Source organism: Oceanococcus sp. HetDA_MAG_MS8 (genome assembly GCA_019192445.1).
Classification (GTDB): Bacteria; Pseudomonadota; Gammaproteobacteria; order Nevskiales; family Oceanococcaceae; genus MS8.
The window spans coordinates 1-57,671 of sequence record JAHCMK010000004.1 but is presented as its reverse complement, the minus strand read 5'-3'; the positions used below and the strand labels follow the sequence as shown (position 1 = coordinate 57,671).

Below are 57,671 nucleotides of genomic sequence, written 5' to 3'. Positions count from 1 at the left end.
CCGATAGTGAGCATACGTAGAAGTCCGGGTCGCTGGCTTCCAGTGCTTTTTCGGCTTGACGACGCGCAAGGAATAGCTTGCGTTCAAAGTCAAACAGGCTGTCGCCTTGCGCGGCGTTAACAAAGAGCTGCTCGACCTGTGGCAGTAATGCCAAGGCCTGCTCACCGCAAACGCTGGTGTCTATGGGCATGACACGCCAGCCAGCTAGCTCCAGGCCATGGTCGCGCAAGGCTTGGTTGACGACGTTGCGCGATTCCTCAGCGATGGTGTCATCCGGGCTGAGAAAAACGTTACCGACGGCGTAATGCTCGCCTAGGGTCCAACCGGCCTGCTCAGCAGCCTGACGTAAAAACCCATCGGGCTTTTTCATCAAAATGCCGCACCCATCACCCGATTTGCCATCGGCTGCGACCGCACCTCGGTGCGTGAGGCGAGCGAGCGCCTCAATCGAAGTCTTCACCAACCAGTGGCTAGGTTTATTGTGAATGTGGGCAATTAATCCAAAGCCGCAGCTGTCGCGTTCAAACTCAGGGCGATACAAGCTGTTCATGTCCATATGGCACCTTCCTGCGTCGCGTATCTGGCCCTGCCTGCGGCGAATGCCTGAAGGCCATCTACGAGGAGTGGAGGGGGCAGGGGGTGTGATTTGCGTTCGCTCAGTGAGGGCCTTTGTGGCTCTGAGCTATTCGCAAAATCCCCGTCTGCCGATCGACCGCAGTATAGCAGTCCACACTCTTTACGCGGATGAGCCTAGCCTCGGACGCGCTCTATGCCGCAAGCTTGGGTTTGTGGCATCCGTCCACCCGTAGAAACACCCGGGCCTGATGTTTGTTTCCTGGCTTGGCATGGGCCGGGCACGCTTAGAGGCGGCGCGGATTGGTGAGGCGCTCATATTCATCCATGGCGTAGCGGTCCGTCATCCCCGCCAAATAATCCGCTACCGCGCGATGGAGGCCGTACTGATCTGCGGCCTTCCTCAGTTCGGGACTCAGCAATTCTGGGTGGCCGACGTAAATGTCGAATATGCCTTTGAGCAGACTTTGCGCCTTGCGTGTGGACCGCAGTACCCGATGATGGTTGTAGAGTTCAGCGTGCAAGAAGCGTTTCAGCTCTTGCGACTCGGCCATTGCATGGTCTGAATATGCCACCACGGACGCGCCAGCCTGGCGAACATCATCCACATGTTGATACCCCCCCTCGCGGAGGCGTCGGTCGGACTCGGTGGTTAAGTCGACGACCAAGTAATTGATCATCCTGCGGATGACTTCATGGCGCATTTGCTTAGGCGAGGCGGAGCCACATTGTTGCTCCGCCTGTTTGGCAAAGCGGCCAAACAATGGAATCTCGCAAAGCGCCGACCAATCCAGCAGGCCGGCGCGCAAGCCATCATCTACATCGTGATTGTTGTAGGCAATTTCGTCCGCCAGATTGGCAAGTTGGGCCTCAGCGCTGGGAAAGCTTCTGTCGAGAAAGCGCTGACCCAACTCTCCCAAATGGCGTGCATGGCGTTTGGAGCAGTGTTTGAGAATTCCCTCGCGTGCCTCGAAGCTCAGGTTTAACCCAGGAAACGCGGCGTATTTTTGTTCTAGCAAGTCCACAATCCGCAAGCTTTGCAGGTTGTGTTCAAAGCCCTCGTGGTCACGCATGCATTCATTCAATGTGCTTTGCCCGGCATGGCCGAAGGGGGTGTGGCCCAGGTCATGGGCCAGGGCAATGGTTTCCACCAGTTCCTCATGCAGGCCAAGGTTGCGGGCGATTGTGCGCGCAATTTGAGCGACCTCTAAAGAGTGCGTCAGCCGTGTGCGGAAGAGGTCACCTTCGTGGTTGACGAATACCTGCGTTTTGTACACCAGCCGACGGAAGGCCGAGGAGTGCACGATACGATCGCGGTCGCGCTGATATTCCGAACGCATCTGGGGGGGGCTTTCACCATAGCGTCGGCCGCGTGATGATTCTGGACGAGCAGCGTAAGCAGCAAGCATGACGTGCATCTTGTTAGAGCCGATCTTGAGTGTGCTGGTCAACTCGCGAACAATCCAGCCCCGTCAATGCTGCAAAGCAGCATTAGTCCTTGCTATGGCTTTTGGCTATTTCCATAGTCAAAAAAATTTATGGGAATGCGAAAACTCCTATCCCAAGCCCTGAAACTTCAGGTACATTCAGGTCAGCCGTTTTGGGACGGCGATTCTTAATCCGAGGCGTTGTCAATGATCGACTCGCTTCACAGGGAGAAAATTTATGACCGAGAGAAGGCAGGGTCAGCTGCGAAAGCTGACGATTCCTATTGCGGTTGGCATGGCGCTAGGTTTATCCAGCGCTGTTTATGCTGACACCGGTACCACCAAGATTCGCATTAATCTTCGCGAAGCCCCCGACCTGAATACGGCCGTTGTGAAAACGCTGCCGCAAGGGTCTGAGCTTCAAATCTTAGGTTACGAAGGCGAATTTGCCATGCTGCAAACTGCAGATGGCGATGTGGGATATCTCAAAACCAAATATTTAGAGGTCGTAGAAGCCACGCCGGAGCCAGTGGCACCGGTTGCACCGGAGCCAGAAGAAGTGGCACAGCCGGCGGCTCCGGCTGCTCCAGTAGAAGCCGCGCCTGTCGCCGCTGCTCCTGCAGCACCGGCCGAAGAAGAATCAACAGACCAGTTGACGTCGTTATCACGCATTTCAGTCACCGGCTCTCGCTTGCGGAGAACGGATATTGAGGGCGCTTCTCCGGTGATTGAGGTCAGCCGTGCTGATATCGACCGGATCGGCTTGGCGGATCTCGGTGACGTGATCCGTCAGCTTCCTGTGGTGACAGGTTCGCCGCTTTCCAGTCGTACGAACAACGGCGGTGATGGCTCAACCTCTGTCGACTTACGTGGTGTTGGGCGTCAGCGCACGCTGGTGTTGATCAACGGTCGTCGCGATATTTCAGGTAACGATTTCTCGACCATTCCCCTGGCAATTGTTGAGAAAATTGAAATTCTCCCGCAGGGGGCGTCTGCTATTTATGGTGCTGACGCGGTAGCTGGGGTGGTGAACATCATCACCCGACGTGATCACCAAGGCGTAGAAATTAACGCCTTTGCGAGTACGTATCCAGGCCTTGAAACCAACCCTGCGGCGGCTGAAGTTGGTGACCCCAACCTCGAGGGCACCGATGGTGAAAACTATCGCGCCTCCATCGTGATTGGCGGGGCCAGTGCAAAGGGCCGATTCACGGCTGGTTTTGAGTACAACCGCCAGAATGAGTTTTACCAAGGCAACGTAAGCGAGGGATATCTGCGAGATGCATTGTCATTCACAGACTTAGATGACGTTGCTGCTGCAGGTTTTGGCGCCTTCAACCGTGATATTGATGGCGATGGCGACGTTGGCATCGTGGTGGGCGGCAGCTCGGCTCAGTTGAATGGTTTCTTTAACGTGCCTGAAGGTGGCCCCTTCGAAGCCGGTATTTATACTATTGGCGAAGATGGCCAGCCGCGGACTCGCGTGCCCGAGGATGCTTTCAACTTCGGCCCTGTTAACTTCCTGCAGACACCCTTCATCCGGAATAACGCCTTTTTCTCGGGCGATTATCTCCTGGAGAATGGGGTTGAGGTCTACGCCGAAGCTCGCTATGCACGTCGTACCTCGGATCAGGCTTTGGCACCACTGCCATATTTCTCCCTGTTTGATCCTCCCGGTACGATTCCCGCATCCAACTTTTACAATCCGTTTGGGGTAGACCTTGGCGACATTCGTCGTCGGATTGCTGAGGTCGGAGGCCGTTCCTTCACCCAGGAGCGTTCACTGAATCAGATTACGGTTGGTGCGCGAGGAGAGCTCGGGTTCGTAGATATGTGGGACTGGGAGGCCTTTTACCAATATGGCCGCTTCCAGCAAACCGATGTTGACGGTGGTCAATTCGTTGGATCCCGTTTGCAAAATGCTTTAGGCCCATCCTTCCAAGCAGCCGACGGCACCATTACCTGCGGCACACCAGATGCTCCTATCGCGAATTGCGTACCTCTGAACCTGTTCGGCAATGTGGGCACGATTACGCCCGAAATGCTGAACTACGTTCAGGCGGATTTGGTGGACTTCTTCCAGGGCACGCGTAACTTTGGTCACCTGTCCTTTGCAGGCCCCATCATGCCTCTTCCTGGTGGCGAGCTCACCGCCGCTATTGCATTGGAAACTCGGGAGGAGTTCTTTAGCTACACCCCAGATTCCGGTAAAGCAACAGAAGCGGTCACCGGTAATGCCGGTGAAGGCTTGGCCGGTGGTTACGATGTAGATTCGATTTCCATCGAAATTTCGGCTCCGCTGCTTAGCGGCGCTCCTTTTGCCCAGGCATTGGAGCTTGGCTTTGGTTTCCGCCAAGACGACTACTCCACCGTTGGCAGCAATAACGTGTTCCAGGTGAATGCGCTATGGCAGCCCATCGAGTCTGTGGTTGTTCGGGCCAGCTTCGCTGAGGTGTTCCGCGAACCGTCGATTCTAGAGTTGTTCTCTCCGCAGTCTGATAACTTCCCGTTGTACGTTGATCCCTGCTCAACTGGGAATATTGATGCTCCAGACAACGACGTGTACAACACTCTGACGCCAGAGCAGCAAGCTCAATGTACGCAAACCGGCGTTCCCGAGGGTGGGTACTTCCAGTCCAACGCGCAGCCGCGTGGTCGGATTGGTGGTAATCCTGATCTTGCACCGGAGCAGGGTGATACCTTCAACATCGGCGTGGTGTGGGATCCGGACTTTATCCCCGGAGGCTCATTCACTCTGGATTACTTCTCCATTGAGCTGGAGGACGCTATTGCTGCGATCTCCGAGCGCTCAATTGTGGAGCGCTGTGTTCTAGAGCTGAACGACGCGGCTTGCTCCAACATCACGCGATTTGCGGATGGACAGATCAACGCGGTTGTTGCCTTGCAGCAGAACATTGGTAAAGAAACCGCCAAGGGTATCGACTTTGCCTTTAATCACGTCCTGAATACTCGCGTGGGTAGCTTTAACTCCCGGGTGATGGTGACGCGGTTAGAGGAACGTGAATCCACGGTGACTACGCCATTCGATGCCGTAGGGCAGTTCGTAAATGATGTGGAAGCCCTGACTCGCGGTATCTATCCGGAGTATCGCGCCAACGCCATTGTGGATTGGGGCTTCGAGAAGTACGGGGCATCGCTGAACGTCGATTACATCGGTGGAGTGACCGAAGAGCTGACGGCTGATCTCTCCCGTGATGTTTCGGCGACCTACTATGTAGACACGGCATTCCGTTACTTCTTCAACAGCACGGCGATGGTGTCTTTCGGTATCAATAACCTGTTTGATGAGCAGCCTGAGTTCATTGTTGGTGAGTTCAACGCTCAAACAGATACGGATACCTATCGCATAGGCGGCCGTCAGCTGTACCTGAGCACGCGCTTAGACTTCAACTGATCGTACTTAGTACTGGCTGAAAAAGTGGCTGTGAACAGGCCGCGCTAAGCAGCAGTCAGCAGCTTAAGTCCTGAGAAAGCCCTGCCGGAAACGGTGGGGCTTTTTTATTGAGAGCCGGAGGCTTTGCTGTTACTCGGAGCAAACGTAGGCGCACTCTAGACTCCATTTATGTCTCGCGACAGTCCGTGCCCTAGCGCGCTTTAGGCGCAAAGTGCTAAGCGGAGTCCGGACCCCCAAACCGCGCGTCCCGAGCATCATAGTTCGATCGCGACACGCCATCTGAGGCCTTCGCTAAGCGTGGATGTATGCCGCGACCTCGCTGTTTCTTAAGCTTTGTCCCAGAGGAATGCCAAGGGGGTGAGGCCCGTGTTTTCGCAGTATGTGCTTAGCGCGTAGCACAAAGCTGACTCGCCCTAAATGATGGGTCGCAGGCGGTGAGAAGTAAAACTAAACGCCTTGTCCGTTGTTAACAGGACGGTGAGGTTCCGGCCGCCGGCCTCAGCGTTAGCGTGTCAATGCTAGGTAATTTTCCAAAGCGCCTGTTGGCCTGTGTGAATTGCGGGTTACAGCGCTTGCAGTCTTCCAAAAGGCTAGTCGCGCACGCACAGCCTGGAAAAAGTGAATCACGATCTTCGATGGGAAAACACATCTAGGTCATGCGGCTGATTCGCATTTGTCCATGGGCGTGGCAAGTCGATACGTCGTTGGCTTTGCCCGTGCTAGCGCGTTCGTGTTGCTGTTTTTACAGAGGCGTTTCGAACTAAACGCACATGTTTCTAGGTTTGGCCGGCAGTCTTAACGCCGGAGAGCAAAAGGGCTCTGTGCTTTGAAGCGCATAAAAAAAGCCCCGCGGTTGGCGGGGCTTTGAAATCATGCCGTCATGGCAGCTCAGGCTGCCAGTGATTGTGATTAGTCTTTTGCGCCTTCGGGGAAGACGTTCAGCAGCAAATTCGGTGTTCCGACGTTGGCTGGGCTCAGGGCAATCTTGCCTGGAGTCGCATTCGATAGCAGCGTGGAGTAGACGTCGGCTACGGACAGGCTGGGCGTTTCGCCCAGAATCAAGGCCGCGGCGCCGGCGACATGCGGAGCTGCCATGGAGGTGCCGCTCAAGGTTGCAGAGCCGGTGTTGCTGGTGTGGCTGGCTGCGACAATGCTGGAACCAGGAGCGATGATGTCGGTGCAGGTGCCGTGGTTAGAGAAACTAGACTCACGGTCCTGACTATCCGAGGAAACGACGTTGAACGCCAGTGGCTCACGACCTGGGGAGCTGTTGCAGGCGTCTGCGTTGTCGTTACCAGCGGCAACAACTGGAACCACGCCAGCATTGTAAAGGGCGCGTACAGCAGCGTCAGAAGCTGCAGAAGACCCGCCACCTAAGCTCATGTTGGCCACGGCGGGTTTCTCCGCATTTTCTGCGACCCATTCCATGCCGGCGATGACGCCCGAAGTAGAGCCAGAGCCAGAGCAGCCCAACACACGAACCGCATGCAGTGTTGCTTGTTTGGCTACACCCCATTGGGTACCACCAGCGGTGCTGGCAACGTGGGTGCCGTGGCCATTGCAATCATCCCAAGCTTCGGGATCAACGCCGCCACCGAGCAGGCCAAAGATATCGAGCGGAAGAGGTACCGGCAGCGGTAGCAGCCGGGCGAGGCCTCCAGGTCCGTCGCTGACGAAGTTTTGACCTTGGCCAATGCGACCCGTGAACTCGACGTGATCCGCGTTGATGCCTGTGTCCACGATGTAAACGTGAACGCCAGCGCCAGCACTGGCTGGGTATTGGTACACACCATCGGTAGGGCGGTTGTACTCATCAATGCGATCCAGGCCGTAGATCGGGTTATTTTGCGTGCCCGTAGCCTGAACGATGGAATCTTTTTCAATAGCGCTGACTAAAGGCAGACGCTTCAACAAGCGGACTTGGCGCTCGGTCAGGGGAGCCGCGAAACCGGTCAGCACGGTGTCGTACTCGAAAACGGCGCCTTCAGCGCCAACCAGGCCTAGCACGGCGGCCGTTGCCTCGGAAATGGTTTGGCCGACGAGTGCGCTGGGCTCGAGCTGCACGATGTACATCTCGGGTTCACTTTGGCTAAACAGGCCCGCTTGGGCCAGAGTGCTTGCGCCCAACAGGGTGGCGCCAGCCGTTAAGCGGAGAAGTCCTTTCATTACACGGTCCTCGTGTGTATCCAGATTTGTATGGCGCTCCCGGTCCTCTGGGAGCCCCTCAAGAGTATGCAAAGCTATCGCCAGCGTCTGTGCGCCGTGCCAAGGCTGCTTGTAGTGATTACACTACAAGCCGGTCAGACGACCAACGCCATGCCTTGTTAAACCCTGACGGAGTCTTGGGTGATCAGATTGTTGAGTGTGGACGATCATCGGATGATCCACCGCGCCATCGCACACATCGCTTCCCGCGTGCAGGACATGCAGCTGGTCGGCGAAGCTTCCAGCGGAGAAGAAGCCTTAGAGTTTCTCGACGCCCTGCAGCCGCATATTGTTCTGATGGATCTGAATATGCCCGGTATGGGGGGGACCTTAGCCACCGAGAAAATTCGCAAGAGCTTCCCGGCGGTGAAGGTGATCATCCTGTCGGGTCAAACGGAGGAGCCGTATCCATCGCGCGCGCTGGCTGCCGGTGCTTCGGGTTTTTTGAGTAAAGATTGTGATGAAGCCGAGGTCGAGCGTGCGATTCGCCGCGTTCTGCAGGGGCAGACTTACATTTCGGCCGAAGTTGCGGGAAGCATGGCCGCGCGCCTGCTCGGGCACGGCGCCAACACCCCATTCGATTCGTTATCAGAGCGTGAAATGGTGGTCGCACTCAAAATCGTGGCCGGTCACAGTACCAATCAAATCGCGGAGCTACTGGAGATCCACACCAATACAGTGAGCAGCTTCCGGCGGCGCATCTTCGATAAGCTCAAGGTCAGCAATGACGTGGAACTCACCCTGGCGGCTTTTCGATACGGCGTCATCACGGAGGACTCAGAGCGCTGAGCATAGTTCTCAGGCCGCTGAGCGTCGGTCGTATCTAACCAGGCTTTCAGTTCATAGAAGTGCGGGTGCAAGGCCGAGGTGGAGGGCCAGAGCTAAGCGCGCCGACCGTCGAGCACGCAAAACAGATCGATCATCGTCTGAGGCCGCTAAGATAAGCCCCACATCAGAATGAGGAGAAGACGTGCGGGCAATTGTCTGTGAGGAACTGGGGCCAGCCCAAAATCTAGTGATGCGCGACCTTCCTGAGGAAGAGCTCGGGCCCCAGGCGGTTCGCGTCAACATCGCTGCCTGCGGCGTGAATTTTCCCGATACGCTCATCATCGAGGGCAAATACCAAGTCAGACCGACGCCGCCTTTTGTGCCTGGCGCAGAAATGGCCGGTGTGGTCACACAAGTGGGCGCTGAGGTTGAGGCTTGGAAGCCTGGTGATCGCGTCATGGGCGTGTTTAGCCACGGCTGCTACGCCGAGCAAATGATTGCTCCTGCTCAGAGTCTGATTCCGATCCCTGACGGGATGACCTTTGAGCAAGCCGCAGTGTTTCCCATGGCCTATGGCACCTCCTATCACGCCCTCAAACAGCGTGCGTCCCTTCAGGCTGGGGAGACAGTGTTGGTACTGGGGGCTGCTGGCGGAGTAGGGCTCGCTGCGGTGGAGCTCTCCAGAGCAATGGGAGCGGGTCGGATCATTGCTGCCGTGGGCTCTGCGAGTAAGGAAGAGCGTGTTCGTGAGGCGGGTGCCGACGAGGTCATCATCTACACCCAAAGCTCGCTCAAGGCCGAAGTGAAACGGCTTACCGGTGGGCAAGGAGTCGATGTCATTTACGACCCGGTGGGCGGTGATGTGTTTGCCGAGGCTGTGAGCTGCCTGGCTTGGGGTGGGCGTTTACTTATTGTTGGTTTTGCGGCCGGCAGCATCCCGCAGTTGGCGATGAACAAACTATTGCTCAAGGGGGCGGCCGCCGTGGGGGTTTTTTGGGGGGCGTTTGCCATGCGAGAGCCTGCGGCAAATGCGCAAAACTTCGCTGAGTTGGCACAGCTATGGGCGGATGGGCATTTGCGGCCTCACATATACCAGCGATATTCCCTGGCCAATGTGCCTCAAGCCCTACAGGCGCTGGGTGAACGCCAGGTTCAGGGCAAGCTACTGATTGAGGTTGCCGATGTTTAATTCGGTGTTAATGGTTTGTACCGGCAACATCTGCCGCAGTCCTATGGCGGAGTACTTGCTCAAAGATCGGTGGCAGCACTCTGGGGCTGTGGTGGCTTCGGCTGGCACCGCCGCCCTGGTAAACCATCCTGCAGATGATGAGGCCCTGGCGGTGATGCAAGACCATGGCATCGACATGCAAGCGCACCGGGCAAGGCAACTTCAGGCGCAGCTGGTCGCCGACCACGAGCTCATACTCACTATGGAGCCACATCACGCGCGCTGGTTGATGTCTCGCTTTCCTACGGCGCGCGGTCGCGTTTACGCTCTCACGCATTGGGTGGGGGAGCATGACCACGTCCCCGATCCTTACTGCCAAGGACGCAGGGCCTTTGAGCGAACCTGGGACATCCTCGTGCCCGCGATTGATAGCTGGGTGGAGCGCTTAGCTGGCTCTTAATGGTCCAGCGGGCGACGAGGCCGAAGCAATAATCCGCTTGGGGCGGTGACCGCAGACATGAAGCCGGTTAAAATGTAAGGTTCGTTTCGCCTTTTTGCGCGCCTGTCGCGTTTTCCATGAATCAGGTTTACATCAAAACCTTCGGCTGTCAGATGAATGACTATGACTCCGGCAAAATGGCCGAAGTCCTGGAAGAGTCATTCGGCACCCAGCGCACGGATGATCCAGCGTCGGCCTCGGTGCTGCTCCTCAACACCTGCTCTATCCGTGAGAAAGCGCAAGAGAAGGTGTTTTCTGAGTTGGGCCGGCTGCGTGCACTCAAAGCCAAGAACCCTGAGGTGCTTATTGGCGTCGGCGGTTGTGTGGCTAGCCAGGAAGGTGATGACATCTTGGCGCGAGCACCTTATGTCGACCTGATTTTCGGTCCTCAAACCTTGCATCGCCTGCCAGAGTTGGTGCGCGAGCGGCAAAAAACGGGTAGCGCGGCGGTGGACGTGAGCTTCCCAGAGATCGAAAAGTTCGACCGTTTGCCTCAGCCCCGTGCTGAGGGGGTATGCGCCTTTGTCTCGGTGATGGAGGGGTGTAGTAAGTACTGCACTTTTTGTGTGGTGCCGTACACCCGCGGCGAAGAAATTAGCCGCCCACTCAGTGATGTGCTGGCAGAGATCCATGCGTTGGCCGACCAGGGGGTGCGCGAAGTTACCTTGCTTGGGCAAAACGTGAATGCCTATGCCGGTGACATGGAGGATGGTGGCGTCGCTGATTTGGCTTTGCTGGTGCGCTGCGTCGCGCAGATCCCTGGAATTGGGCGCATTCGCTACACCACCTCCCACCCCGCCGAATTTTCCGACAGTTTGATCGCCGCGCACGCTGATGTGGACAAATTGGCCGCCTATTTGCATTTGCCGGTGCAGTCTGGCTCTAACCGCATCCTGCAAATGATGAAGCGTGGGCATACAGTGGAGGAGTACCTCGCTAAAATCCAGCGCTTGCGCGCCGCTAAGCCCGAAATCAGCCTGTCCACTGACATTATTGTGGGGTTTCCGTCTGAGTCGGCGGAGGATTTCGAGGCAACTTTGGAGTTGGCACACTTTGCCGACTTTGATCATGCCTACAGCTTTATTTACTCACCACGCCCTGGCACGCCAGCTGAAAAGCTCATCGATAACGTGTCTCAGGACGAAAAGAAACAGCGCTTAGCGTTGCTGCAGCAGCGTATTCGCCAGCGTGGAGAGTCCTTTACCCAGGCCATGGTTGGGACCCGCCAGCGGGTATTGGTAGAGCGCCTATCACGGCGCGACGCTCACGAAGTCGCTGGGCGTACAGATAACAATCGCTGGGTCAATTTCGCGGCGCCCTTAGAGCTTATCGGTCAGTTTGTGACCGTGGAAATTACCGAGGCTCTACCGAATAGCTTGCGCGGCCGGCTTATAGAGGCAGTGGCAGCCTGAGCATTCCCAGCATGAATGTGATTGAACACCTGACATTGGAGCCCGAGTCTGCGGAGAGACTGGCGCGTCTGTGTGGTCCTCTGGACGCGCACCTGCGGCAAATCGAAAAAGACTTCACCGTAGAAATCCGGAATCGCGGCCATCGCTTCTTTGTGGAAGGGCCGGCGGCCGATGCTGCGATGGCAGCGCAGACTTTGCGCAAGCTCTATGCGCGCACTGATGAAGCGGGGGGTATTCAACCCGAGGATGTGCATATCACCGCTCGTGACAGCCTACCGCCAGCACAAGATGCCTTGAGCATTAGAACGCGTCGCGGCCTGGTACGGCCGCGCAACGCCCACCAGCGAGCCTATCTGCAAGGCATTGAAGATGCCGATTTGTCTTTTGGCATCGGCCCGGCTGGCACCGGTAAGACATACCTTGCTGTTGCGGCTGCCGTGCGTGCTTTGGAGAAAGAGGCGGTACGTCGGTTGATTTTGGTTCGCCCGGCGGTGGAGGCTGGAGAGCGCTTAGGCTTTTTGCCAGGCGACTTGAGCCAAAAAGTCGACCCCTATCTCCGCCCGCTGTACGACGCGCTGTATGAAATGCTGGGCTTTGAGCGCGTTGGGCGGTTGCTGGAGAAGCAGATTATCGAGATCGCGCCGCTGGCTTATATGCGCGGACGTACGCTGAATGAATCTTTCGTGATTCTAGATGAAGCGCAAAATGCCACCGTGGAGCAAATGAAAATGTTTCTCACCCGATTGGGCTTTGGCTCTACGGCGGTCGTCACCGGGGATACTACCCAGATCGACCTGCCCAAGTCTGAGCGCTCCGGCTTGGCGCACGCAGCGACCATTTTGGATGCGGTAGATGGGGTGCACATCACGCGTTTTTCGGCGGAGGACGTGGTTCGCCATCCTTTGGTTGCAAGAATTGTGCGCGCTTATGAAGCGGATGGCCGGGCATGAGCCAGCCTGAAATACAGGTGCTGATCGATCGCGGTCCAGCCCAGCGAGACGATATTCCCGCCCGCGCGCAGCTGGTTCAGTTTGCGCGTTTGGCCCTGGGTGACTTGTCTTGCGAGTTGAACATCCGCGTCGTGAGCGCCGTGGAGTCGCAAAGGTTGAATGCCCAGTTTCGGGCTAAGCAAAGGCCGACCAATGTGCTGTCTTTCCCGGCGGAGTTACCGCCGGACTGGCCCATCAATATCCTGGGCGACCTGGCTCTTTGCGCCGACGTGATCGCGCGAGAGGCGCAGGAGCAGGCTAAATCACCTCAAGCCCATTGGGCGCATATGGTCATCCATGGGTGCTTGCACCTGCTGGGATTCGATCATCAAAACGATGCCGACGCCGCCACGATGGAAGCACGCGAAATTGCCTTATTGGCCGAGCTGGGCTTTGCCAATCCTTACCAAATCATTGACGATTCATCACAGGCCAACTGGTCCAACAACACACGAACATGAACGACGAACGACCTCCCAGTCCGGAGGGGAGCTCTGATTCCTGGGTGCGCCGCTTTGGGCGGTCACTTGCCGGGGCTCCCCGTAGCCGAGAAGAAATTACCCAGCTCTTGGCGGAGGCGTCGCAGCTGGACGTCATCGATCAAGACGCGCTGGCCATGATGGAGGGGGTTCTGGATACCGCCGACACCCCGGTCGAGGACATCATGATTCCTCGCTCGCAGATGGTGGTTGTGGAGCTGGACGCCAAGCCCCAGGACATCCTTCAGGTGGTTGTTGACTCAGGGCACTCACGCTTCCCTGTGATTGGTGAAAACCGGGATCAAATCGTCGGCATTTTGCTCGCCAAGGATTTGCTCAAGCTGCAAGGCTTGCAGTTAATGGACGCGAACGGGGAGGCGTTTGATATTCAGTCGCACCTGCGCGAGCCCGTCTTTGTGCCGGAGACCAAGCGCCTGAACATGTTGCTCAAACAGTTCCGTGCTGGGCGACACCACATGGCGATTGTCGTTGATGAGTATGGCGGTGTCGCTGGCTTGGTCACCATTGAAGATGTGCTGGAGACCATCGTCGGGGATATCGACGATGAACACGACGAGAGCGAAGCATCGCCCATCGTGCGCCAGGATAGCGCGCGTTATCTCGTCACAGCCCTTGCCACGATTGACGACTTCAACGAGTTTTTCGGTGCAGAGTTCAGTGATGAGGATGCTGATACGGTGGGCGGCTTTGTCACCCAAGCCCTGGCTCGGGTCCCCCGTCGTGGCGAAGAGCTGCAAATCGGTGAGTTTCGTTTCAAGGTATTGCGGGCAGACTCTCGCCGCGTCCATCTGCTGCAGGTGACTGTGGCGGAAGCTGAAGCCGCTCCCGACGGCGTCAGTACCACCTAACACGACTTTGTTCGGCATGTTTGCCTCGCTGTTAGCCGGCGCCACTTTGGTCCTGGGCTTTGCCCCATTGGGTTGGTCCGGGCTCATGGTTCCGGTGCTGGCTCTGTGGTTAAACGCCGCGCTGGGCATGTCCCCTCGGGTCGCTGCGCGCCATGCATGGGCCTTGGGCTTTGGACTGTACTTAGCGGGTGTGTCCTGGGTCTTCGTCAGCGTGCATCACTTTGGGGGGGCACCACTTTGGTTGGCTGTGGTGCTGGTATTGGCCCTGGCGGCGTACTTAGCCGTGTACTTGGGAGCCGCCGTGGGCTTGGCATGGTGGCTGAGCCACAATGCGGTGCTGCGCTTGATGCTGGCATTACCGGCAACGTGGTGGCTGTTCGAGCAGGCACGTGCTTGGGTGTTGGGCGGGTTCCCCTGGCTGAATCTGGGCTACGGGCTGAGCAATTGGCCGGGGGCAGACGGTGTGCTGGCGCTGGCCGGCGTTGACATGCTGGGCTTACTGCTGTGGTGGATGGCAGGCGCGGCGGTGCTGTTAATACGCGGCCAGAAACAATGGGCTGTGACGGCTGGGCTTGCCGCTGCAGCCTTTTGGGCGCTTTGTCCGCCGAGCCTGAATTGGACGCAGCCCCATGCCGACCCCATGCAGGTGGCCTTGGTTCAGGGGAATATGCCTCAGGACCAGAAATGGCGGCCGCAGAATTTGTTGCCCACTCTGGAGATGTATACCCAGCTGTCTTTGGAGCACCCTGAGGCGGAGCTGATCATCTGGCCAGAAGTGGCGGTGCCCGCGAGTCGTTACCGCGTCGAAAGCTGGTTTGAAGACTGGGATGATCAGGCGCGCAACCTGGAACAGGTATGGCTCGTTGGTGTGATCACTCGCCGCAACGGCCACCCCTACAACACCATGTATGCACTCGGCGGCGATGGTGGGCATTACGTGAAGCAAAAGCTCGTGCCCTTTGGTGAGTATTTCCCCGTGCCACAATGGGTGCGCCCGGTCTTCGATTGGCTCAATCTCCCGTTTACGGATATCCGCACTGATATGGAGTCCGATCGGTTTCTCTACGCGCATGGCGTCGCCCTGGCAATATCCATCTGCTTTGAAAGCGTCTTTGCGCAAAGCCTCGTGCGGCGCAGTGACGACGCAGGGCTGCAGGTCACGGTCACCAATGACGCTTGGTTTGCGGGCACTTTGGCGCCGGCACAGCATTTACAAATTGCGCAGGCACGCGCCGCCGAAACCGGGCGCCCGCTGCTGCGTGTGGCCAACACAGGCATAACGGCTGTGATTAGCCCTCAGGGCGAGTTACTGCAGCAACTGGGCTGGGGGCAGCGCGGAGTGTTAACTGCGCAGGTCCAACCCCGGCTCGGGATCACTCCCTACATGCGCTGGGGAGCTTGGCCGTTGATCCTATGGCAAGGCACGGTGCTGGGTGCCTTATTCCTGAGGCGTATCCTGTCTTCTTCCCGTCGGCGCTTTTCGGCGCTTCCACAGAACTAATTCCATTGAGCTATGCAAGAGTCCTATCAACCCGCCACCATTGAAGCGCAGGCCCGCACACTTTGGGAGGACGCTGGCGTTGATCGTGCGGATGACTCCTCGTCGAAGCCGCCCTTTTACTGCTTGGCAATGTTCCCGTATCCCAGCGGCAAGCTGCACATGGGGCATGTGCGGAACTACACCATCGCCGACGTCATTGCGCGCTACATGCGCATGCAGGGTCATGAGGTCCTCCAGCCCATGGGCTGGGACGCTTTCGGCTTGCCGGCTGAAAACGCAGCCATTGCACGCGGCGTGGCCCCGGCCGCGTGGACGCGCGACAACATCGCGCATATGCGAGAGCAACTCAAGAGCCTGGGCCTGTCCTACGACTGGAGCCGGGAGTTTGCGACCTGCGATCCCGAGTACTACCAGTGGGAGCAATGGCTGTTCACCCGGCTGGTCAAAAAAGGCTTGGCCTATCGCAAGAACGCCACGGTCAATTGGGACCCTATCGACAACACTGTATTGGCGAATGAGCAGGTGATTGATGGGCGCGGCTGGCGCTCAGGAGCCTTGGTGGAACAGCGCGAGATATCTCAGTGGTTTTTGCGCATTAGTGACTACGCTGAAGAGTTGCTCGAGGGTCTGGACAATTTAGATGGCTGGCCAGAAGCTGTGCGCAGCATGCAGCGCAACTGGATCGGGCGCTCGCGCGGGCTGAGTGTGCGCTTTCCCGTGGAGAACTCGCCAGAGTTTCCCGAGCTGGAAGTGTTCACCACGCGGCCCGACACCTTATACGGTGTGACTTATCTGGCCGTCGCTGCAGGGCACCCTCTGGCACAGGCAGTGGCCAAGCGTCGCAGTGATGTGGCGGAGTTCTGCGCGGAATGTGCCCGCGGCTCTACAGCGGCCGCAGATATTGAAACCCAAGAGAAAAAAGGCTTGCCTTTAGGGCTGCTGGCGCGCCATCCACTCACGGGTGACATTCTTCCCATCTGGGTGGCGAACTTCGTATTGATGGGCTACGGCACCGGCGCGGTCATGAGTGTTCCAGCACATGATCAGCGCGACTGGGAGTTTGCCCAGAAGCATGATCTGCCCATCCGTGCCGTTATCGCCAACGAACAGGGTGAGGCTCCAGATCTCAAGTCCGGGGCCTATATCGAGAAAGGGCCTTTGATCCGCTCGGACGAATACGACGGTCTCCATTTCGAAGCGGCGTTCAACGCTATTCGTGATGCTTTAGAGGCGGAGGGCCTGGGTGAGGAGCGGGTGCAGTACCGCCTGCGAGATTGGGGGGTTTCGCGGCAGCGTTACTGGGGCTGTCCCATCCCGATTATTCGCTGCCCCGATTGCGGGGATGTGCCCGTGCCTGAAGACCAGTTGCCCGTGCGTCTGCCGGAGGATGTGGTGGTCACAGGAGGGGCATCGCCACTGACTAAGCTGGAGGACTGGAAAAAGGTTGACTGCCCTCAATGCGGCCAGGCTGCGGAGCGGGAAACCGACACTTTTGACACCTTTTTTGAGTCCAGTTGGTACTACGCTCGCTTTGCGTGCCCTGATGCGCAGCAAATGTTGGATGAACGGGCTCGCCACTGGACGCCGGTGAGCCAATATGTGGGCGGCGTCGAGCATGCGATCTTGCACTTGCTGTATGCCCGCTTTTTCCATCGCCTGATGCGTGATGAGGGTTTGTTAAACAGCGATGAGCCCTTCCAGAGATTGCTCACCCAGGGGATGGTGTTGGCTGAGTCCTGGTCTAAACAAGAGGGGCAGCGCAAGCTCTGGGTGGCCCCGTCTGAGGTGGAGGTGAACCGTGACGACAAGGGCCGGACAGTATCAGGCCTAGACCGTGCCACGGGCCAGGAACTGTGCTTTGAAGGCATGGTGAAGATGTCCAAGTCCAAGAACAACGGTGTCGATCCTGAGGCGATGATTGAACGCTACGGGGCCGATACGGTGCGGCTATTCATGATGTTTGCGGCCCCACCCGATGCCAGCCTGGAATGGAGCGAGTCTGGCGTCGAGGGTGCTGCGCGCTTCTTGAAGCGCTTTTGGCGTGCCGTGTATGAGGCGAGTACGGCCGACCACAACCGGTCTGTAGACGACAAGGTTCGTGCCGACCTGCGCCGAAAGGCGCATGAAACGCTCGCCAAGGCGACGGACGATATTGGCCGCAGGCAAACCTTCAATACCGCCATTGCTGCGGTGATGGAGCTGCTCAACGCCAATCAATCGCTGCGCGATCATGCTGGCGCTGAAGCCGAGCACGAAGCCCTGCGCATTGCAGTGCAAATTATGGCGCCCATTACTCCGCATATTGCACAGGCGCTGTGGCAGGCTCTGGGTCAGTCGGGGTTGGTGGCCGTAGCGCCTTGGCCCAGCGTGGATGCGGATGCGCTGACGGTGAGCGAGGTCGAGTTGGTGGTACAGGTCAATGGCAAGTTGCGGGCGAAAATTCAGGTAGCCGCCGACGCTAGCCGAGAGGCTATCTTGGACCATGCTAAGAAGGATGAGAACGTCATTCGGTTCTTGGAAGGGAAGGCGGTTCGCAAAGAAATATTGGTGCCTGGCCGTTTGGTTAACTTGGTTGTGGGCTGATGCGCACAGTGCTGGCTGTCAGCCTGCTCGCCATGGCGTTGGCAGGCTGTGGTTTTCGTCTGGCGGGCGTCAGTACTTGGCCTGTTGATATCTGGCCGGGGTATAGGCTGCAAAGCCAGCTGGCGGGTATCGACGGAGAGGACTTCAGCGCCGCTGTGCGTGCCCAACTGGAGCTATCTGGCGTCAGTCGTTTGGCGCAGCCGCGCGCCACCTTGGTGCTGCAGAGCCTAGAGCAGCGCAAAATTGTCAGCGCTCTAGATGCTCGCGGGCAGGCAGCAGAGTTCGAATTACAAGGCCGCCTGCGGTTTCGAGTGGATGCCGGCGGTCGTAGTTCACCATTGCTGCAGGTGGTTGCACAGCGACGGTTGAGCTTCGACCCGAGCGTGGCCCTGGCTAAGCAGCAGGAAGAGGCGCAAATCGAGGCGGCGTTACGCCGAGAATTAATCGAATTATTGTTACTGCGTGTAGAAGCGGAGCTGCGAGGAATTAGTCCCGAGTCCTAAGCACCTGCTCCAGCGGTGCACGCTTGCTCAGCGGTGTGTTGAGGCTGGGGTAGCCAAACCATATTAAGCCGACGAACTCTTCCCGCTCTGGGTTCATGCCCACCAGATCAGCAAAGCCGTCGGCGCGGGTCACCGCGCCACTGGTCCATTTACTGCCCAGCCCTTGAGCCTGCAGGGCGAGGCAAAAGCTGTGTATGGCGCAGCAGCAGGCCGCGTAATTCTCGCGGTTGCGCACCGGGTCCGCATCGCGCTCGCAACTGACCAACAACCAGCCTGGAATTGCTTCCCACCGCTGGCGCTTCTTGGCGGCGGCCTCAAGACCTCTCTTTTGGGCAACCAAGTCTGCGTTCAGGTTGGCGATGGCTGCGATACTGCGCTTGCCCAACAGCTGAAAGCGCCAGGGGTTCGTGAGGTGGTGATTCGGCGCTCGGATGGCGCATTCCAGAGCTTCGCGGGTGATGGCTTCAGGTACTGGCGTGGTGGCGAAGTCCTGCGTGGTTTGACGGCTGCGCAGCAATGCGAGTTGGGCCTGCGTCTGGGACGTTGTGTTCATGAGGAAGGAGTCTGCAAGGCGTCTTCCAGAATTTCCAGTGGATGGCGGACCTCAATGTCATGCCTGAGGTTCATGTGTAGGCGCAGGTGCACCCGACAACCAATGTTTGTGGACACGAGGAATCCGGGGCCGGCATTGCACTCGTTCACGATTGCCTGGGCAAATTGCGCAGCATGTTCTGGATCATCTAATAAGTGTGTACCACCCGCACCACAGCATCCATGCCCACGGACCGGAATCAGGGTAATTCCCTGAATGCGGCTGAGCAGGTCGTGGATGGCCCGTGTGTTGCCGGCACTGTAATGCGTACATGGTGTGTGAAGGTATACGCGTGTGCTCTCCAGTTTTGGCTGCCAGTGGTCCGGCCATTCCTGCAGGACCAGTTGGCAGGCCTCAAAGACGTTATCTGCCGCGTCGCCTAAGGCCGCCAAGCAGCCACTATCCAGAGTCACCAACGGGGCTGTATGCCGGCCAATCTCCTCGGCATGTTTTTTGGCCAGTGTGGTGTGACCGGCGTGTTTGGCCATAGCGCCGCAGCAGGCACGCGGGCTGAGCGCCACCTTGTGGCCGGGAAGGCTGCAAAGCACGCGCCATACGGCTTGTTGGGCTCGTGAATCTAACTCGGGGGCAACACAGCCCTGGAACAGATGCAATGTTGCTGAGGACTGCGCAGTCTGCGCGGGCTCTTTGGCCCGTTGGGCGCGCGCCGCCGGATGTTTGGCAATGTTAGTAGCGAGGCTGAGCCAATGCTTACTCCGGCTGAGCCTGGCCGGTGCCCAGCGCAGGAGCGCCAAGCCGAGCCGGCGCCAGATGAGCCCTTTGGGGTCAGCCAAGAGCCACAAGCGTAAACGCTGATACCAGCGCAGATTCTCGGCCCGAAAAGCGTCTCGGATGGCGAGATAAGGTACTCCTGCTGGACAGACCGTCTCACAGCGACCACAGCCCAGACAATGATCGAGTTGCTCTTGCGCTCCAGGGGAGTACTCCAAGCGACTGGCTGCAATGGCTTCCATTAACACGATACGACCGCGTGGACCTTCCCCCTCACGGCGTTGGGTCTGATATGTCGGGCAGTGGGGCAAGCACAAACCGCAACGTACGCACTGATCGCTCAGCGCAAATGGGAATTGCGAGCTCATAGCCTCAGTTTACCCCGCCTATGATCCCGAATCTGCAGGACTATGGCGGCGTGTGCACAATGCGCAAGCTCAATACAAGTGTTCGCCAGAAATATGGATCTGTTGAAAAATATCGTCGCAGGCTGTGGCGCAGTCAGCGTGTTGGTTTTTACAGCGCTGGGCGCGCAAGCAGCCGAGGCTGAGTCGCAGCCTAACCCGTGGTTTGGAAAGGTCGCCGCTGGCTTGGTTGCCACCAGTGGCAATGCTGAATCGCGCTCGCAAAATGCTGAGTATGAGCTGCGTTACGGCCGGGAAGACGCATTGTGGGAACTCAGTAGCCGTGGCGCTCTGCTCCAGGTGCGCAGTGAGGTGCAAAACACCGATGCCGATGGCGAGGTGCGAAGCGACCAGCAAACCACAGCAGAAAACTATCGCCTGGATGTACGTGCAGAGCGCCGTGTGAACGAACAGAACTATGTGTTTGCCGAGGCGGAATATTTTAAGGATCTGTTTGCCAGCATTCGAACCAGCACTACGCAAACATTGGGCTATGGTCGGCGCCTACTCAATACCGACACGACGAGCTTCGACCTAGAGCTCGGCGCGGGTGCTCGGCAACAGGAGTTGCAGGCCACGCGGGACAGCGAAGATGAGTTCGTCGGTCAGCTGACAGCTCGCCTCAGTTGGGACCCACATGAGCGAACCAGCCTCACCCAGCGGGTGACGGTTCAGAGCGGTTCAGAAAACACGGTGAGTGAATCTCAAACGCGCATTAAGTTTTCTGTGATTGGAGCCTTGTGGACACAGCTGGGGCTGGATGTACGGCATAACTCCCAGGTTTCCGAAGGTTTGGAGTCCACGGATACGCGCAGCAGCGTGTCTGTACTCTATGAGTTTGGTGCGGCAGGTGGGTCCTGACGGTCAGCGGCCATCGGCATTTCGGCGCAAGCGGTCGACTGAGATGGCACTACTGGGAAGCTCATTGCGGCTTGGGCACGTCGCGACCAAAGTAAAGATGCCGGGTGTCACTTGTTTTTCGTGGCATGACGTTCTAAAATTCGCGATTCGCTAAACCTTTCTTATGCATGACGAGGCATTTCCTCGTTGGAGCAAGGGATCTCTGATGACCACCACTGTTTCTGCCAAGGCCGACGAAGTTCGCCGTGACTGGCTGCTCGTTGATGCTACCGACCTGGTCTTGGGCCGGATGGCGGCACACATCGCGCATCGTCTGCGCGGCAAGCACAAGCCGATTTACACGCCTCACGTTGATACCGGCGATTACGTCGTCGTCATCAATGCGGACAAACTCAAAGTGACCGGCAACAAGGCCGTTCAAAAAAACTACTACCGTCACTCGGGTCGTCCGGGCAATCTGCACGTGACACGTCTGGACAAGCAGCTGAGCGAGCGCCCTGAGCGCGTCTTGGAAGCCGCTGTTAAAGGCATGTTGCCGAAGAACAAGCTCGGTCGGGCAATGTTCAAGAAATTGAAAATCTACAGCGGCTCTGAGCACCCACATGAAGCTCAACAACCGCAAGCACTGACTCTGAACTGATATGGCAACTACGCAAAACTACGGGACGGGTCGGCGGAAAACCGCAGCGGCTCGCGTATTTATTAAGCCCGGAAATGGCGAAATCACGGTAAACGGCAAGCCGTTGGATGACTTTTTTGGTCGTCCTACGTCGCGCATGATTGTGCGCCAGCCGCTGGTGGAACTGGACGCCGAAAATCGTTTCGACATTAAAGTCACCTGCCGTGGTGGTGGTGCCAGTGGCCAAGCGGGTGCTATTCGTCATGGTTTAGCACGGGCGCTGGTGGATTTTGACGAGAGCTTCAAGCCAGTGATGCGCGCTGCAGGCTTTCTCACTCGCGATGCCCGTAAGGTGGAGCGTAAGAAAGTCGGTCTGCATAAAGCACGCCGGGCAACTCAATACAGCAAACGGTAATCGTCCGTTTGTTCAAAGCCGTCCTCTGGGGCGGCTTTTTTTTGCCTGCAATTTTCATCGTGCTCGCTGGTGTTGGAGTGCAGGCATCGCTGCTTGCGATGCAGGAGGCGAACGGCGATTCATCCGGGCCTTGCTAGAGTCCGGCGCAGGCGCAGGGCGTCTATGTGGGGAAGGTGCTCATAAGGCACGATGGCAGGCCGCTGAATCAGCTGTGCGCATACACAAAATGTCGCTACAGACGCTGCTCAGAAGAGCCGCGTTTGCTGAGGCGCATAAGCCAATAGGTTTCCCATGACCAGTCAGCTTTTTGTGCTCAGAGGCCTGCGCGTCACGCGTTTACGAGGCTAATGCTCTACTTGATCGACCGCCGGGGAGTAGGGTTAAGCCCAGTCCAAGGCCCAGTCCCCAGGCGCCATTAAGCAGTAAGGCGCCGACCCAGATTTTGATGTCACCACCTGCGGCAAAGGCCTGGCCTTTCAAGGGAAACACCAGCAGTAACGCGACTAAGCTTGGTCCCAGGGCGCCGATGACAATACAGCGTATCCAGAACGATGCTCCGCGGGCGGCGCCGACAAGGGGCCATAGTATGAGGCCCCATACACCCCCCCAAAAAGCCAAGGAAAACACGGCAGGTATGCCAAGTGGGGCTGTAGGCGCCATGGAGTAGGCAGGATAGGGGACTGCGCCTAAGCTATGCAGCAGGGCAAATAAACCTTGATGGAAGATCAGGGTCGCGGCAAAACCGGAGATAAAAGCGGCGAGTGCGTATGGCATGGGAGTCCTCCATGAGCGTCATTCACGGTCACAGTGTACGGGGCTGGCACTGCATGGGACCAGCTTTGTTCCGCTTGGGTGCTAAGCCTGTTGGTACGCGCTTAGTCTGAATGGTGCTCATGTAGGGGTTAGTGCTACAGCCAAGAAGTTCCGGGCCAGGCGTGCTTGCCACCAATGTGATGAGCACAAAAAAGCCGGCTAAGCAGCCGGCTTTCTTGTGGGATCGAACCCTTAAGGGTTTTCCTCACCACATACGGTGAGGTGCAACCAAAATCTTCGCAATTAACGGAAGATTTTGTGGTAGTGGTGGCGCGGTCCACGGACACGCTCGTCGTCCTGAGCGCTGGTTTCCATAACGGCCGTGTCGACCACGCGCATGACCTGCACGTTGCGTTTAAATGGTGGCTTGCCGCTGAAGTTAGTGTCATGCATGACTACGGTTTGAGCGGCTTCCTGACGTGCCATATCGGCAGCCGGCAGCACTTCCAAGCTACGCTTGAAAGGAGGACGGTGACGGTATTCAACCTCTTGCACTGTGACCGTATCCATGGCCTGGGTCGCGCCCAGGTTGGCGTTACCGGCGTGGGCATACAGCGGTGCGCTGAGCAACAGGGCTAAGGTAGCAACTTGGATTTTCATACCTAATCTCCTTGGGGTGTGGGAGGGGTGCCTCGAACTACAGCTCAATATATAGATGAGCTGAAGAATATCTAGTACAAAAATACAATAAATGTGATAGGAAAAACCGATCAGCTATTAGACTAAGGGCGTAGAGGCTCTGGCTGAGGCTTAGATAGGCACATGTTTTGCGACAGCCCACCTAACGGTGTCTGCCTGGTACCAACAATGCCTCGTCTCAGGAACTTTTTCCTTTATTTTGCACCATTATTGTGCGCCAATGTGGCCGCCCATGGGGTTGGGCCAGAGGCTGCTGTGGAAACAGTGGCCGCGCATGGTGTGGAACAAGATGTTGTTTTGGAACAACGCCCCTCCGGCGGCTTGTATGTCAATGCTCGTATTGGCGCCGAAACGCCGTCCGCGTTTCTTGTAGACACGGGGGCGGGTTACAGCAGCATTAGCCAGAAGCTTTTTCGGCGTTTGCAGCGGAAGAATGCCTTAGTGCACATCGATCGCGTTGCGGCGCGAATGGCAGATGGCCGGCTCCGGGCTATGGATATCTACCAGGCGCAGTCCCTGCAGGTGGGCGATAACTGTGAGCTAGGGCCGGTTGAAGTGGCCGTGCTGCCGGGGTCGCAGCGCAATATTCTGGGTATGAGTGCACTGGCTAAGGCCGCGCCCTTTATGCTCGGGGTGAATCCGCCATCGATGCGGCTGTCTCACTGTGCAGTGGCATTAACCCAACTCGGTGAGAGTTAGGCTCCCAGCCTGCTGCGAATAAGCAGGCCTCAGTGGCTTTGGCCCCAGTTAATCGCTGAGGGTATGGACTCCAGGGACCTGCATATCAGCAATCAAGGCCCTGATATCCTGGGCCAACTGCTGAAAGAAACCACGTGCTGGGCTGCTCGGTCGCCAAGCCAAGACATGCGTCCGGCTGAGTTCCTCGTCGGCTAAGCGGGTAATCCTCAGAGTGTCGGCGCGGTCCCCAATTTCTGAAGAAATATATAGAGCCGGTAGAAATGCGGCCCCCAAACCCATAACCACCATCACGCGAACCGAGTCCAAACTGGTGCCTTGGTAATCCTGCAACACCTCAGCACCCAAGCGCGCGCAGAGCTGCTGTATGTGACGCGAATACTGGTGCCGGTCTTCGATAGTGAGGATTTTCAAACCAGCAAGGTCGGCGCCACGAATGGGATGTCGGGCGCTCAGTGGGTGGTCCATGGGTAATACCAAGGCAATCGATTCCCGAAGCAGAGGCGTACTCCGAACATGGCTGGTATTGAGGGGTAGGGCGGTGAGAATAAGATCGTATTGGCCATGAGCGAGGTCCTGCTCCAAACGAGAAGGGATATCTTCCCTCACGTGTAGGCGTAGCTCTGCATATCGTTTGTGTAGGGCCGGTAGCAAGTGTGGCAATAAATATGGCCCTAAGGTCGGCGACACACCGAGTCTATACACCCCTCTGGCACCGCCGCGTGCCTGGTCGGCGAGTGAGGAAAGGGTGTCCACTTCTTCGACCACTTGGCGCGCCGGCTCCAGAAGTTCTCGGCCGGCGGGCGAGATATGCGTGCCGGCTCGGGAGCGCTCAAAGAGCTGGATGTTCAGACGCTTTTCCATCGCGCTGATGTGACCGGTCAGCGTGGGCTGACTAATGCCCAGGTGATCAGCCGCTCTACGGAAACTGGCATGCTCGGCCACGGCCAAAAAATACATGAGCTGCTGCAGTGTGGGGCGAGTGTGGGGCACGGATTGTCCAGGCGAAACATCGTTGTCGTGAGCCGTGGGTGAAGCCAAGCTCTACCCCCACATCATGCACGGTTCTGATGGCAGCTGGCCACATTCTTGCTACGAATCGCGCATGGCTACGTGGAGCGCAACATCCGAGACCACGCTGCAGATGCTCACTGCCTGGGTAGCCGGGCGGCGTCAGCGGCAGTCTCCACTGTGTATAGGCCTCCAAGGTGGTCAGGGCACAGGCAAGTCCACATTGAGTCAGGCCTTATGTGAGCGTCTGGAGCAGCATTACTCCTGGAGGTGCTGCGTGCTCAGTCTGGACGACTTTTATTTAGGGCAAGAGCAGCGTGTGGCCTTGGCTGCCGCGGTCCATCCTTTGCTGCGGACGCGGGGTGTGCCTGGTACTCATGACGTACAACGAGGTCTGCAGGTGATGCAAGCATTCCATAGTGCTTGGCCCAGCGAAGGTGTGCCTCTGCCCCGATTTTCCAAGGCTTACGACGATCGTTTGCCTGCTGAGGATGAATCCGTATTGGCCTGTCGCCCCGATGTCGTGATTTTTGAGGGTTGGTGTGTGGGGTTGCCTGCGCAGAGCTTGGAGGCACTGCATGCTCCGTGTAATTCGCTTGAAGCCGAGGAAGATCAGGCTGGGCGGTGGCGTCATTACGTCAACCAAGAACTCGCAGGTCCTTACGCCGAATGGTTTTCCTATTTGGATGATGTGGTGTGTTTGCTGGCGCCAGACTGGGAGAGTATCTGCCGTTGGCGGGCGCAGCAGGAGGAACAGACTCGGTCGCTCAGTGCCGACCCCAGAGCTGGTATGACCCCCGCCCAGCTCTCACGCTTTATGCAGCATTATCAGCGCCTCAGTGAATGGGCTGAACTATCGCTTCCACAGCGCGCGGCGGTGCGCTTGCGCGTGAACGTCACGCATGATTGGTTGCCCGATGTTCGCTGGTTGGCGCCTTAAATTGTTATCTACGCAGGGCTCAGATCTATGAGTGATTTCTACCAAAATGGCGTTATCCCCACCTTACATGCGCTACGACAGCGTTCTTTGGAGTCCTTGGAGGATGAGCTGCGCGCATTTAGGCGGAGTCGCCCCTTGGCCTTGGTTCTGCCTTGCCTCTACTCGGAGTTAGAAGGACCTGCAATTGAAGGCATCGTGCAGGAGCTGCAGGCGGCGGATTACCTTGACCAGATCATTATCGGCCTGGATCGGGCCACGGCTCAGGAGTACGCCCACGCGCAGGAATTTTTTTCCCGGTTGCCGCAGAAAACACACTTGCTCTGGAATGATGGGCCCCGCTTGCAGGCTATCCACAACGAGCTAGCGGCACAGGGTTTGGCCCCGAATGAGCCCGGAAAGGGGCGCAATGTGTGGTATTGCCTGGGCTTTTTGCTGGCGACGGAGCAACCTGGAGCTGTGGCTCTACACGATTGCGATATCGTCACCTATGAGCGCGGAATGCTGGCGCGTTTGCTATACCCGGTGGCTAATCCAGCGTTTAACTATCAGTTCTGTAAGGGGTATTACGCCCGCGCTGCCGAGGGACGATTGAATGGGCGCGTCTGTCGGCTGCTGGTCAGCCCCCTCATCCGAACTCTGCGCACGGTGTTCGGGCCCTTGCCTTACCTGGAGTTCATGGACAGCTTCCGTTACGCCCTGGCAGGCGAGTTTGCGCTGCGCATTGAGGCGGTAGAGAACCTCCGCATTCCCACCGATTGGGGTTTGGAAATTGGGGTGCTCTCTGAGATGTACCGCAATTACGCCACCAACAGAATTTGCCAGGTGGATGTGGCCGATGCCTACGACCACAAGCATCAAGACCTCTCTGCGCAGGATGCTAGTCAGGGCCTGTCGAAAATGTCGGTGGACATCATCAAAGCCTTCTATCGCAAATTAGCAACCAATGGCGTGGTGTTTACCAGTGAACATTTTCGCTCGATCAAAGCGACCTACTTTCGTACCGCCCTGGATTACATCGAAACCTACAGCCACGACGCCATGATTAATGGCTTAAGACTGGACATCCACGCTGAAGAACAAGCCGTGGAAACCTTCGCACACAATGTGGTGGCCGCTGGGCAGCACTTCCTGGCCAATCCTATGGAACAGCCCTTCGTGCCCAGCTGGAATCGGGTACGCAGTGCACGCCCAAACATTCTGGAAGAGATGCGCCAAGCAGTGCTTGCCGACGCCGCCCGTCCGGATGTGGCCGCATGAAGCATGATGGCCAGCAGGTTGCTGAGCAGGTCGCCGAGCACTTACAACGTATTTACTCCGACGATGTAGATATTGCGCAGTTGGCCAAGGACCTCTGTGATGCCATGGACCTGGAGGCCGACCAAGGCCTGGAGCGGCCCCCGCGTAATCTGTGGACACAAGCCGATGCCTGGGTGATCTGCTACGGCGACACAATTAGCCGGCCTGGGGAGCCTCCCCTACAAACACTCAAGCGCGTCTTGGATGAGGAGCTTGGCGGAGCGATCAGTGGGGTGCACATATTGCCCTTCTTCCCCTACAGCTCCGACCATGGCTTTGCCGTGAAGGACTATGCCGCAGTGGACCCCAAGCTCGGTGGTTGGGAGGATGTGTCAGCACTATCCGACTCCTACCGGGTCATGGCAGATTTGGTCATCAACCATTGTTCCAGTGAGCACCCCTGGTTTCAGGCCTTTATAGCCGGGGAGGGCGTCGGGCAGGATTACTTTCATAGCCTGCCCCCAGACACAGATCTCGAAGGCGTGGTGCGGCCACGCACAAGTCCCCTGCTCAGGCCGACGCGCTGCGCGCAGGGGGAAGCCCATGTGTGGTGCACCTTCAGCCATGACCAAATCGATCTCAACTTTGCCAATCCGGCGGTATTGTTAGAGTTCGCCACCATCATGCGGTCCATGCTTGACCAAGGCATTCGCGCCTTTAGACTCGATGCGGTGGCGTTTTTGTGGAAAGAGCTGGGTACCTCCTGCATTAATCTGCCCCAGACCCACGAGATCGTGCGCTTGTTACGGACTCTGGTTGAGGCGGTAGATCCGCAGACCATCTTGGTGACCGAAACCAATATTCCGAACCGGGAAAATTTGAGTTACTTCGGCAACGGAAACGAAGCCCACATCGTTTACAACTTTTCCTTGCCGCCGTTATTGCTCCACACTCTGCTGGCTGGGCATTCTGGCCACCTCAAAACTTGGCTGATGAGCATGCCCCCGGCGCAGACGGGTACATGCTTTTTGAACTTCATAGCCTCGCATGACGGCATAGGGCTGCGTCCGGCCGAAGGATTGCTAAGCGAGGACGAAACGGATGCGCTAATCCAAACCAGTCTGCGCAGTGGTGGGCAAGTCTCCTGGCGGAGTTTGGGAGGGCAGAGCCGGCCTTATGAAATCAACATCGCATTATGGGATGCGCTGCAAGGCACCCACCAAGGGCCGGATACCTGGCAGATAGACAGATTTCTCTGCGCACACGCGATTATGCTCGGCCTGGAAGGCTTGCCGGCGCTGTACCTGAACAGCGTGTTTGCTACCGCGAATGATCAAGAGCGCTTTGAGCGCACCGGGAAAAACCGTTCGCTTAACCGTCATCAGTGGGACGCGGATGAGCTCAGTGCCCGACTCGGCGATGCCCAAGACCCCGCCGCCATCGTCAGTTCCCGGCTACGGGAACTGCTAGCGCTGCGCCGCCAGCAGCCGGCGTTTCACCCCAATGCAACGCAGTTCACCCTGCATTTGGGCGATTCCCTGTTCGGTTTTTGGCGCCAAAGCATGGACCGAAGTCAGAGTGTGTTCTGTGTGAGCAACGTGACTAATGAACCCGTTCAACTGCGTTTGGACCAGCTCAACCTCACTGTGACTGACGACTGGCATAATCTCATTGGGGGGCGGCAATATGCGTCATTGGCCGATGTGGTCGATCTCGCCCCCTACGAAACCGTATGGATTAGCAACCGCCCGAGCTAGGGAAATGCGTAAACACTTCGCAGACGCAGGCCTAAGCGCTGTGGGGCACTTTCGCCGTAGGGCACATTGAGGAGACAACATGGCGGACGTTGACGTCCTAATTATTGGTGCCGGCTTATCGGGCATTGGTGCAGCGTGTATGTTGCGTAAGCAGTTGCCAGGTACACGCTTTGCGGTGCTGGAGGCCCGCCACAGCTTGGGTGGAACCTGGGATCTGTTTCGCTACCCCGGAGTGCGCTCAGACTCAGACATGTACACCTTAGGTTATGTGTTCAAGCCTTGGACTGGCGGTAAGGCTCTGGCCGACGGGGAGTCTATACGCGAGTACATTGCCGAGGCCGCCGAGGATTATGGTGTGGCGGACCACGTGCATTTCGGGCATAGGGTCACCAATGCCAATTGGAACAGTGCCAGGAATCGTTGGGAGGTTGAGGTACAGTTGGCAAGCGGGGAGATGCAGTCCTGGAGCTGTCAGTTCTTGCATTGCTGTGCGGGATATTACAACTACGCTGGCGGCTATCAGCCCGACTTCCCCGGGCGCGAGGCCTTTCAAGGACAGTTCGTTCATCCTCAACATTGGCCACAGGACCTGGATTACACCAATAAACGGGTGGTCGTGATTGGCAGCGGTGCGACAGCGGTGACTCTAGTGCCCGCTATGGCCGACAAAGCCGCAAAAGTCACCATGCTGCAGCGGTCCCCATCCTATGTGCTCTCCCTGCCAGCTCAAGATAAGCTGGCGCAAAGCTTCAGGCGCTGGCTGCCGGAATCCATGGCATATGGCCTGAACCGCTGGAAAAATATTGGCTTGTCCATGTGGTTGTACACGCTCAGCCGGCGTAAGCCCGAAACCGTGAAACGCTTTTTGCGTAAAGGGATTCGCCAAGCTTTAGGCCCAGACTTTCCGGTGGATACGCATTTCAAACCGGACTACAACCCCTGGGATCAGCGGCTATGCTTTGTCCCTGATGGAGACTTGTTCGCCGCTTTGCGCTCAGGCAAGGCCGACATCGTCACGGACCACATCGACAGCTTGACCTCCAGCGGTATTCGGTTGCGCTCTGGTGTGGAGATCGACGCCGATATTATCGTCAGCGCCACAGGCTTAGACCTCCAGTTTTTAGGTGGCATGCATCTGCATCATGATGGCCAGCCAGTGGACCTGACGCAATCCTATGTGTATCGCGGGATGATGCTCCAAGATCTACCCAATTTTGCCTTCACCGTGGGTTATACCAACGCCTCATGGACCCTCAAGGCGGACCTGACGGCGGCATATGTTTGCCGGCTTATCAAGCATATGCAGCGCAAGGGATATCAGCGTTGCACCCCGCGACTGCGTGATGATCGCCTGCAGCCAGAGCCCATTATTGATTTTTCCTCCGGCTATGTTCAGCGCGCCCTCGATCGCATGCCCAAGCAGGGCTCGAAAGCGCCGTGGAAGCTTTACCAAAACTACATCCGCGACCGTCTATTGTTGGGCTGGGGGCGTCTTGAGGACGGCAGTATGGAGTTTGCGCGGGGATGAGCGAGCAAGCTCTGGGCGGCCTGCCGGGCTGGGCAGCTTTGCTATTAGCCGGTGCCTATCTGAGCTGTTTATTTGCCGTGGCTTGGTGGGGCGACCGTCGGGGTGGGCGCAAGCCGCGGCGACTTCAGGCCGGTATTTGGACCCTGGCGCTGGCAGTGTATGCCACCTCCTGGACCTACTACGGGGCTGTCGGTGGAGCCACGCAAGACCCCTACAGTTGGTTCGCCATCTATCTCGGGCCTGTGCTGATGTTCACCATCGGTCTGCCGGTATTGAAACGGGTGATTCAGGCGGCTAAAGATAACCACGTTACCTCCATGGCCGACTTCATCGCCTCGCGATATGGCGGCGATACCCAAATTGGTAGCGTGGTGACCTTGGTGGCCGTGCTCGCGGTTCTGCCCTATATCGCCGTGCAGTTAAAAAGCGTGGTCACCAGCCTGGAAACTTTGGCGCCGAGTTTGCAGCACACTGGGGCTGACGTCGCCTTATTAACCGCTGCAGCTTTGGGCTTTTTTGCAGTGTTATTTGGTACCCGCCATGTAGCGGCCAGTGAAAAGCAATACGGCTTGGTACTGGCAGTGGCCTTTGAGTCTGTGGTGAAGCTTGCCGCTTTCTTGCTCGTCGGCGCCGTTTTGCTCTGGCAATACTCCGGCTCGACTTTAGATCTGGTGGTTCACAATCTCGAGGCCGCCCCGCCCATCGACGGCATTCGGTTCGTGGTGCTCACAGTTCTGGCGGCAATGGCGGTGTTGTGTCTGCCCCGTCAGTTCCACTTGCTGGCGGTGGAAAGCGGCGGGCCTGAAGATTTAAGCACCGCCCGTTGGCTACTGCCACTTTATTTACTGCTGGTGAGTGTCCTGGTCTTACCCTTGGCAGCCGTGGGGCAGGCCACTCTGGGAGCGACGGTAGACAGCGATAGTTATCTGCTGGCGCTGCCCATTGCCCAAGGTCAAGAGCTGCTGGCGAGCTTGGCCTTTATTGGCGGCTTCTCAGCGGCGTCGGCCATGGTCATTCTGGCCTGTATTGCTTTGGCCATCATGATCAGCAACGAATGGGTGATGCCGCGCCTGTTGCGCAGTGGCCGTTGGCCAGCGGATGGTGATTTGGGGGCCTTGCTGCGTCAGGTGCGACGTTTTGCCATTGCGGCCTTGTTACTGGCCAGCTACTTGTTCTATCGGGCCATGGCGGTGAAGTCGCCCTTGGCGGCGACGGGCGAAATCGCCTTTGTGGGTGTGGCGCAGTTAGCGCCGGCCTTGCTAGGGGCCCTGTACTGGCGAGGGGGTAATCACCTTGGGGTGATGGCTGGCCTGATGGTGGGCACAGCATTGTGGGCATACACCTTACTGATTCCCGGTTTTCTACCCGATGCCGCATGGATTCAGGACGGTCCTGCGGGCATTATTTGGCTGGCGCCGCATGCCTTGTTCGGCCTGGTTGGACTAGACCCTCTTGTGCACGGCAGCGTGTGGAGTCTGGGTAGCCATATTCTGCTGAGTTACTGGGTGTCGCGCTGGAGCCGGACTTCGCTGCGCGAGCAACTCAATAGCCATCGCTTTGTGCGTTCTCAGGACGCCAGTGGGCGTGGCGATTTACGCTACACCGACCTGAAGGTGTTGATCGAGCGGTTCTATGGGGCGGATCGGGCGCGGAGTTTGCTCGCCGAGTTTGCGCGTCACCACCCAGATATCCAAAGTCGTAGCGGGCGGGCGCCGCCGGAGCTGCTCAACTTTGTTGAACGTCGTCTTGCCGCTGTTATGGGCTCATCGAGTGCGCGTAGTTTGCTGGATGCGTTGGAGTCCGGCTCGGCGGACGCTGTGCGTGAGGTGGCACGCGCCATTGACCAGGCCTCGGGAGCGGCCCGCTTTAACCGAGATTTGCTGCAGGCCACTTTGGATAATCTCAGCCAGGCTGTCAGCGTGATTGATGCCGAGCAGCGATTGGTGGCCTGGAACCGTGCCTATGAGGGCCTTTTCAACTTTCCTGCGGAGTTGTTGGCCGAGGGTGCGCCTATCGAAGATATCCTGCGCTACAACGCCCAGCGGGGTTTGCTGGGAGATGGTGACGCTGAAGATCAGGTACAAAGACGCTTAGAACACCTCCGCCAGCGCCACCGTTACCGCCATGAGCGCCGGATGCCGGATGGGCGGGTCTTAGAGGTGCGGGGCGAGCCCATGCCTGGGGGCGGCTTCGTGTCCACCTTCAGTGACGTGACCGATTACAAGCATGTGCAGGAGGAGCTGGAGCGGACCAATGTCAATTTGGAGCAACGCGTTGCGATGCGTACCGCAGCTTTGGAGGATGCCAACACTCAGCTCACCTTGGCACGGGCGGAAGCGGAAACAGCGAACCGGTCCAAAACGCGCTTCCTCGCAGCCGCAGGCCATGATCTGATGCAGCCTCTGAATGCCGCCAAGCTTTTTGTTGCCAGTGCCCAGCAGCACACTGGCGAGGGGCCTGCGCGAGAAGAACTTCTGGGGAATGCCGAGCAAGCTTTGCATTCCATGGAAGGGCTGCTCACCGACTTGCTCGATATTTCGCGCCTGGACGCGGGAGTTTGGGAGGTCAAGCCTAGACCAGTTTCTTTGGAAGATGTTTTGCTCCCACTGGAGCGCGAATTTGGGGTGATTGCTGCTGAGCGTGGTTTGCAGCTTCGTGTGCGTCAAAGTCGAGGTGTTGTGGTGAGTGATCCACAGCTATTGCGGCGAATCCTGCAAAACCTTCTTTCCAATGCCATTCGCTACACCGAGCAGGGCAAGGTTCTGATGGGTGTGCGGCGGCGCGGGACTGAACTGGCGATTGAGGTTTGGGATACCGGGCCCGGCATCGCTCCGGAGCATCAGCAGCGCATCTTCGAGGAGTTTTCGCGCTTACAGTCAGTGCGCGGCGATATGGGTAAGGGCTTCGGCCTGGGTCTGGCGATCTGTCTGAGAATGGCCAAAATGCTGAACCATCGTATTGAGGTGGAGTCTGTGCCGGGTCGGGGGTCTTGTTTCCGCCTGCTGGCCGAGCGCACCACTGCGCGACGTCCAGTAGAGCAAGCCCGCAGTGGCCGTGTCAGCCGTGGTGCGGAAAGACTGCGCGGTGTGCGTGCGCTGTGTATAGACGACGATGCCGGGGTGCTGGCAGGGATGCGCGCCTTATTGGAAACATGGGGCTGCTCTGTAGAGACGGCCGATACACCAGAGGCCGCGACAGCGACTTTGGAGCGCTATCAGCCGCAGATCCTGCTTGCAGATTATCAACTCGGCCAAGGTCGTACCGGTGTTGAGGTGGTCGAGTCGGTGCGGGCACAGTTGCATGCACCAGTGCCAGCCATCCTCATTACCGCGGATGTGTCCTCGGAATCAGCAGAGGCGGCGCGGCGGGCGCATATGCGTGTGCTGCATAAACCAGTACGCCCCGCCGCGTTGCGTGCTTTGATGTCAGGCCTGCTCTGAGTCCTGCAGAGCTGGTGGCTGGCTACCGTCGGCTTGAAGTTGATGGGCTAACACAGCGGCTTGGGTGCGGCTATACAGCCCCAGCTTGCGCAAAATGGCGGTCATATGAGCTTTAATGGTCGCCTCAGAGACTTGTAGCTCGTAAGCAATTTGCTTGTTCAGAGCGCCATCGGCCAGACGCATAAAGACCCGGAACTGTTGCGGCGTCAGCGTGGCCAGCTTGGCCGCGGTATCTGCATCATCTGTGTCTTCTACTTCGTGAATATCATCGGGGAAAACAGTCTGCCCCGCGAGCACGCGCTCGATAGCTTCACGAATGTCCTCTAAGGGTGTGGACTTGGACAAAAACCCCGAAGCGTCGAAGTCCGCGGCACGACGCATGGTGGTGGGGTCGTCCATGGCTGATATCACAATCACTGGGATTTGCGGGTGTTGACTGCGCAGCCAAGCCAGCGAAGAAAAACCCCGCGCCCCCGGCATGTGCAGGTCCAGTAAAGCGAGATCCGCCTGCGGCTCTTCATCCACGATTTGTTCCAGTTCCGCCATGCTCGCCGCCTCATACACCTCGGCATTGGCCAGGGTGCTGAGCACGGCTTGCTTGAGAGCTGCGCGAAACAGCGGATGGTCGTCGGCAATCAGGATAGATGCCGGCATTGTCAGGCCACCAACGCTTTGTGTTCGGCGATGAGGTTGTCTACCACGCTGGGGTCCGCCAGTGTGGAGGTGTCGCCTAGGGCCGCGTATTCGTTCTCTGCAATTTTGCGCAAGATTCGCCGCATAATTTTCCCGGAGCGGGTTTTGGGTAGGCCTGGGGCCCACTGAATCACATCCGGTGAGGCGATGGGGCCGATTTCGCTGCGTACCCAATTGCGCAGCTCTTTGCGCAACTCTTCGCTGGTGGTCTCACCTGCGTTCAGCGTGACATAAACGTAGATTCCCTGACCCTTAATATCGTGGGGGAAGCCCACCACGGCCGCCTCCGCGACTTTGTCGTGGGCGACCAGGGCAGACTCAATTTCGGCGGTTCCTAGGCGGTGGCCGGAGACGTTGAGCACATCATCCACACGTCCGGTAATCCAATAATAGCCATCTTCGTCACACCGCGCGCCATCCCCCGTGAAATACATATTGGGGTAGGTGCTGAAGTAGGTTTGTTCGAAGCGTTCGTGGTCGCCGTACACGGTCCGCATCTGACCGGGCCAAGAGTCCAGCAGCACCAGATTGCCGCTGGTGGCACCTTCCAGGATATTGCCCTTGTCATCGACAAGAGCTGGACGCACACCAAAAAATGGTCGGGTTGCCGACCCCGGTTTAAGCGGGGTCGCGCCGGGGAGGGGAGTAATGAGGATTCCGCCGGTCTCGGTTTGCCACCAAGTGTCGACGATGGGGCAGCGGGATTCTCCAACAACGCGGTAGTACCACTCCCAAGCTTCGGGGTTAATTGGCTCTCCTACACTGCCCAGCAAGCGTAGGCTGGACCGGCTGGTTTGCTTCACCAAATCATCGCCGTCGCGCATCAAGGCCCGAATGGCGGTAGGTGCTGTGTAAAAAATGCTGACTTGGTGTTTGTCGACCACCTGCCAAAACCGACTGTTATCGGGATAGCTGGGAACGCCCTCGAACATCAAGGTGGTGGCGCCGTTGGCCAATGGGCCGTAGACGATGTAACTGTGTCCGGTAATCCAGCCCACATCGGCCGTGCACCAGTACACATCGCCATCGTGGTAATCGAAGATGTACTGGTGGGTCATGGAGGCGTACACCAAATAGCCGCCAGTGGTGTGCAGCACGCCTTTGGGTTTGCCGGTAGAGCCGGAGGTGTACAGGATGAACAGTGGGTCTTCAGCGTTCATGGGCTCGGGAGCGCAATCGCTGGATTGTTCGGCGACGAGGGCGCTATAACGCACGTCCCTTGGGCTGCTGTAACCCACGTCGGCTCCAGTGCGCTCGACGACTAGAACATGCTGTACCGAGTCTGTACCCGGTAAGTCTAGAGCTTTGTCCACATTGGCTTTCAACGGCACAGACTTGCCACCGCGTAGACCTTCGTCGGCGGTAATGACTATCTTGGCCTGGCCGCCCTCAATGCGGTTGGCCAGAGCATCCGGTGAAAAACCGCCGAACACAATGGAATGCACCGCGCCAATGCGGGCACAGGCCAACATGGCGTAAGCCGCCTCGGGAATCATGGGCATGTAGAGGGTGACGACGTCCCCTTTGTTAACGCCTAAGCTCTTCAGCCCGTTCGCCAATTTGCAGACCTGAGTGTGCAACTCGGCGTAGCTGATGTTTTGATCTTCTCCGGGGTCATCGCCTTCCCAAATGATGGCGGTTTGCTGCGCGCGCTCGGGTAAGTGGCGATCTATACAGTTGGCGCTGACGTTCAGTTGGCCATCTTCGTACCACTTAATGGAGACATTGCCGGGAGCGTAGCTGGTGTTTTTGACCTGAGTGTAGGGCTTTATCCAGTCCAGGCGCTGGCCCTGTTCTGCCCAAAAACTTTCGGGGTCGTCCACAGACTGTTGGTACAGCCTGTTGTATTCGTCTTGATTGATCCAGGCAGATTGCGCGAGGCCTTCCGGCACGGGGTGCGTGGGATATTCGCTCATGAGATGTCTCAACTCCGAAATTGTGGTGCCCTACAGGGTCGCAGTCACTGTAGCCACTGCTTGGCGCGTCTGACCATCCGACAATGGTCGCAGCGACGACATTCAGGCGCTAAGGAAGCGTATATGGACTCCCCCAGCAAGGCCTTGAGTTGAAGTCGTGACTAAACGGGGGTTGCAGACGTATATCCGGCCTGTTTTGTTGATGCCTTTGGCATCTGGCCATCATGCAATCCGCACAGGGGAAGCCACACGCTGCATCGTGCTTGAGAGCACGGATTTGTTATCGGCTTTGTCCCCTGCAGGAGGGTCCTGATTGTCGTGACTATTCTTCTCTCGGCGCAACCAGTGAAGTGGGGTCAGTTAGGCGGCAGCAAAGCTGCCGTTAAAAGGTCGGTCATGTCGCCAGATGGCCCAGGCGATGCGGGCGATTTTGTTGGCCAGGGCCACAGCAGCTTTGTTGTGGCCCACGCGTTGTTCGAGCGCCAGAACCCACGCTTGGAGCTTGGTCAACTCGCCAGGTTCTCGCTTCGCCACCCGCTTGGCTTGCAGTAGAGCGGATCGGGCGCCATGAATCAGCAGCTTTCGCAGATACACGTCGCCCCGTTTGGAGATGCTGCCCAGGTGGCGTTTGCTCCCGCTGGACGACTCGCGGGGCGTCAGCCCCAGCCAGCTCGCCATGTGGCGCCCCGAGCGGAATTGCTGGGCATCGCCCACCGACGCGGCCAAAGCGGTGGCCGTCATCACGCCAATGCCGGGAATGCTTTGCAGCCTCGTCGCGTCCTTGCTCTGCCGGGCCAGCGCAGCAAGCTGCTTATCGAGGGCATCAATTCTGGCGTCCAATTCTCGTATCTCGTCGATGGCTGGAAGCAGCCCTTCAACGAAGGACAAAGGCAAGGCTCGGTCGCTCAAAGCCACCAACGCCCCTGGGATGACATTCGCTGCCCCCGAGGGAAGAAGGATGCCGAACTCGCGCAGTAGCCCCCGCACGAGATTGATGCGAGCGGTCCGTGTTGCGACCCATGCCGAGCGGATGCGATGCAGGGCCATGATGCTCTGCTGGTACTCAGTCTTAATGGCCACCGGCAGAATGTCGGGATCTCGCGCCGCCTGAACCAAGGCCGCAGCATCGGCCCGGTCTGTCTTGTTACGTTTTCGGTAGGGCCGCACGTAATGCGCCGGCAGCAAGCGCACCGAATGCCCGGCTTCCCGAAAAAGACGCGCCCAGTAATGACTGGTCGCACAGGCTTCCATGACGACGGTGGCGGGAGACAGAGAGTGTGGCAACAACGCAAAATCACCCCGACTCAACCGCAGCCGTTTAATGATCCTGTGATTCGCATCCGCAAGGGCAATCTCAAAAACGTCTTTTGCCAGATCAATGGCGACAGTCGTAGCATCCATGTTGGGCTCCTTCGGTAAAGGCTGATGGTTAGAACATTCAGCGTGGCACTTGTGATGCCGAGTAAATTACCGGGGGAGTCCATTTCATCACTGATTGAATCGTCGAGCGCAGCAAGGTGGGTTGTCGCCGGAGCGCAAAAACCGCAGTGTATGTGGGTGTACATGAGGATTTCGAGCACCGCCGACAACTCAGATTGCAAGTGCAGGCATTAAATCAGTACTTCCCTAAAGCTTAGCGCTCGTCGGGCTCTGTGGGTGTGTCAGGAGAGTGGGTCGGCTGCGACCACATCTGGGTCCATTGCTTCATCACTTCGCCCTGGACTTTGGCGACATCCTGCAGTGCGCCCAGAGGGCCCTCTTGAAACAGATTTTCCAGCTGCTGTTGCCATTGTTCTTGATGGCCTAAGAACTGGGTTATTGAGCGCTCTAGGTAAGGTCTGAAGGCTGACTGCATCACCGAGCCGTAGAACCGGATCATGTGCCTGAGAACCTCCTCGGAGAGCAGGGGCTCGCCTTTTTCCTCGGCTTCAGTCACCACTTGAAGAAGGGTTTGCCGGGTGAGGTCCTTTTTGGTTTTGCTGTCCAAGACCCGAAAGCTATCACCCGCAATCACCATATCGCGCAGGGCGTCGGTATTTATAAATTGCGCCGTTGTGGTGTCGTATAAGCGTCGATTGGGGTATTTACGGATGATGCGGGGTTCAGTCATGGGGGAATCCTAGCTTGCCCGGCGCTACTGCGGGGGTAAGTGCGGCAATGGCCACCGCAGTGGGAAGGGTCATGCATCGGAAGATGCCGATGAGGGGCGGCTTTTCGACCGAGCACAACCTTGGACGATGGCATGCCAGTGGCATCGTCAGTGTCTCTGGGGCGCGCATAGTGCCCGTGGCCCTCAGGCGGGTCCCCGCCGAAGTCACCCGCAGATACACAGTGGGCTTTGGGTATGCCCAGTTGCTGCGGTTGAGGGTGTTCGGCGGTGGCCCGCTGAGGTGCTTGGGGGTGAAATTAGCGCCTGCCTAGTGCATGAATTGCCCGCCATTGACCGGGATGTTACTACCGGTGAGGAAGGACGCTTGCTCAGAGGCTAGATAGGTGACCATGGCGGCAATATCGCGCGGCTGGCCAAAGCGACCGGCGGGAATGCCAGCCTGAATGCCCTCGCGGATTTTTTCCGGCACCGCTTGAATCATAGGACTGTCGATATAGCCCGGCGATACTGTATTCACGGTGACGCCTTTGCGCGCGACTTCTTGAGCCAAGGCCATGGTGAGCCCATGCATGCCCGCTTTGGCGGCCGAGTAGTTCACCTGACCAAATTGGCCTTTTTGCCCATTGATGGAGGAAATATTGATGATTCTTCCGTAGCCACGCTCGGCCATTCCGGGTGCGATATGGCGGCAGGTGTTGAAGCAGCTATCGAGGTTGACCTTCATCACCGCCTGCCACTGGTTCAAATCCATCCGTTTGATGGGGGCGTCCCGGGTAATTCCCGCGGCATTGACTAGGATTTCGATGGGCCCATACTCCTCTTCAATGCGCTGGATGGCGATTTGAGTCTCGTCGAAGTCGCCCACATTGAATGGGGACAGGCCGATATCCCAGCCATTGGCCTTGGCATCTTGTTGCAATTGGGCGGCAGAGGGTGCGTCCAAAGAGGAGCAGTTACCTACCACTCCGGCTCCTGCGCGGGCGAGGTAAACGCAAATAATGCGACCGATGGCGCCGCTACCGCCAGTCACTAGTGCGACGCGGTCTTTGAGGTTGATGTGCATGTGTTTGTCCTTCTTATAGAGTTTCTAAAGCCAGGGCGACGCCTTGACCGCCGCCAATACAAAGAGTGGCCAAACCCCGTCCGCCACCGCGTTGCTGCAGGGCATGTGTGAGCGTGACCAAAATGCGACAGCCGGAGGCGCCAATCGGGTGGCCGAGTGCAATGGCGCCGCCGTGGACGTTGACCTTGTCCGCATCCCACTGAAGTTCACGTCCCACGGCTAAGGCCTGGGCAGCAAAGGCTTCATTGGCCTCAATCAAATCTAGGCTGTGAATGTCCCAGTTGGCCTTATTCAAGCAGCGCTGGGTGGCTGGGACCGGGCCGATTCCCATAATTTTGGGGTCGACACCAGCGCTCGCCCAGGACACCACGCGGGCCAGCGGCGTGAGGCCATGATTGCGGGCAAAGTCGGCACTGGCGACAACCACCACAGCGGCGCCGTCATTAAGCCCGGAGGCATTGCCCGCAGTGACGCTGCCATCTTTTTTGAAGGCAGGGCGTAGGCCGCCTAAGCCCTCAGCTGTAGCGTCGCCCCGGATGAACTCATCCTGCGCAAAAGCCAAAGGCTCTTGTTTGCGCCTTGGAATGTCGATTGTCGTGATTTGGCTGGCAAAGTGACCAGCGTCTCTTGCTGCTGCGGCCTTGTGCTGGGAGTGCGCGGCGAAAGCATCTTGTTCCGCGCGAGAAATCTCGTACTTGCTGGCCAAGTTCTCGGCCGTGATGCCCATATGAAAATCATTAAACGCATCCCAGAGGCCGTCGGTGATCATGCTGTCTTGCATGGTCCAGGGGCCCATGCGTTGACCGTTGCGTGATCCGGGTAACACATGCGCTGCGCTACTCATGTTTTCTTGGCCGCCGGCGACAACGCAATCGGCATCACCTAAAGCAATAGCCTGGGCTGCCAAATGCACCGCTTTGAGTCCGCTGCCGCAGACCTTATTAATGGTGAGCGCTGGAACTTCTTGAGGGAGGCCAGCATGAATAGCGCTCTGCCGCGCTGGGTTTTGGCCTGCGCCAGCCGCCAGTACTTGGCCGAGAATGACCTCATCAACAGCATCCACAGGGATTCCCGCGGTGGCCAGGGCGTCGGCCGTGACTTTGCTGCCAAGCTCTACGGCACTGATGCCGGCTAAGCTACCGCCGAAGCTGCCAATAGCAGTGCGTTTCGCGGCCAGAATTACGATGTCTTTCATGGGCTCCTCCTTTATTCATAGGGTGCCGGGGTGGGGCGAGAGCGATCGTGGGTTATGCCATCTGCTTGGGCGTGTCCTGGCCCGCCACAGCCCGCTGCCCGTCCCAAAAATCAAGCGCCCCAGGCCATTGGCCTGGGGCAAGTGATGGCCCGTTTAGGCCGTTTTGGGCTGTGCGGCGAGTTTGAGCATCCAGCTCAATGCCACTTCAATATTGGTCAGGTATTGCTCGACTGCGCCGACTGCGTCTTTGCTGAGTTGATCGGTTGCCTGTCCCAGCAGCTCCAGGGCCTCGCGTCCGGCTTCTTCGTGCGTTTGGGTGAGGCTTTCTGTTGCATCCGTGGCCGATTGCGCCCAGCTCTGTGCCTGTTGCTGCAGCAGCTCCGTCCAGGCATTGAGGATGTTGCGTTGGGCGGTCACTGCATCGCCGATGGTTTTAGCGCCAAGCAGAGTTTCGCCGGAGGCCTTGGCTTCGGCCAACGCTGTCTCTAGCTGTTTGCTGTGCTCGGTGCTCAAAGACTGGCCTAGCTCTTCATAGCTTTTCAGCAGGCCGAGCAGGGGTTCGTTCGCTTTCTGGGCCAGTTCGGTCCAGCTCTTCAGGGTGTTGTTCAGGGTGCTCATTGTTTGCTCCGTTGGGTGAATGGGCAAGTTCAGTATAGGGCCAAAATTCCGCAATGCAAAAAAATAAGTATCGACCTTGGTAGAAGGTGGTGCGAATTGTCCTATCTATGAGGCTTTTTAAAAATCGCCTATATATAGGTTTCTTTGCAGTGGGTGGAAAATCGTCAAGACGTGCCTAGTCCGAATGGTCTTCGACTGAAGTCGTAGAGATTCCGCGACGCAAAAACAGCAAACTACACCCACATTCCCAAGGACGACACCGGATGACAACTGCAAACGACTTCTCCCAACCCTGGTTGGACTTCATGAAAACAGCCCAGTCGGCATGGACTCCCCCCACGAACCCCTGGGCTAACTTGGGTGCGGCAACGTCGGCGGCGTCGATGACGCCCCCTGGCATGCAGCCGCTGCTCGATATGTTGCAAGCCACGGTGAAGGCCGTCGGTTCCGGGGCGCAAAGCCCCCAACAGCTATTGACCGAGATGGGAAAAACCATGACGCCGCTAATGCAGCAGTTTTTGCAGGGTCAGCAGCCTTGGCAAACGCTGTGGAAATCTGCGGCACCTGGCCTGTCTACGGATGGCGTACTCGACTGGCTCAAGGACCTACCAATGGGGCAGGGGATGAGCTGGGCCAATGAACTTGCGCCCCTGGGCGCGGCCCGCGAGTATCTTCGCCAGGGGCAGGAGCACTCTGCCAAAGCGGCGCAGCTACCCGCCAAAATGGCCGCCTTCGCGCAGGTTATGCAGCGCTTTCCGGAACTCTTGCAGGAAAAACTCCAGGAGCGCGTGCAGCAACTCACCCAATCAGAAAAAACGCTGGACAGCACCCGAGCGGTTCTAGATCTGTGGATTGACGCGGCCGAAGATGCCTTTGCCGAGATCGCGCATAGCAAAGACTACGGAAAGGCTCAGGGCGAACTCAGCAATTTGCTCATGGAGCTCAAAATCGAGCGCCAAGCCAACTTGGACCAATGCCTGGAATTCATTGGGTTGCCGTCGCGCCGTGAATTGGATACCACCCACCGCCGGATGGCCGCCCTGCGCCGGGAGAATCGCCAGCTGAAGTCGGAACTGGCGGCGCTGCAGGCCGATGTGGCCGCGTTGAAGAAGCGCCCGGCGACGAGTCGTAGTCGATCCACCACCAAGAAAGCAGCTACAGGAGCTCAGGCATGACCGCCCCATTATTTAATCTGAACCCGGCCGAAGCCGCCCTGGAAGCCCAGCGCATGAGCTGGGGCATGATGCAGTTGCCGCAGAACTTGCGCGGCATCGTGGATGAAACCACGGGCGTCAGCCCACGGGATGTGGTGTGGGAGTCTGACCCCGTCAAACTCTACCGCTACCCCAGTGCGGGCAAGACCAAAGCCCAGCCCCTGCTAGTGAGTTATGCCTTGGTCAATCGCCCCCACATGATGGACTTACAGCACGACCGCAGTGTGTTGGGTGCATTGAGCCGCGCGGGGCATGATATTTACCTCATCGATTGGGGCTACCCCGACCCTGCAGATCGGTTTACCAGCCTAGGCGATTACATCTTTGGCTACCTGCATGATTGTGTAGAGCAGGTCAAAACGATGACCAAAAGCCCGCAGGTGAATTTGGTCGGCGTGTGTCAGGGAGGCGTTTTCGCCACCTGCTATGCAGCCGCGCATCCTGAGAATGTGCGTAATTTGATCACCATGGTGACGCCCGTCGATTTTCAAACCTCCGATAACTTGCTCACCAAGTGGGCGATGGACTCGGATGCTGACCTCACAGTGAAAGCGCTTGGCAATGTTCCAGGGGATTTACTGAATGTGTCCTACCTCACCTTAAAGCCGTTCCGGTTGAATCTGCAGAAGTACTGGTCTTTGCTGGATGTGGCCGACAATCGCGAGGGCGTGGAGAACTTTCTACGCATGGAACAATGGATTTTTGATAGTCCCGCGCAAGCCGGTGCGGCCTTTGCTGAGTTCGTGCGTCGCTTCCATCAAGAGAATCAGCTCATTAAGGGCACCCTGGAAATTGATGGCGTGCCCATTCGGCTGGCTGATCTGCAAATGCCGATCTTGAACATCTTCGCCCGGGATGATCATTTAGTACCGCCCGATGCCTCCAAGGCCATGGAAAAGCATGTGGGAACCGAGGATTACACCGAGCTGGAATTTCCTGGGGGCCACATTGGTTTGTATGTGTCCGGCCGCTCACAAAAACTGGTACCACCCGCAATTAGCGAGTGGTTAGCGGAGCGCTAACCCTGGGGATGAGCCTCAGCGTCTCAGGCCGGTCAACTGACCGGCCTTTTTTTTGAGCCCTGCGCGCTGCGCTTCGACTATGGAGGCATAGACCAAGGCCTGAGAACTGCGGCAGTCTGCTACGGTTGCAGCCATCCGCTGCAGTGATCCATTCGCGGAGGAGAAAACGCCAACGATGTTGCAGGCACGTTACTTGGTGCTCGTCGCACTGGGCCTAGCGGGTATGTTTCCGCCGGTGCTCAATGTCGTGGATGCCTACGGCAACGCGGCAGTGTGGCTGTTTGGTCTATGGGCTGTGTTAATCGTGGGCGCAGCGCTGCTGGCCCAGCGCCATTGACGACTCGATGACACTCACCGCGCTGCTGCTTGCAGCGGCCTGGATTGCCCTGCTGTTTTTGGTGGCTTACAGGGTGGATGCACGCGCCACCCGTCCGCGTAGCTCAGCTCTGACATACACCTTGTCACTCGCCGTGTATTGCACATCCTGGACCTACTACGGTTCGGTTGGCGCTGCCGCTGACAATGGATTGGGCTTTTTGCCGGTGTACCTGGGGCCAACACTGGTCGCTTTGTTGTTTCCACTGTTTCTACCGAGGCTCATTGCGCTCAGTCAGCGCCACAGGGTGTCGTCCGTGCCAGACCTGTTGGCGGCGCGCTATGGCAAGAGCGCCAGCTTGGCAGCACTGGCCACCCTCGTGGCTTTGCTCGGCGTGGTGCCTTATATCGCCCTGCAACTTCGCGCGGTGGATCTGAGCTTCGCTCTACTGGCAGGGGTGGAAGGAGGTGGGTTGCTGGGTTCCTTCACGACATTGGCCATTGCAATGGGTATGGCGGTGTTTGCGATTTTGTTTGGTACCCGCAACCTTCAAGTTACCGAGCAGCATCACGGTATGGTTCGCGCCATTGCTCTGGAATCGCTACTCAAGCTTGCCGCGTTATTGCTGGTGGCCGGTTATGTCGTCGTGGAGGTTTGGCCGGCGGGGCGGGGCTTAGGCGCTGCCCTTGATGCGCAAGCTGCTGACTGGCTGCAGGTATCGCGACCAGGGCGTGGCTACGGCGACTGGTTCGTTCTGATGCTGTTATCAGCCGGAGCAGTGGTTCTGCTGCCGCGGCAGTTTCAAATGTTGGTGGTCGAGAACGACAATCCCGATCATGCGCGCACCGCCTCCTGGATGTTCCCGCTGTATTTGTTGCTCATTAATTTAGCGGTACTGCCGCTGGCCTTGGCGGGTTTGAGCATGTTCGGGGACCAGGACTCCGCAGACATTTGGGTGTTGGCACTGCCGCTCGCTCTGGATGCCCCATGGTTGGCGCAGCTGGCCTTTCTCGGTGGGCTGTCAGCAGCGACCGGGATGATTATTGTGGAGACCACCGCGCTGGCAACGATGGTCAGTAATGACTGGGCATTGCCCTTATTTCTGCGTGCCCGGCGCGGGGCTGCCGTCCCCGTGCGTCTGGGGCAGCGCTTGCTGGTCATTCGCCGTTGGAGCATGGTGCTGATTCTGTTGGCCGGCTATGCCTATGCGGAGGCGGTCAGCGCGCAGCGATCCTTAGTGTCCATCGGCCTGGTCTCATTTGCGGCCGTTGCGCAGTTCTTACCAGCGGTTGTTTTGGGCTTGCTTTGGACTCAAGTCCGCAAAAGAGCGGTGGCCGTGGGCCTGGCCGCCGGCTGTTTGATATGGCTGCATAGCTTGTTCCTGCCCTCGGTTTGGCCGCAGTACGAGGACTACTGGCCAGCCATACTGGCGCCAACGCAGCTCCTTGGCGTGGATGCTTTTTCCCCCCTGAGTCACGGCGTGTTTTGGAGCCTGGGCATGAATCTGCTTCTCACCGTGTTGTTCTCATTGTGGGGCCGGCCGCGAGCGACCGAGATCGCGCAGGCCGAAGACTTCGTGCATGCCATGCGCGGTACACCAGCCACCGCCATGCCCAGCCTGTGGCGTGGAGGGGTGGCCATGGCTGATTTGGAAAGCCTGCTTCGGCATGTGCTGGGTGCAGAGCGCACAGCGGAGCTGCTTGCTCAGACCGGCCCGCAAGTGCAGGCCGATAGTGAACTTTTGCAGGCTGTCGAGTCCGAGCTGGCCGCGGCTGTAGGCTCCGCATCGGCAAGGATTTTGGTGGGCTCAGTGGCCAATGCGCATGAGATGAGCCAGGACGAGGTCTTTGCCCTTTTGGCGGAAACCTCCGGGGCTTTGCGCATGGCGCGTGAGCTGCAACACAAAAGCGATGCCCTGGAAAGGGCGACGCGCGATCTGCGCGCGGCAAATCTACGGCTGCGCGAGCTGGATCGCCTTAAAGACGATTTCGTGTCCACTGTGACACACGAACTACGCACGCCCCTGACCTCCATTCGCGCCTTTACCGAAATCATGCGCGACGACGCAGAGCTGAGCGAGGCCGAGCGCAGCCGGTTTCTAAAGATCGTTATCGACGAGAGTGATCGCTTAACCCGCTTGATTGAGCAGGTTCTGGATTTGTCCAAGTTGGAGTCCGAAAGCACGGCCGATAATGCAGGAGTCTTGGATGTCCATGCCGCGGTTGAGCGCGCCGTGGGGGTGCTTCGGAGCCTGGCGGACCAACAGGCTGTCGCGGTGGAGCTGGTACTGGATGCGACCCAGGTCCAGGTGCGGGGCGACCCCGATCGCCTGCACCAAGTCCTGGTCAATTTAATCGCGAACGCTCTCAAATTTTGTCCCGCAGACGGCGGTCGGGTCCAAATTCGCAGCCGGAATGAAGGAGATGAGATCGTGATAATGGTGTCAGACAACGGGCCTGGAATTGCCGCGGAGGAACAGGAACTGATCTTTGATCGTTTCCGCCAAGCGCGACGGCAGGAACGCCGAGCCTCCGGTACCGGTTTGGGGCTGGCGATTACTAAGCGAATCGTCGAGCATTGGGGTGGGCGCATCTGGGTGCATAGCAATCCAGGCTGGGGCGCCCAATTTTCATTTTCCTTGCCCGTGCAGGAGGCCTCCCATGAGTGATGCAGCCACCGTTCTTGTTGCCGACGATGAAGACAATATCCTGGTGTCCTTGGAATTTCTGCTGGCGCGGGCCGGCTTTAGCGTACTCGTGGCCCGCGATGGTGAGGCCGCCCTGGAGATGGCCCAGCAACACCATCCTGACCTGCTCCTGCTGGATGTCATGATGCCCAAACTGGATGGCTTTAGCGTATGCCAAGCTCTGCGCGCTTTGCCGGAATTCGCGCATACGCCCATCGTCATGCTCACGGCGAAGGGACGTGACGCCGACCGTGTGAAGGGGCGCGCGCTGGGCGCAACGGACTATGTCATCAAGCCATTTTCCACACGCGAACTGCTCACTCGCGTCCAGGGGCTGCTCGACCAGGCGAAGGAGCCATAGTGACCTGGGGTTTGTCCAAGCTCTGGTGGCGATCGGCGCTGCTGTGCGCTGTTCTTGTGCTTGTGAGTGCCGCCATCGTGATCTGGCAACCCAGCCCCTTCACAGCAGCCCTCGCGGCCCTGAATCTGTTTTGTTCTACAGGTTTATTGCGGCTGTGGGCGCGCAGCGAGCGCCGTCCAGCCTGGGAGCCCAGGCTCGCTCATGCGGTAGATTTATGGTGCAGTGCGAACCCCGAACATGCACTGGATGATGATCGTGTACCTGCCGGAGTGCGAGAGGCTGTAGAGACCCTGGTTGGGCATATGCGCCAGGCCGGAGGTCAGACCGCTGTGGCGGTGGCTGAAGCCACCTCAGGACATGAGCAAGACCGAGATTTGTTGCGGGGTTTGATCGAGGCCAGGGAGGGCGCGTTGATCGTGAGTACCTTGGATGGCCGCGTCTTGCTCTACAACGCCTCGGCTCAGCAACTGCTCCAAGAGGATGGGCAGCTTGGATTAGGACGCTCCTTATTCATCGTATTCCGGCGCTGGGCCATCAGCCATTTTGTCGGGCGTCTGCCCAGCGATGGCCGCCGGATTCAAGGGGTTCTGGTGAGTCGCGGGGGGACGGTGGTCCGCGCGCGCTTCAGCCGATTGTTGCTAGGCCAAAGAGAAGGTTTATTGCTGCAACTGGATTCTCTGGATATGCAGGGCCAGCAAGCTCGCTGGGGAGCACAATGGTTGGAACCGCAGCGCGCCTTATTGGCCAACCTCCAAGCGGCGACCGAAACCCTGAGGGATCATCCCGACTTGCCGGCGGAGCAGGCGCGCTCTTTGCTGGAGGTAGTGCATACCGAGGCCGCCAAGCTTGGAGCGGGGTTAGCCGAGGTTGCAGACGCCTTGCAAGGGCAGCAGGGTTTGCCGCTGGATGATGTGGCCCTCGGAGATTTACTCCGCTTGATGGCCGACCGGGCCAAGCTGGAGCTTGACCCTGAGAGCCCCGCCGGTCTGTGGGTTCATGCGGAGTCGGCCAGCTTGGTGGCGTTGGTGAGCCTGGCATGCCGCTGGATGCGTGGGCATCAGGTTCAACCGCTACGCGTGCAGGGGGCACAGCAGGAGGGTCATCCCGTTATTCGCTTGCACTGGGCCGGCCAAAATATTGATGCGGCTGAGGCTCGTTCGTGGCAACACACCCCCGTCAATGATGATGGACAAACACCCTGGACCCCCGAGCAATTGTTGGAGTGGCAGGGCGGCACCATCTGGATTGACACTCATCGCGATGGCGGCGTCATCCACCTGCTGCTACAACCTGCGGCGGCACCGGACCAGAATTTGAGTGCGGCTACGGAGCTGCCAGCACGACCAGAATATTTTGACTTCGGTTTATTCGATCAGGCTCTGGATCGGGAGCAAGAGGATCAGCCCCTGGATCGACTGGCGTTGACGGTGTTTGATACCGAGACCACCGGGCTACAGCCTGGTCAGGGCGATGAAATTATTTCCATCGGCGCTATTCGCGTGCTCAATGGTCGCCTCATTGGCCAGGAGCTCTTTGAGTCCTTGGTTCGTACCGCGCGCCCTATTCATCCCGAGTCCCAAAAAATTCATGGGATTCGGGCGGAAATGCTGGCCGATGCGCCGGGTCAAGCCGATGCTCTGGGCCGGTTTTTGCAGTTCGCCGATAACTCCATCCTCGTTGGCCATAACGTGGCTTTTGATATGCGCTTTCTGGATTTGGCGGGCAAGCGTCACCAGCTTAGGATTCCACAGCTGGCCTTAGACACCTTATTGCTGAGCGCGGTGGTGTACCCCGAGCGTGACCAGCACAGTTTGGAGGCCATTGCCGAGCGACTTGGGGTGACCGTGTTGGGGCGCCACACCTCTTTGGGTGATGCCCTGGTGACTGCCGAGGTACTGTGCCGATTGTTGCCTTTGTTGCAGCAGAAGGGAATACGCACCTTAGGAGAGGCCATGGCCGCCTCTAGAGAGAGCTGGTATGCCCGGTTGGCCTACTGACCCGAGTATGGCCGCGCAGACCGCTCTGCGCGAACGACATCCCCTGGCGGATGCCCTTGCGCAGGGCGATGGCTGGATAGGGCCAGCTCAAGAGCCAGCGGACTTGGTTCGCGTCTGCAGCTTACTGCGCCGGCAGGCGCAAATTCTGTATCAGGAGGGGCTGCGCAGTGATGTGCTCACGCGCATCGTGGCGCACTGGAATGACGCGGTGCTACGCCGGCTGTTGCAGATGTACGCCGAGGCCTTCAGCGGAATCCGCTGGTGCTGGCTGGCTTTGGGGAGTGAGGGTCGGGAAGAGCAGACCCTGCACACCGATCAAGACAATGCCTTGCTTTTCGAGTCGCAGGATCCGGCGCAAACCCGTGACCGGCTGCTGCCTATCCTGCGCGAAATCAACGAATGGTTGGATCGCTGCGGCTATGTGTTGTGCCCAGGGGATGTCATGGCCAGCAATCCGCGTTGGTGCTTAAGTGCAGGAGAATGGCGTCAGGTCTTCGCAAGCTGGATCGACACGGGTGATCCTCAGGCCCTATTGCACGGGGCTATTTTTTTTGATTTTCGCGGTATTGCAGGGGATCAGGACTTGGCCTCCGAGCTGCGCACCTGGCTGCTGGAGCATCTCAAGCCGCGACCGGTATTTCTGAAGATGCTTGCCGCCCAAGCGGTTGCCAATGCGCCGCCGCTATGGCCTTGGCGTGATTTGCGTACCCGGCGGCATCAAGGCCAAGCGGTGATTGATCTCAAGGTAAATGGGGTCGCCTTATTTGTCGATGCCGCCAGGGTGTTGAGCTTGGCGGCCGGTGTTCCGCCTACACAAACCACCACCCGGCTCGAGCAAAGTGCGCGCAGGCCCAGCGAGCAGAGGGATCGTCAGGCTTGGGTAGCAGCCTACCGCAGTCTGCAAGATTTACGTGTGCGCTGGCAGTTCACCTGCATGGAGCGGGGTCTAGAGGTCGGCAACCGTATTCCGGTGAGTGAACTGTCGCGATTTGATCGAGCCCTGCTGGTACAAGCGCTGACCGAAGCCAAAAAGATGCAATCCAGCCTCCGCTTGCGCTACTTGCTCTAAGCACAGCCTGCTCGCGTCGCCTTTTCGTATGACGTTTCCAAGTTGCTTGTTTGTACCCTGCTGCCTGTGCTCCTCAAGGCCGGCCTGGGTCGGCGTCACTAGCCCGCAGTGATGTGCCTTGAATGGCTGACTAAGCCTCCCCAAGAGCGTCGATTCGCGCAGGCTGGCCTACGAGTCGCGAAGCTGGAAAAGCCATAAAAAACAGTGATCTAGGGGCACGACCTATGTCGATAGACCAAAGTCGGGCTACCCGGAATGGGCCGCGACTTCTAGAGTGTGCACCAACGCATTTCGCGTGGTGTATTGGAGGAGAGAAACATGTCCTTACCGGATAAGGCTGAGGCCTATTGGAAGGCCAACCTGAGCTTGGTGGGCAAGCTGATGGCCGTATGGTTCATCGTGTCCTATGGCTTTGGCATCTTGCTCGCAGATTTCCTAAACCAGTTTTCCATTGGTGGAATCAAATTGGGCTTTTTCTTTGCCCAGCAGGGTGCTGTGTATGTATTCGTTGTTCTGATCTTCATCTACGTGAAGAAAATGGGCGACATCGACCGTCAATTTGACGTAGACGAGGAGTAATCGATGGAGCTTCAAACCTGGATCTACTGGGCGGTTGGTAGCACTTTTGCGCTGTACATGGGCATTGCTATTTGGGCACGCGCAGGCAGCACCAAAGAGTTTTATGTGGCTGGTGGCGGGGTCAATCCAGTGGCCAACGGCATGGCCACAGCCGCGGACTGGATGAGTGCGGCTTCGTTTATTTCTATGGCCGGCTTGATTGCCTTCTTGGGCTATAACGCCTCCGCCTACTTGATGGGATGGACCGGCGGCTATGTGCTACTCGCCTTGCTGCTCGCTCCTTACCTGCGCAAGTTCGGCAAATTCACCGTGCCGGAGTTTATTGGTGACCGTTACTACTCCCGAACCGCACGCCTCGTCGCGGTGGTCTGCCTCATCGTAGCCTCCATTACCTATGTGATCGGCCAGATGAAAGGCGTGGGTGTGGCCTTTGGGCGCTTTCTCGAGGTGGAGTTTGAAACCGGTGTGTTGATCGGTATGGGGATCGTCTTCTTCTACGCGGTACTTGGCGGAATGAAGGGGATTACCTACACCCAGATCGCCCAATACTGTGTGCTGATTTTTGCCTACACCGTTCCCGCTGTGTTCATCTCACTGCAAATTACCGGCAACCCTCTGCCGCAATTGGGCTTAGGTGGAACCCTGGCCGATGGCAGCGGTGTTTTCATGCTAGAGAAGCTGGACCAAATTGTCACCGATCTGGGCTTTGCCAAGTACACCGATCCGGGCGGCTCCACCTTGAATATGTTCCTGCTCACGGCATCGCTAATGATCGGAACGGCGGGCTTGCCCCATGTGATCATTCGTTTCTTCACCGTGCCTAAAGTTTCTGATGCACGGAAGTCTGCAGGTTGGGCATTGGTGTTCATCGCCATTCTCTACACCACGGCGCCTGCCGTAGGCGCTATGGCGCGGATGAATCTGATGGACACCATTCAGACCGGGCCGATTGGTGAACCACAAAGCAACCTGCTGTATGAGGACCGTCCAGAGTGGTTCAAAACCTGGGAAACCACCGGGCTGCTGCAGTTTGAAGATAAAAATGGCGATGGCCGTATTCAGTACTACAACGACAAGAACCCAGAGTTTGCTGCCAAAGCCGCCGCTATGGGCTGGGCAGGCAATGAAATGGTGAAGGTGGATCGGGACATTATGGTTCTGGCCAACCCGGAAATTGCCAAATTGCCGAACTGGGTGATCGCTTTGGTCGCTGCAGGTGGCCTGGCCGCAGCATTGTCTACGGCGGCAGGTTTGCTATTGGCCATTTCTTCGGCCATCTCCCATGACCTGCTCAAAGGCACATTTACTCCCGACATATCGGAGAAAGGTGAGCTCATGGCCGGCCGTATTGCCATGGCGGGCGCCATTGGCCTGGCAGGTTATTTGGGGATGAATCCGCCGGGTTTTGCCGCGCAGGTGGTGGCCTTGGCCTTTGGTTTGGCGGCCTCATCCATCTTCCCAGCTTTGATGATGGGGATCTTCTCCAAGCGGGTGAATAAGGCCGGCGCCATTACTGGCATGCTGTCGGGCTTGCTCTTCACGCTGGTTTACATCTTCATTTACAAAGGCTGGTTCTTCATTGCTGGTACCAATTGGCTTCCGAATAGCCCCGATGCCTGGTTGCTGGGCATTGCTCCGGAATCCATTGGCGCCGTCGGAGCTTTGGTGAACTTTGTGATGGCCTTTGTGGTGTCTCGCTTGACCGCGGAGCCCCCGGCGCATATCCAGGAGCTGGTAGAAAGTATTCGCGTACCTCGTGGTGCCGGTATGGCCCAAGCTCACTAGATGTTAATGATGCTGCTCTAAGCAGCATCAGCCGGAAAACCCCGCCAGCTTTGGCGGGGTTTTTTTATGGTGTCATTGAACCAAGCCTGCGGGTCGATGGCTTGTACTCTGCTCAGTAAGGGAGCGATGGTATGCGCGAGTTTGAGACTGAGGTCATGGGGGTGTAGTGCGATACGCAATGGGCGACCCGTGAGAGTCGCCAGCGCTTCCTGGGCCTGATTCCAGGGCAGGAGGGCCCGCGCCCGCAGCGTGGTATCCGCCTCAAAGCCCACCAGGGGCAGGCGGTGTAGCCGCATGGAGGGCTTCAGAAAACATCCTTGTAGCACCTCCACCGACGCATAACCACTTTGGCGAAGCTGCTCGGGGCGTAGCCTGCCTAGAGCCCAGGCCGGCGGCACATAGTGCTGCGGTGTGGGCAAATCATGCTGAGCAAACCATGACTGTGAGCGCTGCATGAGCGCGAGTTCTTCGCCGGGCGTAAAGCTCAGATGCTCGGCTACATCTCTGGAGAGTAGGGCAGCGTGGACGCGATGGCGCAGGCCTCGAATATACGGCGCCCGATGCTGCCAGCCATGGGCCACCAAGCGATACCCCTGCTGCGCCCAATGCTGCAGTCGTTGTAACTGCGCAGCATTCCAGCCCACATCGGGTACAACTAGTAGATCAACCCGTGCATAGCCATGATTGTCCAGTAGGTCGAGAAGCTGGCCCACCTGATCCAGGGTCTGGGGCATGAGGTCATGAATGGACAACCAAGCGGGGGTGAGCAGCGACATAGGCGTGGGTCCTGGTTTTATGTCAGGGGCTGGGCATGCGATTGCAGGAGTTGCAGCCATTGGTCCAGCGTGGCCTCGTGCAGTTGTAAGGCGGCTTGGCGTGCTTGCTGGGCCCTTGCTTGACGCAAGGCTGGGTCCAACTGCAGTAAGCGCTGCAAAGCTGAGCAAACATCTTCCCCTGTTTGCTGGGTATACAAACCCACAGCCAGCTCAGGCCAACGATGAATACCGGCACCTTGTGCAACCAGCGCAGGACGCCCTCTGGCCATGGCCTCCAAAGCGACGGTGCCAAAGGTTTCCAGAGCAGATGGCAATAGCAGCATGTCGCTGGCGTCAATCACTTGGAGCAGGCTAGTGCGGTCCAGCCAGCCATGAAAACGCACATTGCTGAGGCCGGCGGCCTGCTTTTCTAGCGCCTTGCACAGAGGACCATCACCGGCAATAGAAAACTGTAGCTGCGGAATGGCTCTGGCTGCCTGCAGTATTTGGTCCACATTTTTCTCGGGCGCGAGGCGGCCGGCAAAGCAGACCCGGCGTAGTTCGCCAGTATTGGGCTGCAGAGGGCTATGCACAAAGCAGGGGGCCAGTGGCGTGCCCATCACATCGACTGTGGGAGCGCCGAGCTTGCGCACTGTCTCAATCAACGCCGTGTTATGCACCATTACCGTCGAGCTGGCAGCGCAGATGATGCGGTTGGTGGCTTCCAGGTAGCCGCTGGCAACGCGGCGCAGCATGGGATTCCAATACAGTTTTGATAGCTCTTCAAACTGGGTATGAAAGCCGCAGGCAAATCCGCAATTCAGGCGTTTGGCCAGCGCCATTCCCAGCAACCCAAAAGGGCCGGGCGTAATGGCGATGATGATGTCGGGTTGTAACTGCATACAGCGTTGCCAAATCTGCGGAATATTTGGCGTTAGAAGCTTTTGGGTGGAATCCCCAGGCAAGGGCAGCGCGAAACGGGTCCAGCGGCTTTTCCGTTGCGGCTGGAACATCCGCGCATCCACCTGTGCTTCACGCAGATGGGCAACGAGATCGGTGTAATAGGAGCCAGCGCCATTGCGTTCGGGCATGGCATCGGAAAAAAAGGCCACGCGGAGCTTGCGCTGAGCCGGCGCTATGGTGTGCAGCCCGAGCTCGCTTTGGGCGTAGGCGGTCTGAGTGTCCAGCAGCGTCATGCTTGCTTCTCCATGGGAAGTGGGCTGGTGGTGGCGCGTTGACGCAGCGCCTGATAGTCATTCATCAATGCCTCTGGGATCTCAGTCAGAGGCTGTTGGCTGGCGCGGCTGCGATGGCCTCGGCCCTGACGTTGGGCCTGCTCTAATGCTGCTTGCAGTTGCTCGCTGATGGGTAGCCCCAGACCACGCAGAGCCTGTTTTAGAACGGGTCCGGGGTTGTCTGCCAAGAGGTCCATATCCACAACCTCAGTGCGGTCCGGGTAGTCCGTGCAGACTTGCCTCAAGTGCTGATATTGATGCGCAAAAAGCTCCAAAAAGCGTGCTCTAAGCCGGTCCGGCTGGGCATGGGTTCCCAAGGCCTGCATGGCGGGCTCAATGGCACTGAGCTGGGAGTCCAAGCCCTTGGCAGGCTCGCGAATGCAGATCAAAAAGCGGGCTTCAGGAAGTGCTGAAGCGAGGGCCCCGGCCCAAGAGCCAAAAGCGGCGTTTTTGGACAGCAGGCGACGATGATGACCCTGGGCATATTGCTGGCGGGCAAGAATGTCCAGGTAAGCGCTTATGATTCGGCGGCGCTGCTTTTCGGGCAGCTGATCCAGATAGCCCAGCTGCCAAAGGTCCTCACGGTCTGGGAAGGCGAGCACCGCGAGGAAACACGCTGCCGCGGGCAACAGTGCTAGGTAGTCTTCTTCTGCGTCCTGCAGGGAAACGCTGTGAATCTCATCTAGACCACTCGCGGCCCAATGCACCAGGGTGTCTAGACCACGTTGAACGATTCCCCGCAGCCAGCGTTGATCAATTTTTGCCAGTCCCTGCCATAGCCGCCGTTGACAAACCGAGGGAGCCAATAGGGCTTCCCAGGTCCGCATGCTGTGAAAGTCAGTATCCGCCGCGGCTAGGCTGCGGTGAACAAACGTGGTTCCGCTGCGCGGCAAGCCCATGATGAACAGCGGCTGTTCCGGGCTGGCATTGGCGTAATGGGGGTAGAGCCAGCGGTCCAGGGCCAGCCCAGCCCAGTTCAGGCCTTGGAGCGCGCTATAGGGCGGTAGTGCTAAGCCCAGACTCAGTAGCCGGCGTATGCTGAGAGGGGCGCTGGGGTGGCGGCCTGGCCGTAATGAGTCACTGATCCATTCGGCCTGGGTGCGTGCACTGCGCAGGAACGTATTCATGAGCGCCCACGCTAGGCCTTCGATGCTGCACTGCTGTGACGCCGCTGTTGCATTTTGATGAAAGCCACGGCGCATTCGTCGTGCGCATGGCTGTGTTCCAGCCAGGCAGCGGTAGCGCTCGAGTCTGAGTCGCGGCAAGCGTTATGATGCCGAAGCCGCTTTACTCCGGAAGAGACACATGTACGACGCTACCCCCGATTCCATCAGCCCTCTACGTAGTGGCGCGGATTACATCCAAAGCTTGCGTGGGCGTAATTTGCGCGTGTTTTTGTTCGGGGAGATGGTGCCGGAGTTTGTTGATCACCCGGTCATTCGTCCCTCCATCAATGCCGTTGCGCAGACCTATGACCTCGCTCTGGCCAATCCAGAGTTGGCTACGGTGGTATCGCCGTTTACGGGCAAGCGGGTCAGCCGCTTTCTGCATGTATGTACCAGTGCCGATGACCTGGTGGCGCAGAACAAAATGCAGCGTCGTCTGGGTCAGCTCACCGGAACCTGCTTTCAGCGCTGTGTGGGAATGGATGCATTTAATGCGCTGTATTCGGTGACCTATGAGATGGATGAGGCCCATGGCACCGATTACCACACCCGCCTCAAGGCTTTTCTGACGCGCATGCATGCGGGCAACTTTGTGGTCGGCGGTGCGATGACGGATGTGAAGGGAGACCGGGGGCTGGCTCCGCATCAACAAGCCGACCCGGATCTGTTTTTGCGGATTGTGCGTCGGGATGAGCAGGGCGTGTATGTCTCCGGTGCTAAGGCTCACCAAACCGGCTGCCTGAACTCGCATTACATGGTGGTGATGCCGACCATGCGCCTCACCGAGGCCGACACCGACTACGCCGTGGTAGGAGCGGTCCCCGTGGATGCTCCAGGTATCACCTATATCTACGGTCGCCAAAGCTGTGATACCCGCAGCATGGAAGAGGGCGACATAGACGTGGGCAATGCGCAGTACGGTGGTCAGGAGGCCATGGTCATCTTCGATGAGGTGTTCATCCCGCACGAATGGGTGTTCATGCAGGGTGAGACCGACTATGCCGCGATGTTGGTGGAGCGATTCACCTCCTATCACCGGCGCAGCTATGTGTGCAAAAGCGGTGTGGGGGATGTACTCATCGGTGCCGCTGCGCAGGTGGCGGATTACAACGGGGTGGCCAAGGCTTCCCATGTCAAAGACAAGGTGGTGGAAATGGCCCATCTGAATGAAACCATTTATGCCACTGGCATCGCGGCGAGCTACCAGGGCCACGCCACCCGCAGCGGCGCTTACATTTGTGACGATATGTTGGCCAATGTGTGCAAACACCATGTGACCAAAATGCCTTACGAGATGGGCCGCTTGGCACAGGATCTAGCCGGTGGTTTGGTGGCTACCATGCCTTCTGAGCAGGATCTGCGTCATTCCGAAGTTGGCCCCTTGCTGCAAAAATACTTGCGCGGGCGAGCAGATATTTCCACGGAAGATCGTATGCGCATACTGCGCCTGATTGAGAACCTGACTCTAGGGCGAAACGCGGTGGGTTACCTCACCGAGTCTATGCATGGTGCTGGGTCTCCACAGGCTCAGCGAATCCAGATTGCACGGGGAATGCAGCTCAGCTATCGCCAACGATTGGCGCGCGTGCTTGCCGGAATTGATGATGCGCCCGACCCCGATCAGGCGCAGGAGATTCTTGATGAGCTAGGGGGCTATTTTGCGGCTGTTTTTCAGTTGCCGCCCTTGGAAGACGGCTCTGGCTCCTCCAGTAGCTAGTGTCCTGTCTCCGAAGTTCGTTACATATCAGCGAGTCAGAACGCAGTGTGCCGCTAGGCGCGCTCGCGCAGGAATGGTTGTTCCATTTCAAGCGAGCGCA

General features: G+C 58.0%; 48 protein-coding genes (1 of these 48 running past the window's edge). 30 read left to right on the top strand and 18 right to left on the bottom strand.

All coding sequences use genetic code 11. The features are described from left to right. Both gltB and KI787_08675 read right to left on the bottom strand, forming a co-directional pair. Positions 1–556, bottom strand: partial view of a glutamate synthase large subunit gene (gltB, locus tag KI787_08680; protein ID MBV6630026.1) — the 5' portion only. Its footprint begins 3,896 nt before the window's first position; the window shows 556 of its 4,452 coding nt (coding positions 1–556); it begins with the start codon at positions 554–556; the stop codon falls past the left edge of the window. Between the two features lie 304 nt (positions 557–860). Then, complete coding sequence (locus tag KI787_08675) at positions 861–1,991, bottom strand: deoxyguanosinetriphosphate triphosphohydrolase (GenBank protein MBV6630025.1); 1,131 nt, start codon at positions 1,989–1,991, stop codon at positions 861–863. Positions 1,992–2,238: 247 nt separating this feature from the next. Between KI787_08675 and KI787_08670 the strand changes: the two genes are divergently transcribed. Then, positions 2,239–5,415 carry a TonB-dependent receptor gene (locus KI787_08670; GenBank protein ID MBV6630024.1) on the top strand — a complete coding sequence of 1,059 codons (3,177 nt, stop codon included), beginning with the start codon at positions 2,239–2,241 and terminating at the stop codon, positions 5,413–5,415. 909 nt (positions 5,416–6,324) lie between these two features. Here KI787_08670 and KI787_08665 read toward each other — a convergent pair. Then, positions 6,325–7,581: a S8 family peptidase gene (locus KI787_08665; protein MBV6630023.1), complete on the bottom strand. Its 1,257-nt coding sequence runs from the start codon at positions 7,579–7,581 to the stop codon at positions 6,325–6,327. A 180-nt stretch (positions 7,582–7,761) separates the two neighbouring features. Between KI787_08665 and KI787_08660 the strand changes: the two genes are divergently transcribed. The 10 genes from KI787_08660 to KI787_08615 all read left to right on the top strand — a co-directional run bounded on the left by KI787_08660 (position 7,762) and on the right by KI787_08615 (position 18,391). Next, entirely contained in the window at positions 7,762–8,409 is a 648-nt protein-coding gene (locus KI787_08660; protein ID MBV6630022.1) for a response regulator, read from the top strand. A 181-nt stretch (positions 8,410–8,590) separates the two neighbouring features. Continuing rightward, entirely contained in the window at positions 8,591–9,577 is a 987-nt protein-coding gene (locus KI787_08655; protein MBV6630021.1) for an NADPH:quinone oxidoreductase family protein, read from the top strand. After that, positions 9,570–10,016, top strand: a complete 447-nt coding sequence (locus tag KI787_08650; GenBank protein ID MBV6630020.1) for a low molecular weight phosphotyrosine protein phosphatase — start codon at positions 9,570–9,572, stop codon at positions 10,014–10,016. Before KI787_08655 ends, KI787_08650 begins: the two co-directional genes overlap by 8 nt. 116 nt (positions 10,017–10,132) lie before the next feature. Beyond that, complete coding sequence (miaB, locus tag KI787_08645) at positions 10,133–11,467, top strand: tRNA (N6-isopentenyl adenosine(37)-C2)-methylthiotransferase MiaB (protein MBV6630019.1); 1,335 nt, start codon at positions 10,133–10,135, stop codon at positions 11,465–11,467. A gap of 11 nt (positions 11,468–11,478) precedes the next feature. Then, positions 11,479–12,417: a PhoH family protein gene (locus KI787_08640; protein ID MBV6630018.1), complete on the top strand. Its 939-nt coding sequence runs from the start codon at positions 11,479–11,481 to the stop codon at positions 12,415–12,417. Beyond that, the gene (gene ybeY, locus KI787_08635) at positions 12,414–12,917 is read left to right on the top strand and encodes an rRNA maturation RNase YbeY (GenBank protein ID MBV6630017.1); all 504 of its coding nucleotides are present in this window, start codon (positions 12,414–12,416) and stop codon (positions 12,915–12,917) included. The genes KI787_08640 and ybeY overlap by 4 nt, the downstream gene beginning before the upstream one ends. Beyond that, positions 12,914–13,804, top strand: coding sequence for a CBS domain-containing protein (locus tag KI787_08630; GenBank protein ID MBV6630016.1), 891 nt, complete (start codon positions 12,914–12,916; stop codon positions 13,802–13,804). The genes ybeY and KI787_08630 overlap by 4 nt, the downstream gene beginning before the upstream one ends. Before the next feature lie 16 nt (positions 13,805–13,820). Then, positions 13,821–15,305 (top strand): apolipoprotein N-acyltransferase, encoded by a 1,485-nt coding sequence (gene lnt / locus KI787_08625; protein MBV6630015.1) that lies wholly within the window; start codon positions 13,821–13,823, stop codon positions 15,303–15,305. A 12-nt stretch (positions 15,306–15,317) separates the two neighbouring features. Then, positions 15,318–17,888 (top strand): leucine--tRNA ligase, encoded by a 2,571-nt coding sequence (gene leuS / locus KI787_08620; GenBank protein MBV6630014.1) that lies wholly within the window; start codon positions 15,318–15,320, stop codon positions 17,886–17,888. Beyond that, positions 17,888–18,391, top strand: coding sequence for a hypothetical protein (locus KI787_08615; protein ID MBV6630013.1), 504 nt, complete (start codon positions 17,888–17,890; stop codon positions 18,389–18,391). The genes leuS and KI787_08615 overlap by 1 nt, the downstream gene beginning before the upstream one ends. On the opposite strand, the gene KI787_08610 is transcribed toward KI787_08615, so the two are convergent. Then, complete coding sequence (locus tag KI787_08610; protein ID MBV6630012.1) at positions 18,375–18,944, bottom strand: nitroreductase; 570 nt, start codon at positions 18,942–18,944, stop codon at positions 18,375–18,377. The two genes, KI787_08615 and KI787_08610, sit on opposite strands and share 17 nt — an antisense overlap. Beyond that, positions 18,941–20,083 (bottom strand): (Fe-S)-binding protein, encoded by a 1,143-nt coding sequence (locus KI787_08605; GenBank protein ID MBV6630011.1) that lies wholly within the window; start codon positions 20,081–20,083, stop codon positions 18,941–18,943. Before KI787_08605 ends, KI787_08610 begins: the two co-directional genes overlap by 4 nt. Positions 20,084–20,176: 93 nt before the next feature. Between KI787_08605 and KI787_08600 the strand changes: the two genes are divergently transcribed. From KI787_08600 to rpsI, 3 genes are all read left to right on the top strand, one after another. Next, a complete protein-coding gene (locus tag KI787_08600; GenBank protein MBV6630010.1) occupies positions 20,177–20,980 on the top strand; it encodes a DUF481 domain-containing protein in 804 nt (267 codons plus the stop codon). Positions 20,981–21,185: 205 nt separating this feature from the next. Then, a complete protein-coding gene (gene rplM / locus KI787_08595) occupies positions 21,186–21,620 on the top strand; it encodes a 50S ribosomal protein L13 (GenBank protein ID MBV6630009.1) in 435 nt (144 codons plus the stop codon). 1 nt (position 21,621) lies between these two features. Next, a complete protein-coding gene (gene rpsI, locus KI787_08590) occupies positions 21,622–22,014 on the top strand; it encodes a 30S ribosomal protein S9 (protein MBV6630008.1) in 393 nt (130 codons plus the stop codon). A 336-nt stretch (positions 22,015–22,350) separates the two neighbouring features. Here rpsI and KI787_08585 read toward each other — a convergent pair whose 3' ends face one another. After that, complete coding sequence (locus tag KI787_08585) at positions 22,351–22,788, bottom strand: hypothetical protein (protein MBV6630007.1); 438 nt, start codon at positions 22,786–22,788, stop codon at positions 22,351–22,353. A 282-nt stretch (positions 22,789–23,070) separates the two neighbouring features. Further along, positions 23,071–23,427: a hypothetical protein gene (locus tag KI787_08580; GenBank protein ID MBV6630006.1), complete on the bottom strand. Its 357-nt coding sequence runs from the start codon at positions 23,425–23,427 to the stop codon at positions 23,071–23,073. A 207-nt stretch (positions 23,428–23,634) separates the two neighbouring features. Here KI787_08580 and KI787_08575 point away from each other — a divergent pair, with 207 nt between their 5' ends. After that, positions 23,635–24,165: a clan AA aspartic protease gene (locus tag KI787_08575; protein MBV6630005.1), complete on the top strand. Its 531-nt coding sequence runs from the start codon at positions 23,635–23,637 to the stop codon at positions 24,163–24,165. Positions 24,166–24,213: 48 nt separating this feature from the next. On the opposite strand, the gene KI787_08570 is transcribed toward KI787_08575, so the two are convergent. After that, positions 24,214–25,155 carry a LysR family transcriptional regulator gene (locus KI787_08570; GenBank protein MBV6630004.1) on the bottom strand — a complete coding sequence of 314 codons (942 nt, stop codon included), beginning with the start codon at positions 25,153–25,155 and terminating at the stop codon, positions 24,214–24,216. Between the two features lie 112 nt (positions 25,156–25,267). Here KI787_08570 and KI787_08565 point away from each other — a divergent pair, with 112 nt between their 5' ends. From KI787_08565 to KI787_08545, 5 genes are all read left to right on the top strand, one after another. Next, a complete protein-coding gene (locus KI787_08565) occupies positions 25,268–26,113 on the top strand; it encodes a kinase (protein MBV6630003.1) in 846 nt (281 codons plus the stop codon). Positions 26,114–26,140: 27 nt separating this feature from the next. Next, positions 26,141–27,370 (top strand): hypothetical protein, encoded by a 1,230-nt coding sequence (locus KI787_08560; GenBank protein ID MBV6630002.1) that lies wholly within the window; start codon positions 26,141–26,143, stop codon positions 27,368–27,370. After that, positions 27,367–29,106, top strand: coding sequence for a sugar phosphorylase (locus tag KI787_08555; protein MBV6630001.1), 1,740 nt, complete (start codon positions 27,367–27,369; stop codon positions 29,104–29,106). The genes KI787_08560 and KI787_08555 overlap by 4 nt, the downstream gene beginning before the upstream one ends. 79 nt (positions 29,107–29,185) lie before the next feature. Further along, positions 29,186–30,634 carry an NAD(P)/FAD-dependent oxidoreductase gene (locus KI787_08550; GenBank protein MBV6630000.1) on the top strand — a complete coding sequence of 483 codons (1,449 nt, stop codon included), beginning with the start codon at positions 29,186–29,188 and terminating at the stop codon, positions 30,632–30,634. Further along, positions 30,631–34,074, top strand: a complete 3,444-nt coding sequence (locus KI787_08545; protein ID MBV6629999.1) for a PAS domain-containing hybrid sensor histidine kinase/response regulator — start codon at positions 30,631–30,633, stop codon at positions 34,072–34,074. The genes KI787_08550 and KI787_08545 overlap by 4 nt, the downstream gene beginning before the upstream one ends. Here KI787_08545 and KI787_08540 read toward each other — a convergent pair. The 7 genes from KI787_08540 to KI787_08510 form a co-directional block, all read right to left on the bottom strand. After that, positions 34,060–34,728, bottom strand: a complete 669-nt coding sequence (locus KI787_08540; GenBank protein ID MBV6629998.1) for a response regulator transcription factor — start codon at positions 34,726–34,728, stop codon at positions 34,060–34,062. The two genes, KI787_08545 and KI787_08540, sit on opposite strands and share 15 nt — an antisense overlap. 2 nt (positions 34,729–34,730) lie before the next feature. Beyond that, positions 34,731–36,683, bottom strand: a complete 1,953-nt coding sequence (gene acs, locus KI787_08535; protein ID MBV6629997.1) for an acetate--CoA ligase — start codon at positions 36,681–36,683, stop codon at positions 34,731–34,733. Between the two features lie 360 nt (positions 36,684–37,043). Beyond that, entirely contained in the window at positions 37,044–38,084 is a 1,041-nt protein-coding gene (locus KI787_08530; GenBank protein MBV6629996.1) for an IS110 family transposase, read from the bottom strand. A 232-nt stretch (positions 38,085–38,316) separates the two neighbouring features. Continuing rightward, a complete protein-coding gene (phaR, locus tag KI787_08525) occupies positions 38,317–38,793 on the bottom strand; it encodes a polyhydroxyalkanoate synthesis repressor PhaR (GenBank protein MBV6629995.1) in 477 nt (158 codons plus the stop codon). A 307-nt stretch (positions 38,794–39,100) separates the two neighbouring features. After that, positions 39,101–39,856 (bottom strand): acetoacetyl-CoA reductase, encoded by a 756-nt coding sequence (gene phbB / locus KI787_08520; protein ID MBV6629994.1) that lies wholly within the window; start codon positions 39,854–39,856, stop codon positions 39,101–39,103. 13 nt (positions 39,857–39,869) lie between these two features. Continuing rightward, positions 39,870–41,051: an acetyl-CoA C-acetyltransferase gene (locus tag KI787_08515; protein ID MBV6629993.1), complete on the bottom strand. Its 1,182-nt coding sequence runs from the start codon at positions 41,049–41,051 to the stop codon at positions 39,870–39,872. A gap of 153 nt (positions 41,052–41,204) precedes the next feature. After that, on the bottom strand, positions 41,205–41,669 hold the full coding sequence (locus tag KI787_08510) for a hypothetical protein (GenBank protein ID MBV6629992.1): 465 nt from the start codon (positions 41,667–41,669) through the stop codon (positions 41,205–41,207). 263 nt (positions 41,670–41,932) lie between these two features. Between KI787_08510 and KI787_08505 the strand changes: the two genes are divergently transcribed. The 9 genes from KI787_08505 (at position 41,933) to KI787_08465 (ending at position 52,698) form a co-directional block, all read left to right on the top strand. Next, positions 41,933–42,844 carry a hypothetical protein gene (locus KI787_08505; protein ID MBV6629991.1) on the top strand — a complete coding sequence of 304 codons (912 nt, stop codon included), beginning with the start codon at positions 41,933–41,935 and terminating at the stop codon, positions 42,842–42,844. Continuing rightward, entirely contained in the window at positions 42,841–43,905 is a 1,065-nt protein-coding gene (gene phaC / locus KI787_08500; protein ID MBV6629990.1) for a class III poly(R)-hydroxyalkanoic acid synthase subunit PhaC, read from the top strand. Before KI787_08505 ends, phaC begins: the two co-directional genes overlap by 4 nt. 175 nt (positions 43,906–44,080) lie before the next feature. After that, positions 44,081–44,242 (top strand): hypothetical protein, encoded by a 162-nt coding sequence (locus KI787_08495; protein ID MBV6629989.1) that lies wholly within the window; start codon positions 44,081–44,083, stop codon positions 44,240–44,242. Positions 44,243–44,249: 7 nt separating this feature from the next. Then, the gene (locus KI787_08490; GenBank protein ID MBV6629988.1) at positions 44,250–46,889 is read left to right on the top strand and encodes a histidine kinase; all 2,640 of its coding nucleotides are present in this window, start codon (positions 44,250–44,252) and stop codon (positions 46,887–46,889) included. Next, positions 46,882–47,268, top strand: coding sequence for a response regulator (locus tag KI787_08485; GenBank protein ID MBV6629987.1), 387 nt, complete (start codon positions 46,882–46,884; stop codon positions 47,266–47,268). The genes KI787_08490 and KI787_08485 overlap by 8 nt, the downstream gene beginning before the upstream one ends. Then, a complete protein-coding gene (locus KI787_08480) occupies positions 47,268–49,265 on the top strand; it encodes a 3'-5' exonuclease (GenBank protein ID MBV6629986.1) in 1,998 nt (665 codons plus the stop codon). The genes KI787_08485 and KI787_08480 overlap by 1 nt, the downstream gene beginning before the upstream one ends. Beyond that, on the top strand, positions 49,246–50,334 hold the full coding sequence (locus KI787_08475) for a hypothetical protein (protein ID MBV6629985.1): 1,089 nt from the start codon (positions 49,246–49,248) through the stop codon (positions 50,332–50,334). The genes KI787_08480 and KI787_08475 overlap by 20 nt, the downstream gene beginning before the upstream one ends. 318 nt (positions 50,335–50,652) lie before the next feature. Continuing rightward, positions 50,653–50,913 (top strand): DUF4212 domain-containing protein, encoded by a 261-nt coding sequence (locus KI787_08470; GenBank protein ID MBV6629984.1) that lies wholly within the window; start codon positions 50,653–50,655, stop codon positions 50,911–50,913. A gap of 3 nt (positions 50,914–50,916) precedes the next feature. Continuing rightward, positions 50,917–52,698 (top strand): cation acetate symporter, encoded by a 1,782-nt coding sequence (locus KI787_08465; GenBank protein MBV6629983.1) that lies wholly within the window; start codon positions 50,917–50,919, stop codon positions 52,696–52,698. 17 nt (positions 52,699–52,715) lie between these two features. Here KI787_08465 and KI787_08460 read toward each other — a convergent pair whose 3' ends face one another. From KI787_08460 to KI787_08450, 3 genes are read right to left on the bottom strand one after another with little or no spacing between them, the layout of a single operon-like run. Further along, positions 52,716–53,474, bottom strand: coding sequence for a DUF2334 domain-containing protein (locus tag KI787_08460; protein ID MBV6629982.1), 759 nt, complete (start codon positions 53,472–53,474; stop codon positions 52,716–52,718). A gap of 17 nt (positions 53,475–53,491) precedes the next feature. After that, positions 53,492–54,649 carry a glycosyltransferase gene (locus KI787_08455; protein ID MBV6629981.1) on the bottom strand — a complete coding sequence of 386 codons (1,158 nt, stop codon included), beginning with the start codon at positions 54,647–54,649 and terminating at the stop codon, positions 53,492–53,494. Continuing rightward, positions 54,646–55,815: a sulfotransferase gene (locus tag KI787_08450; protein MBV6629980.1), complete on the bottom strand. Its 1,170-nt coding sequence runs from the start codon at positions 55,813–55,815 to the stop codon at positions 54,646–54,648. Before KI787_08450 ends, KI787_08455 begins: the two co-directional genes overlap by 4 nt. 178 nt (positions 55,816–55,993) lie before the next feature. On the opposite strand from KI787_08450, the gene KI787_08445 reads away from it, so the two are divergent. Then, positions 55,994–57,571 (top strand): hypothetical protein, encoded by a 1,578-nt coding sequence (locus KI787_08445; GenBank protein MBV6629979.1) that lies wholly within the window; start codon positions 55,994–55,996, stop codon positions 57,569–57,571. Positions 57,572–57,671 lie beyond the last annotated feature (100 nt).

What these genes read in the sequence shown, in the direction of transcription:
- KI787_08675 (MBV6630025.1), bottom strand. Translation starts at nt 1,991, where the DNA reads ATGCACGTCATGCTTGCTGCTTACGCTGCTCGTCCAGAATCATCACGC.
- KI787_08670 (MBV6630024.1), top strand. Translation starts at nt 2,239, where the DNA reads ATGACCGAGAGAAGGCAGGGTCAGCTGCGAAAGCTGACGATTCCTATT.
- KI787_08665 (MBV6630023.1), bottom strand. Translation starts at nt 7,581, where the DNA reads ATGAAAGGACTTCTCCGCTTAACGGCTGGCGCCACCCTGTTGGGCGCA.
- KI787_08650 (MBV6630020.1), top strand. Translation starts at nt 9,570, where the DNA reads ATGTTTAATTCGGTGTTAATGGTTTGTACCGGCAACATCTGCCGCAGT.
- miaB (MBV6630019.1), top strand. Translation starts at nt 10,133, where the DNA reads ATGAATCAGGTTTACATCAAAACCTTCGGCTGTCAGATGAATGACTAT.
- KI787_08640 (MBV6630018.1), top strand. Translation starts at nt 11,479, where the DNA reads ATGAATGTGATTGAACACCTGACATTGGAGCCCGAGTCTGCGGAGAGA.
- ybeY (MBV6630017.1), top strand. Translation starts at nt 12,414, where the DNA reads ATGAGCCAGCCTGAAATACAGGTGCTGATCGATCGCGGTCCAGCCCAG.
- KI787_08630 (MBV6630016.1), top strand. Translation starts at nt 12,914, where the DNA reads ATGAACGACGAACGACCTCCCAGTCCGGAGGGGAGCTCTGATTCCTGG.
- lnt (MBV6630015.1), top strand. Translation starts at nt 13,821, where the DNA reads ATGTTTGCCTCGCTGTTAGCCGGCGCCACTTTGGTCCTGGGCTTTGCC.
- leuS (MBV6630014.1), top strand. Translation starts at nt 15,318, where the DNA reads ATGCAAGAGTCCTATCAACCCGCCACCATTGAAGCGCAGGCCCGCACA.
- KI787_08615 (MBV6630013.1), top strand. Translation starts at nt 17,888, where the DNA reads ATGCGCACAGTGCTGGCTGTCAGCCTGCTCGCCATGGCGTTGGCAGGC.
- KI787_08610 (MBV6630012.1), bottom strand. Translation starts at nt 18,944, where the DNA reads ATGAACACAACGTCCCAGACGCAGGCCCAACTCGCATTGCTGCGCAGC.
- KI787_08605 (MBV6630011.1), bottom strand. Translation starts at nt 20,083, where the DNA reads ATGAGCTCGCAATTCCCATTTGCGCTGAGCGATCAGTGCGTACGTTGC.
- KI787_08600 (MBV6630010.1), top strand. Translation starts at nt 20,177, where the DNA reads ATGGATCTGTTGAAAAATATCGTCGCAGGCTGTGGCGCAGTCAGCGTG.
- rplM (MBV6630009.1), top strand. Translation starts at nt 21,186, where the DNA reads ATGACCACCACTGTTTCTGCCAAGGCCGACGAAGTTCGCCGTGACTGG.
- rpsI (MBV6630008.1), top strand. Translation starts at nt 21,622, where the DNA reads ATGGCAACTACGCAAAACTACGGGACGGGTCGGCGGAAAACCGCAGCG.
- KI787_08585 (MBV6630007.1), bottom strand. Translation starts at nt 22,788, where the DNA reads ATGCCATACGCACTCGCCGCTTTTATCTCCGGTTTTGCCGCGACCCTG.
- KI787_08580 (MBV6630006.1), bottom strand. Translation starts at nt 23,427, where the DNA reads ATGAAAATCCAAGTTGCTACCTTAGCCCTGTTGCTCAGCGCACCGCTG.
- KI787_08575 (MBV6630005.1), top strand. Translation starts at nt 23,635, where the DNA reads ATGCCTCGTCTCAGGAACTTTTTCCTTTATTTTGCACCATTATTGTGC.
- KI787_08565 (MBV6630003.1), top strand. Translation starts at nt 25,268, where the DNA reads ATGGCTACGTGGAGCGCAACATCCGAGACCACGCTGCAGATGCTCACT.
- KI787_08560 (MBV6630002.1), top strand. Translation starts at nt 26,141, where the DNA reads ATGAGTGATTTCTACCAAAATGGCGTTATCCCCACCTTACATGCGCTA.
- KI787_08555 (MBV6630001.1), top strand. Translation starts at nt 27,367, where the DNA reads ATGAAGCATGATGGCCAGCAGGTTGCTGAGCAGGTCGCCGAGCACTTA.
- KI787_08550 (MBV6630000.1), top strand. Translation starts at nt 29,186, where the DNA reads ATGGCGGACGTTGACGTCCTAATTATTGGTGCCGGCTTATCGGGCATT.
- KI787_08545 (MBV6629999.1), top strand. Translation starts at nt 30,631, where the DNA reads ATGAGCGAGCAAGCTCTGGGCGGCCTGCCGGGCTGGGCAGCTTTGCTA.
- KI787_08540 (MBV6629998.1), bottom strand. Translation starts at nt 34,728, where the DNA reads ATGCCGGCATCTATCCTGATTGCCGACGACCATCCGCTGTTTCGCGCA.
- acs (MBV6629997.1), bottom strand. Translation starts at nt 36,683, where the DNA reads ATGAGCGAATATCCCACGCACCCCGTGCCGGAAGGCCTCGCGCAATCT.
- KI787_08530 (MBV6629996.1), bottom strand. Translation starts at nt 38,084, where the DNA reads ATGGATGCTACGACTGTCGCCATTGATCTGGCAAAAGACGTTTTTGAG.
- phaR (MBV6629995.1), bottom strand. Translation starts at nt 38,793, where the DNA reads ATGACTGAACCCCGCATCATCCGTAAATACCCCAATCGACGCTTATAC.
- phbB (MBV6629994.1), bottom strand. Translation starts at nt 39,856, where the DNA reads ATGCACATCAACCTCAAAGACCGCGTCGCACTAGTGACTGGCGGTAGC.
- KI787_08515 (MBV6629993.1), bottom strand. Translation starts at nt 41,051, where the DNA reads ATGAAAGACATCGTAATTCTGGCCGCGAAACGCACTGCTATTGGCAGC.
- KI787_08510 (MBV6629992.1), bottom strand. Translation starts at nt 41,669, where the DNA reads ATGAGCACCCTGAACAACACCCTGAAGAGCTGGACCGAACTGGCCCAG.
- KI787_08505 (MBV6629991.1), top strand. Translation starts at nt 41,933, where the DNA reads ATGACAACTGCAAACGACTTCTCCCAACCCTGGTTGGACTTCATGAAA.
- phaC (MBV6629990.1), top strand. Translation starts at nt 42,841, where the DNA reads ATGACCGCCCCATTATTTAATCTGAACCCGGCCGAAGCCGCCCTGGAA.
- KI787_08495 (MBV6629989.1), top strand. Translation starts at nt 44,081, where the DNA reads ATGTTGCAGGCACGTTACTTGGTGCTCGTCGCACTGGGCCTAGCGGGT.
- KI787_08490 (MBV6629988.1), top strand. Translation starts at nt 44,250, where the DNA reads ATGACACTCACCGCGCTGCTGCTTGCAGCGGCCTGGATTGCCCTGCTG.
- KI787_08485 (MBV6629987.1), top strand. Translation starts at nt 46,882, where the DNA reads ATGAGTGATGCAGCCACCGTTCTTGTTGCCGACGATGAAGACAATATC.
- KI787_08475 (MBV6629985.1), top strand. Translation starts at nt 49,246, where the DNA reads ATGCCCGGTTGGCCTACTGACCCGAGTATGGCCGCGCAGACCGCTCTG.
- KI787_08470 (MBV6629984.1), top strand. Translation starts at nt 50,653, where the DNA reads ATGTCCTTACCGGATAAGGCTGAGGCCTATTGGAAGGCCAACCTGAGC.
- KI787_08465 (MBV6629983.1), top strand. Translation starts at nt 50,917, where the DNA reads ATGGAGCTTCAAACCTGGATCTACTGGGCGGTTGGTAGCACTTTTGCG.
- KI787_08460 (MBV6629982.1), bottom strand. Translation starts at nt 53,474, where the DNA reads ATGTCGCTGCTCACCCCCGCTTGGTTGTCCATTCATGACCTCATGCCC.
- KI787_08455 (MBV6629981.1), bottom strand. Translation starts at nt 54,649, where the DNA reads ATGACGCTGCTGGACACTCAGACCGCCTACGCCCAAAGCGAGCTCGGG.
- KI787_08450 (MBV6629980.1), bottom strand. Translation starts at nt 55,815, where the DNA reads ATGAATACGTTCCTGCGCAGTGCACGCACCCAGGCCGAATGGATCAGT.
- KI787_08445 (MBV6629979.1), top strand. Translation starts at nt 55,994, where the DNA reads ATGTACGACGCTACCCCCGATTCCATCAGCCCTCTACGTAGTGGCGCG.